This window comes from Sphingobium sp., assembly GCF_036170395.1.
In the GTDB taxonomy this organism is placed as follows: domain Bacteria; phylum Pseudomonadota; class Alphaproteobacteria; order Sphingomonadales; family Sphingomonadaceae; genus Sphingobium.
The window spans coordinates 1-56302 of sequence record NZ_JAVHPD010000050.1 but is presented as its reverse complement, the minus strand read 5'-3'; the positions used below and the strand labels follow the sequence as shown (position 1 = coordinate 56302).

Sequence of the window (56302 nt, the reverse complement as noted above, 5' to 3'; positions counted from 1 at the left end):
GGAATGTCGATGGCGGCCAATTCGCCTGCCTCACTCGCCCTTCACATAGACCCGCTTGCCGCCGACCCATGTCTCCAGCACCTGCGTCCGGCGGATGTCGGCGGGGCGGGCGGCGGATATGTCGCGGTCGATCAGCAGGAAGTCGGCGCGCTGACCCGGCGCCAGGCTGCCGAATTTCTTCTCGGCAAAGCCGGCATAGGCCGCCCGCCGCGTGAAGCCGTCCAGCGCCGCCTCGAAGCCGATGCGCTGCTCGGGCATCCACCCGCCGATCGGCTCGCCCTTCGCATCCTCGCGGCTCATCGCGACGGCGATCCCGGCGAAGGGATTGGGGCTTTCGACCGGCACGTCCGATCCGAGCGCCAGGGGCACGCGATTGTCCAGCATCGCCTTCCACGCATAGGCGCCCTTCAGCCGCGCCTCACCCATCCGCGCGGTCGCCATGCGCCAGTCGGACGCTTCGTGCACGGGCTGCATCGACGCGATCACGCCCAGCGATCCGAAACGCGGCAGATCGGCCGGATCGACGATCTGCGCATGTTCGATCCGCCAGCGCCGGTCGCCCTTGTAGGTGTCGCTGAGTTCCTCGATCGCGTTCAGCAGCTCATGGTTCGCCGCGTCGCCGATCGCGTGGACCGCGACCTGGAAATTGTCCATCGCCGCCCGGCTCATATAGTTGCGAAGCTGCGTGTCGGAAATCATCGGCAGCCCGCGCTGGCCCGGCGCGTCGGCATAATCGGCGCGCAGCCACGCCCCGCGCGATCCCAGCGCGCCGTCGAGCAGCAGCTTCACGCCGCCCATCCGCAGACGGTCATCATAGAGCCAGGGCGTTGGCTCCGGTCCCGCGATCATCACCATATTGTCGAGGCCATAGGCGTAGGACATGATCCGCACGCGCAAAGCGCCCCGGTCGCCCGCGCGGCGGAACGCCTGCCAATCCTCGATGCTGGTGCCCATGTCGGCGATGCCAGTGATACCCTGCGCCAGCAGCGCGCGCTGCGCCTTTTCGAGCGCGATGTCGCGGTCCTTGGGCGCGGGCGGCGGCACGACCTTCTGGATGAGGTCCATCGCCTTGTCCACGAACACGCCCGCGGGCTTCCCGCCCGCCATCTCGATGCGCCCGCCGGCCGGCGCCTTGCTCGCGGCGCTCACCCCGGCGGCGCGAATCGCGGCGCTGTTGGCCCAGCCGGCATGGCCGTCCACCCGCTCCAGCCACACCGGCACCGTCGCTTCGGCCGCGTCGAGGTCGGCGGCGGTCGGGAAGCGGCCGAGGCCCCATTGCTCCTGATTCCAGCCTGTCCCGATGATCCATTTCAGCCCCGGATTGGCCTGCACATAGGCCCGGATCTTCGCCTGCGCCTCGGCCAGCGACCGCGTGTCGGACAGGTCCAGCGTCACCAGGCTGAGGCCATAGCCCATCACATGCGCATGCGCGTCGATCAGGCCGGGGATCAGCGTCTTGCCGCCCGCGTCCAGCTTGAAGTCCGGTCCCTTGGGCCGTTCGGGCCAGGGCTGGCCGCGCTTGGGCTTCTTGGGCTTATACTCGGGCTCCTGATAGCGGCCCTGGATCAGCTTCTCGACCTTGCCGTCATCATCGATCAGCAGCGCGCCGAACCGCACGATCCGCCCATCGGCGTCGATCGCGATGCCGTTCACATTGTCGATGACGCCCGAAGCCAGAGCGGGAAAGGGCAGGGCGATTGCGGCGATCGCCGCCAGCAGCGCGCCCCTCATGCGCGGGTGATCCGCCGCACGAGCGCGCTCGTATCCTGCCGGTGGCCGCCCATCGCCTGCACATCGGCGTAGAATTGATCCACCATCGCCGTCATTGGCAGCGTCGCGCCATTGGCGCGCGCCTCCTCCAGCGCCAGCCCCAGATCCTTGCGCATCCAATCGACCGCAAAGCCGAAGTCGAACTCATCCTGCGCCATCGTCTTCCAGCGATTTTCCATCTGCCAGCTTTGCGCCGCCCCGCCCGAAATCGCCTCGAACACCTTGTCGAGGTCCAGTTCCGCCGCCTGGGCGAAGCGCAGCGCCTCGGATACCCCCTGCAATACGCCGGCGATGCAGATCTGGTTCACCATCTTGGTGGTCTGCCCCGCGCCCGCGCCGCCGACATGGATGATCCGCGCGGCATAGGCCTGCATCACGATCTTCGCGGCGGCGAACGCCGGTTCGGTGCCGCCGCACATGATCGACAGCCGGCCATTTTCCGCCCCGGCCTGCCCGCCCGACACCGGCGCATCGATGCTGTGGATGCCCAGCGCCTCGCCCTCCACGAACAATTGCCGCGCGATCCGCGCCGACACGGTCGTATGGTCGATGAACAGGCTGCCCGGCTTCATCGTGCGGAAGGCGCCTTCGCGGCCCAGCGCGATCTGCGACAGATCATCGTCATTGCCGACGCAACTGATGACGATATCCGCGTCCTCCGCTGCCTTGGCCGGACTGATCGCCACCGTCCCGCCATAGGCGTCGGACCACAGCTTCGCCTTGCCGATGGAGCGGTTATAGACGGTCAGGCGATGGCCCGCCTTCGCCAGATGCCCGGCGATCGGACCACCCATTACGCCCAGGCCGATAAACGCGATATTTGCCATATGCCCCATAGGATTGCTGCGTTTCATGCCGCCATAGGGCGAGTTTTCGGACAGTGCCAGTTCCTTCGCCGGTAATTTTCGTCTAGGCGGCTTTGCCATGAACACGCTCGCCAGGATCGACACCGCGCTCCCGCTCCCCGTCACCGTGGACGATATTCTCGCCGCGCGCACGCGCATCGCCGGCGCGGTCGTCAAGACGCCGACCCTGGTCAGCCAGACCCTGTCCGACATGCTCGGCTGCAAAATCTATCTGAAGTTCGAAAATCTCCAGTTCACCGCTGCCTATAAGGAGCGCGGCGCGCTCAACCGCCTCCTGCTCCTCGGCGACAAGGCCAAGGAAACCGGAGTCATCGCCGCATCGGCCGGCAATCATGCGCAGGGGCTCGCCTATCATGGCAAGCGGCTCGGCGTGCCCGTCACTATCGTCATGCCGCAAACGACGCCCACGGTGAAGGTCACGCAGACGCAGGGCCATGGCGCGACCGTCGTGCTGCATGGCGAAAAGTTCGACGACGCCTACGCCCATGCCCGCCTGCTGGAGGTGGAGCAGGGCCTGACCTTCGTCCATCCCTTCGACGAGCCCGATATCATCGCCGGCCAGGGCACGATCGCGCTCGAAATGCTGGAGGATGCGCCGGACATCGACACGCTGGTCATCCCGATCGGCGGTGGCGGGCTGTTCTCCGGCATGGGCACGGCGGCGCGGGCGATGAAGCCCGACATCGAACTGATGGGCGTTCAGGCCGAACTCTATCCGTCCATGTATGATTTCATCAAGAGCGCGGACCTTGCCTGCGACGGCGATACGCTCGCCGAAGGCATTGCGGTCAAGCAGCCGGGCGAACTGACCCGCCGCTTCGTGGAGCGGCTGGTGAGCGACATATTGCTCGTCAGCGAACGGCGGCTGGAGGAAGCGGTCAGCCTGTTGCTCCAGATCGAAAAGACCGTAGTGGAAGGCGCCGGCGCCGCTGGCCTCGCTGCTTTGCTGTCGCATCGCGAGCGCTTTGCCGGGCGCACCGTGGGCCTCATCCTGTGCGGCGGCAATATCGACACTAGGCTGCTCGCCAACGTGCTGCTGCGCGATCTCGCCCGCTCGGGCCGGCTGGCGCGGCTGCGGATCATCCTTCAGGACCGGCCGGGCGCGCTGTTCCATGTCGCGCGCATCTTCGACCAGGAAAAGGTCAACATATTGGAACTGGCGCACCAGCGCATCTTCACCAACCTGCCGGCCAAGGGTCTGAGCCTCGACGTCGAATGCGAGACCCGCGACCGCGCCCATCTCCAGCGGCTTATCACCGCCCTGGGAGAGGCCGGCTACGAAGTCGCGCCGATCGAGGTGGCGTGAAGGCCGAACCGGCCGATCACATTCGCCAGCCGACGCAGGCTCAGCGTTCGAGGAAGGCGATGATGGCGCTCGCCAGCGCTTCGGGCGCTTCGAGCGGGGCGAGGTGCGCAGCGTCGAGCGAGGCGTGCGCCGCGCCGGGGATGTGCGAGACGAGATGCTCGCCATGGCCCTCGAACGGGGTCGAGATGTCCCGGCTGCCCGTGACCACCAGCGTGGGCGCGGCGATGGCGGCAAGGCGCGGGGCGAGGTCCATGTCCCGGATCGCGGCGGCGCATCCCGCATATCCCTCGGCATCCATCGACAAAAGCTGACGCCGCACGGTCTGACAGGTCGTCGGGCTGGCGGCGTCCGACAGGAAGCGGCCCATGGCAAGGTCTGCGATCGCGGCCATGCCCTCAGCGCGGACCTTTGCGACGCGATCGGCCCACGCCGCGCTGTCCATCGTTGCCGACGTGCAGATGGGGATCAGCTTCTCGACGCGGGCGGGCGCGCGCAGAGCCAGTTCCATCGCGATCATGCCGCCGAGCGACACGCCCGCAATCGAGAAGCGAGCGAACCCGGCGGCATCCGCAGCAGCGAGCGCGTCATCGGCCAGCATTTGGAGCGAGACATCCCCGCCCTGCGTGGGCGACGCGCCATGGCCGCGCGTGTCGATGCGCAGCAGCGCGAACCGCTCGCGCAGCAGGGGGAGAAGCGGCGTCCACAGGTCCATGTCGGTGCCGATCGAATTGAGCAGCATCAGTGCTGGCGCATCCTCGACACCGTCGCGTTTCCAGTAGATGCCAGTGGGCGTGAAGGGCATGATTTTCAGTCCTGCGCCGCGATGGTGACGCGCAGGCCGTCGATCGCCACGGCCGGGCCTTTGCAAATCTTCGACATCATGGCTCCTTCACCCATTGTCGCCGCCGGCGACGGGCAGCACTGTTCCCGTTATGTAGCTGGCCTCGTCCGAGGCGAGGAACAGGATCGGAGCGATCTGCTCCTCGAGCGTGCCATAGCGCTTCATGAACGTGGAGGAGGTCACTTGCGCGACGGCTTCGGCCATCCATGCCTGCTCCTGGGCATTGTCGCCCTGCGGGTTGCGAGCGACCCGTCGCGGGGGCGCGCTGGTGCCGCCGGGCGCTGTGGCGACGACGCGGATGCCGCTTTCGCCATATTCCATCGCCAGCGCCTGTGTCAGGCCGTTGATCCCGCCCTTCGCGGCGGAATAGGGCACCCGGCGGATGCCGCGCGTGCCATTGGACGAGACGTTGACGATGGTGCCCGCGCCCTGTTCCAGCATTGCCGGCAGCGCTGCATGGCAGCAATAGAGCGTCGGCATCAGCGACCGACGGATTTCCGCGTCGATCTGCTGCGGCTCGAATGCGGCGTAGGGCCGCATACGAATGGCGCCGCCCACATTGTTGACCAGAATGTCGATGCGTCCGAACGCCGCGATCGCCGCCGCCATCGTCGCTGCCGCGCCCTCATAGGTTTCCAGGTCGCACCGCACCGAGACGGCCCGGCCGTCGGCCGCGACAATAGCCTCCTCCACCTCGGTCACGAAGTCGGCGCGGTCGGCAAGCACGACATGCGCGCCTTCCCGCGCGGCGCGGGTGGCGACGCCCGCCCCGATGCCCTGCGCCGCCCCGGTCACGACCATGACCTTGCCCGCGAACCGTCCGGCGAAGATCATGCCCGCTCCGTCAGACGTGATAGACATCGATGACCTGGTGAATATAGTCGTCCTTGAGCACGATCTTCTTCTTCAGGATATTGACTGCGCTGGAGGTGTCGAGCGTCAGGAAAGTGGTTCCAAAGAACTGCTGCGTCTGCTGATAGCGGTGGGCCAGCGTGTTCCAATTGTAGCGCAGGTCCACCGCTCCTTCCCGCCGCTCCAGCACTTCCACATTGCCGATGAAGTGGGCGGTGCGCGGCTCGGGCGTGCTGGCGGACGACCGCTCGGTCTTGAGGCGATAGACCCGGTCTTCAAGGCCCCTGCGGTTGGGATAATAGATCAGCGAAATCTCGGTCTGCGGGTCGGTGGTCAGCGCATCATCGTCGGTCCAGGACGGCATCCAATATTCGGCGTTTTCCGAATAGCAGTCCAGCCATTCGTCAAACGCGCGATCGTCGAGCAGGCGCGCCTCATGGTAGAGAAAGGCGCAGATGTCGGCATAGGACAGGGCGGTGGCGGTGTCTTCCAGAACCGGGCTCATTGCGCGGCCTCCAGCATGGGTGCGGCATCCTTCGCCATGCCGTCGAGCATGATCTGCGCCCAAAATTCATGCTGGCGCACGAGCAGGCCCTCATCCTCGCTGCGCTCGCTGGACAGCAGCGGGTTCATCCCCATCGCCCTGGCATTGGCGTCCGGGCCGGCGATCCAGCGCTTGGCGCCGCGGCTAAGGTCGTTCCAGAGGTCGCCCGCGCCTTCATAGGCCTTTTGGCAGCTGCGGAATTCCTCCAGATCGTCGGGCGTGCCCATGCCGGTGACGTTGAAGAAATCCTCATATTGGCGGATGCGGTGGGCACGGTCCTGCGCGCTTTCGCCCTTGGGCGCGTAGCAGTAGATCGTGACTTCGGTGGTGTTCAAGTCGATGGGGCGCACGACGCGAATCTGGGTGGAGAACTGGTCCATCAGGAATACATTGGGATAGAGCGCCAGATTGCGGGTCTGTTCGAGGATGAACTTCGCTCTGTCGGGGCCGAGCCGCTCTTCCAGCGCTGCCTTGTGGTTCCAGATCGGACGGACTTCGGGGTTCAGCACCTGCGTCCAGAGCAGGATATGGCCATGCTCAAACCCATATACCCCGCTGGCCGGAGCCTTGGACCAGCCGTTCGCGTCGACCGCCTTGGTTCCCCCCTCGGCGCGGCGGGCCATGGTGGACTGGTAGTTTTCGTGGACGGAACTGACGTGATAGCCGTCGCAGCCATTCTCCATCTGCATCTTCCAATTGCCGTCGAAGGTGTAGGTGGAATTGCCGGCCAGTATCTCCAGACCCTCGGGCGCCTGATCGACCATCTGGTCGATGATGACTTTCGTTTCGCCCAGATGCTGGTCCAGCGGCAGCACATCATGGTTGAGCGAGGCGAAGAGGAAGCCGCGATAGCTTTCCACGCGGGCGCGGGTGAGGTCGTGCGACCCTTCATGGTCGAAGCTGTCGGGGTAAGCGCCCGTGCTCGCATCCTTGGCGCGCATCAGCGTGCCGTCGGTCTTGAAGCTCCAGCCATGGAAGGGGCATACGAACAGCGGCTGGTTGCCGCGCTTGCGGCGGCACAGCTTGGCGCCGCGATGCGCGCAGGCATTGACCAGGCCGGTGACGCCCCCGTCCTTGCCGCGCGTCAGGATCACCGGCGTGCGCCCGATCCATGTGGTGACATAGTCGTTCGCCCTCGCAAGCTGGCTTTCGTGCGCGACATAGACCCAGTTGCTCTCGAAAATATATTTCATCTCGAGTTCGAACAGCGCCGGATCGGTGAAGACGTCGCGGCGGCAGCGGAAAAGCCCGGTATCCGGGTCGTCGACCACAGCGGTCGCGACACGGTTCATCAGATGTTCGTGCATGATCCTGTCTCCCGGTGCGTGGTTGTCAGACCGTTTCGGCTTCGGATGGCAGCGCCGCCTCGGCGCGAGGGCGGGCGGAAAAGCCCTCGTCGCCGGCGTCATGCGCACGCTGCAACTGGAAATCGAACCGGATATGAGTCGTGTCGCCCTGGCGGACCGGGACGGGCAGCAGGCCCTCGCGGGTGCCGAAGGCGAAATCGTCGGCAGCCAGGGGGTCGTCGCCGAAATTGATCTGCGTCGTCAGCGTGCGATAGCCCGGCGCCTCGATGAAGAAGTGGACATGCGCCGGGCGATTGCCGTGACGGCCGAGCGCCTGCATCAGCGTATCGGTCGCGCCCTGCGGCGGGATCGAATAGCCGCTCGGCTGGCGCGAGTGGAAGGCATAGCGCCCGTCCGGCCCCAGCTTGATCCGGCGGCGGTTGTTGAACGGCGTCTGCTCGCCGGTCGGATCGAAGTGCGAGTACCAGCCCTTCGAATTGGCGTGCCAGACGTGCATGATGGCGTTCTGCACCGGCTCGCCATCGGGACCGGTCACGATGCCGTCCATATGCAGCGCCTGGCTGTCCTCGTCCGGGTCGGTGCTGAGGTTGACATTGCCCTCGACCAGCGGCGCGCCCGCGACGTAGAGCGGCCCTTCGATGGTGCGCGGCGTGCCGCCGGTCAGCCCGGCTTCGGCATCCTTGGCGTCCATATAGAGGTCGAGGAAATGTTCGAGCCCGGTGCCCGGCACGATGAGCCCCAGTTCGCCGGCGCTGTCGGCAAGATATTTCACCGCCAGCCAGAATTCGCTCTCGGAAATGTCATGCTTGACGATCAGCTCCATCACGCTTTCATTCAGGTCGCGGAAGATCGCCTTCAGGCGCGGTTGCCGCCGCGCTCATGGAGGCCGGCGGCGCGATCGAGCAGTTCCTGTATCTGGGGGGTCTTTACGAAGCTGACGTCCATGTCATTCTCTCCCGGAAGATGTGATTATTGCGCCGCCGCGATCACCGATCGTCCGGATGGATGGAGGATGGGTGGCGGCAAAGGGGGGTGACCTTCATCGTCATGAAGGGAAAAAGCGGCAGGTCCATCAGCGCGTCGTGCAGCGCCGCATTGCTCTCGACATCGAAGATCGAGACGTTGGAATAGAGGCCGACCTTGCGCCAGATGTGCCGCCATATGCCTGCCTGTTGCAGCTTCTGGGCATAAGCTTTTTCGGCAGCCTTGATCCTGGCGGCCTCTTCCGCATCGAAGTCCAGCGGAATGGCGACGTCCATTTCGACCATGAACAGCATGGGTCTTATGCTCCTGCGTTGACGGCGTGGAGGAGGGGCGCGGTGCGGTCGCGGCGGAAGAAGGCGAGCTTGTCCTCGTCGAGGCTGATGCCAAGGCCAGGGCCGGTGGGTATCGCCAGCGAAAAGTCGTCATAGGCGAGCGGTTCGCGCAGGATGTCCTCGGTCTGGAGCAGCGGGCCGAACAATTCGGTGCCCCAGGCAAGGTCGGGCAGGGTGGTGAAGACATGGGCGGATGCGATCGTGCCCACGCCGCCCTCCAGCATCGTGCCGCCGTAGAGGCCAATGCCCGCGGCCGCGCCGATCGCCGCCACTTCGGCCGTCGCAAAGAGGCCGCCGGACTGGGCGATCTTGAGCGCGAACACGCTTGCCGCGCCGGCCGCCGCGATGCGCAGCGCCGAACGCGGGCCGCGAAGCGCTTCGTCCGCCATCAAGGGCACGGCCTGCGACGTCGACAGGCGCGCCATCGCCGCCACGTCGTCGCCGGCGATGGGCTGTTCGACCAGGTCGCACCCAACGTCCTCCAGCATCGCCATACCGATTTTGGCCTGCGCTTCGCTCCAATTCTGGTTGACGTCCACCCGCACGCTGGCGCGATCGCCCAGCGCCTTGCAGATCGCGCCGACATGCGCGACGTCATCGCGCACGCCGCGCTTCCCGATCTTCAGCTTGAAGATGCGGTGGCGGCGCAGGGACAGCATCTCCTCGCCCTCCGCTATGTCGCGCGCGGTGTCGCCGCTGGCGAGCGTCCAGGCGACGGAAAGGCTGTCGCAGACCCGTCCGCCGCCGATCAGTTCGCTGACAGGGACGCCGAGCCGCTTGCCCTGCAGATCGAGCAATGCTGTTTCGACGGCGCATTTGGCGAAATGATTGCCGCGCACATATGTCGCGACCTTTGCCATCGTCGCGCCGACCTGCGCGAGATCGCAGCTTTCCAGCACCGGGACGATGTAGGTCTCGATGGCGGACTTGATGCTCTCCGGGCTTTCCTCGCCATAGCTGAGGCCGCCGATCGTGGTGCCTTCGCCAACGCCCTCGACACCGTCCGCGTCGGTCAGTCGCACGATCACCATCGACTGCGCATGCATCGTGGCCATCGCCAGCACATGAGGCCGGATTGTCGGGATATCCACGATGAAGGTATCGGCGCGGCTCAGTAGGGCCATTGCGGCGACTCTCCCGAATGCTTGATTATCGGGCGAGGATAATGCCGCATGGCCGGTTGATCAAAGACCGATGCGGTTATAATCTCATACCCTGTCGGTATGGATAAGCTCACCTGACATGATGGATCTGCGCCTTTTGCGCTATTTTGTGGCGGTCGCGGACGCAGCGAGCTTCAACCGCGCGGCTGAGCGTCTGAATATCGCTCAGCCGCCGCTGTCGCGCGCGATCCAGCAGCTTGAAGGGCTCGTCGGGGCCGGGCTGCTCGATCGATCGGCGCGACCGTTGCGACTGACCCCGGTGGGCAAGCTGCTCTATACGCAAGCGCGGCAGATATTGGCGCGCATGGAGGATATGGAAGCGATGCTGACGGCCGCGGCGGCGAGCAAACGGCGCCGGTTCGTGATCGGTTTCGTCGCGTCGACCATATATGCCAGATTGCCTGAACTGATCCGGGAATTTCGGAAGGCGGCTGAAAATGTCGAACTCATCCTCGTAGAACATTCCACGCTCGATCAGATCGCAGCGCTGAAGGAAGGAAAGATCGATGTCGGCTTTGGCCGCATCCGGTTCGACGATCCTGTCATTCGCCGCGTCATATTGAGAGAGGAAAAGCTGATCGTGGCGTTGCCGGTCGGTCACCGGCTCGCGGGGAATGCTGGCCCCGTGTCGCTGCAGGACCTGGCCGATGAGCCGCAAATCCTCTACCCGCGCTCGCCGCGTCCAAGCTATGCCGACCAGGTTCTGTCGCTCTTCCGCGATCATGCGATCGAACCCCGTATCGCGCACGAGGCGCGCGAACTGCAAATCGCCATCGGGTTGGTCGCGGCCGAGGAAGGTATCGCGATCGTTCCGGAATCGGTCCGCTTCGCCCGAGGCCATGACCTGATCTTCCGTGAGATAGCACAAAAGGTCACCTCTCCGATCATCATGAGCCACCGCGAACAGGACACCTCGCCTGAACTGATCCTGATGAGCGAGGTGATAGCCCGCAAATATGCGGAATGGGGCTATGCCCCACCCTCAGCCCTTCCTCGCAGGACGGGGTGAGGCGGCGCTTAAGACCGGCGGCGCGGTGCCTACAAAAGGCGAGGCCGCTTTCCGCCTAATGCTATGTGGCTCCCCGAGTAGGATTCGAACCTACGGCCATTCGATTAACAGTCGAATGCTCTACCGCTGAGCTATCGGGGAGCGACCCGGCGTCGCTGGGCAGGCCGCGCCTATAGCAGCGGGTTTCCGAAGATGGCAAGCGGCAAATGACCGAAAAATTACGCGATGAACTGCTCGGCGGCGATGCGGTCGTCGAGCGTATGTTCGGGGTCGAACAGCAGCGTCAGCGCGGTCGCGCGGTCGATGCCGACCGCCACCTGCGCCACGTCGCGCACCTCGCGCTGGTCGGCGACGGCGCTGACCGGGCGCTTGACCGGATCGAGCACGGTAAAACGGATGGCGGTGCTTTCCGGCAGGATCGCGCCGCGCCAGCGGCGGGGGCGGAAGGGGCTGATGGGGGTCAGAGCGACCAGCGCCGAGCCCAGCGGCAGGATAGGGCCATGGGCGGAGAGATTATAGGCGGTCGATCCCGCCGGGGTCGCCACCAGCACCCCGTCGCACACCAGTTCGGGCAGCACGACACGATCGTTGACCTGCACCTCCAGCTTGGCGGTCTGACGGGTTTCGCGCAGCAGCGACACTTCGTTGATCGCGGGGATCGAGAATTGCTCGCCATCGACGGTGTCGACGGTCATCCGCAACGGATTGACCTTGAAGCTCTTCGCGCTTTCGAGCCGCTGGTCGAGCCGTTCCAGCCGCCATTCGTTCATCAGGAAGCCGACCGTGCCGAGGTTCATGCCGAAAATGGGGAGGGTGCGGCGCGACTCCAGCATCGCGTGGAGCGTCTGGAGCATGAAACCGTCGCCGCCCAGAGCGACGATCATGTCGGCCTGATCGGGCGGAACGAAATCATAGGCGGCGCGCAGCCTCTCCTCCGCCGCCCGCGCGGCGTGGGTCGGGGACGCGACGAGCGCGCGCCGCGTTTCGCTGCTCATCCGCCGGTGACGCTCATATGGCGACGGGTGGCGGCGGCTTCGCCCGCGCCGATGCGGAAATCATGCGCGGCGGGCTTCAGGCGCAGGGCGCGGTCGATGAGCGGCTCGACCGCCGGCAGGCCGCCGGTCCGCAGCGCCGCCTTGAAATCGACATGATCCTCATGGCCCAGGCACATGAAGATCTTGCCCTCGCAGGTCATGCGGATGCGGTTGCAATCGGCGCAGAAATTGCGGGTGAGGGGGGTGATGAGGCCGAGTTTCACCGCCATGCCCTCGACCGCATGATAGCGCGCGGGGCCGCCGGTGCGGTGCGGGATGGGGCGCAGCGCATGATGGCGGCCGATCCTATCGGCGACTTCGGTGAGCGGCAGATAATGGTCGGTGCGGTCCTCGCCGGTTTCGCCGAGCGGCATGGTCTCGATCAGCGTCAGGTCGAAGCCTTGTGCGTCGCACCAGCGCAGCATGTCGAGGATTTCGTCGTCATTGATGCCGCGCAGCGCCACCATGTTGATCTTGACCGCCAGCCCCGCGGCCTTCGCCGCGTCGAGGCCACCTAGAACCTGATCGATGTGGCCGCCGCGCGTCACATGGGCGAAGCGGTCGGGATCGCGGCTGTCGAGGCTGACATTGATCCGCCGCACCCCCGCATCCGCCAGCATGTCCGCGTGGGTCGCAAGCCGCGTGCCGTTGGTGGTGAGGGTGAGTTCGTCCAGCCCGTGCCCGATATGCCGGCCGATGCGGCGCACCAGATCGCCGATGTCGCGCCGCACCAGCGGTTCGCCGCCGGTCAGGCGGATGCGGGTGATGCCGCGCGCCACGAAAAGGTCGGCGAGCAGCGCGATCTCCTCCAGCGTCAGCACCTGATTTTTCGGCAGGAACTGCATCTTTTCCGCCATGCAGTATCGGCAGCGCAGGTCGCACCGATCGGTCACCGAAATCCGCAGATAGCTGATCCGGCGGCCGAGGCCGTCGGTCATCGGCGTGCGCGAGGGATCGGCCGGAACCATGGCGTTTAGCTAGGCGATGGACGGGGCTGGCGCAAGCGTTCCGGTTGCGGGCGGCGCAAGAGGTCGGTAACGGCTTGCTGCTAAGGCAGCGCGATGCGCACGGCCGGGGACGGGATTTTGGGAAGCGGAGATCAGAGCGCGGACGGCCAGCGCAGCCTGTTCATCCTGTCGCCGCGCGACCGCGACGGGCTGAGCCAGGCCGCGCAGCGCATCGGCTGGCGCGCGATCGGCGCGCGCCGCGCGCGGGACGCGGCCCAGCGTTTCCTGCACAGCGAGGCGCAGGTGGCGCTGATCGACCTGCGCGACAGCGGCGACGCGAAACGCTGGCTGGAGCCGCTGGTGCCGGCGACGGAGGCGGGCGGCGGCGCGCTGCTGGTGCTGGTCGATGTGGGGAGCGAGGATCGGGTGCCGGCGCTCATGGCGGCGGGCGCGACCCATTATCTGGTTGCGCCGGTGACGGACGGGGGGCTGCGCGCGGCGCTTGCCTCGGCGCATCGGCTGGTCGAGCGGCTGGGCGGCGGCGCGCAGCAGAGCCAGCGGGCGCAGCGCATTCGGCGCGGCGACGCGCTTTACTGGACGCTGCCGCGCGGCCAGGGCCGGTTGCGGCTGAGCGAGGGGCTGGCGCGGCATCTGGGGCTGGAGCAGCCGATCGTCGCGGTATCGGCGATGCTCCGCGCTCTGCCCCGCGCGGAACGGCGCAACGTGCTGACGGCGCTCAAGGCCATGCGCCGGACGGGACGGCCCGCCGCGCTCGCTCATGCGCTGCCCGACCGACCCGACCAGCGGCTGGTCCATCACCTGCGGCTGGAGGAGAGCGGCATCGCCGCCGATGTCGAATGGCTGTCCGACGCGCAGGAGCGCGACGGGGCGAGCCGCGACTATCTGACTGGCCTGCAGTCGCGGCCGGCGGCGTTGGAATGGCTGGAGGGGCGGCAGGGGCTGGCGACGACGATCCTGCTGCTGTCCATCAGCCAGTTCGACCGGATGAACGCAGCCTATGGCCAGGTGGTCGGCGACGCGCTGCTGGGCCGGATCGCGCGACGGATCGAGCGGATGGTCGATGATGTCGCGCCGGGCGCGATGGTCGCGCGGATCGCGGGGACAGAGTTCCTCGTCGGGCTGACCGGCGAGGCGGCGGGGAGCGACCGCTCGACCTTCCTCGCGCGCCAGTTGATCGGCGCGATCGGCCGGCCGTTCAGCGCGGGCGATCATCTTATCCGGCTCACCACCCGCTGCGGCATCGCGCAGGCGCGGGCGGAGGATGATGCGACGCAGCTGCTGCGCCGGGCGGGCACGGCGCTCGCGGATGCGCGGCAGGCGGATGGGGAGGGCATCCGCATCCTGTCGGCCGAACGGCATAGCCGGCAGGTGGACGCCGACCGGCTGGAAACAGACCTGCGCCTCGCGCTCGACCGGGGCGAGATCGGCATCGTGTTCCAGCCGCAATATCCGGTCGATACCGACCGGATCAGCGGCGTGGAGGCGCTCGCCCGCTGGAACCACCCGCATTATGGACCGCTGGGCGCGGGCATCCTGTTCGCTACCGCCGAACGATCCGACTATATGCTGCCGCTGTCGGCGCATATCCAGGCGGAGGCGCTGCGCCAGGCGGCGGCCTGGCCCCGGGCGCTCGCCGACCTGCGGCTGTCGATCAACCTCACCGCCGCCGATATCGCCCAGCCGGGTTTCCTCAAGAGCCTGCTGGGGCTGGTGGACGGCAGCGGCTTCCCCCGCTCGCGGCTCACGGTCGAAATCACTGAAAGCGGCCTGATCGAAGATGTGACGGCTGCGGGCGCTCTGCTGGCCGCGTTGCGGGCCGAAGGCTTGGCGGTCGCGATCGACGACTTCGGCACCGGCTATTCCAGCCTCGCTTATCTGAAGAGCCTGCCGCTTGATTATCTCAAGATCGACAGCGGCCTCGCGCAGGACATCGCCGGCACCGCCCGCGACCGGATCATCGTGCGCGGGGTCATCCACATGGCGAAGTCGCTGGGCCTCAAGGTCATCGCCGAAGGGGTCGAGACCGAGGAGCAGCTAGGGCTGCTGGCGCGCGAGGGGTGCGATTATTATCAGGGCTTCCTGCGGTCGGCGGGGGTATCGTCCGCCGACCTCATCAATCTGGTGCTGGCGCGTTAGAAACTCAGCAGCGGCAGGAGAGCAATCAGCAGCCCGGTCACGCTGGCGGCGAACATGATGGTGCGCACCACCGGCACGCCGAAGGCGTAGAGCGGCAGATAGACGATCCGCGCGCCGAGCCAGATCCAGCCGCCCAGCGCCGTCCATTCGCTGGTGCGCCCCGCCAGCACCACGCCGATCAGCGCGACGATCGCGATCGGCAGAGTCTCCATATAATTGGCCTGCGCCCGCACCAGCCGCCCTGCGAGCGCTAAGCGGCGGCTGCGCTTCGTCGCGCGCGCCCATATTCCATTTGGGGCCATATTGCTTGGTCTTGGCCTGGGCGGCGGCGAAGATGTGGACGAGGAGCAGGATCATGCTCCAGGCAAGGATGGTGAGTTCGACAGGCATGGCTGGTCCCCTTCCGTCCTATCCTTAGCACGAAAGCGAGCGACAGGACAGGCGGCGTCAAAAGGCGATGCCCACCCGCCCCACCAGCGTCGCGCCGGCATGGGCGCTATCGGCCATGGCAATGTCCGTATCGGCGTAGCGCAGCCCGGCCGACCATCTGCCGCGATACCAGTCCAGCGCAACGCCATGGTCCCAATAATCCCCGCCCGGCCGCAGACGCGCGGCGCGGACCGGATCGCGGGTGTCGCCAGCGGACCGGCCGACATGGCCCGACAGGGTCAGCGCGGTCCCCGGTATGGCGGCGGACGCGCCGGCGGAAAGGTAAAGGAGATCGCCGCCGATCGCGGACTGGCGCGGCGCATAATGAGCGGAGAGGTCGAGGCTGGCCGGGCCAAGCATGAAGCCAGCCGTTGCGCCAAACTCGCCATAGCCCTGATGCGATGCGCCGGGGAAAAGATGGTATCGCCCCTCCGCGCTCAGCCGCCAGCCGCCCAATTGCCGCGCGAAGGTTGCGCCGAGATCGACCGCAGCATCCGCGCCGCCATGCCGGGGGCCGCCCCACAACGTCGTCGCCGCCCCTTCGAGGCTGAGGCCGTCCGCCACGGGCACGGAGGCGGCCGCGCGGAGCGCCGGGTCGCCGTCGCTCCAGCTCAATCCCCGATGGCGATCGTCGCTCAGCGCCTCAATCGTGACGCTCGGGCCGCTTGCCTGCGCGGCTGCCGGTGCGGCATGGCCGGCGAGCAATAGCGCTCCCAGCCATGCCGCTTCGATAAGGCGATCAGTTGACCGCAAGCGCACGCGCCGAATCCAGCTCGGCCAGCAGAGGCGCGCGATCGGCCTGTGCGACCGCGACCAGCCGTTGCGCGATGGCATCGCGATGCCGGGTCATAATCGCTGCCTCGCGGTTGCGATCACCGGTGCAGGCGCCTGCGTCATTGCCGGAAAAGCGCTGGTCGGTGGCGATCGTGCGGGCATGGGCCGGGCCATGATCGAGCCGGCGATCGACCATCACGGTCACGGTCCAGTGGCAGCGCTGCCCGTTCATCCGCGCGCCGGTCCTGGCGCCAACGGTGCGCGCGCTGGCCTCCGCCCGCGCAACATAGGTCGCACCGATGGTCTGGCCGTGATGCTCGATGGTGACGCTGTGAGTCGCGGCGGCGGCCGCGAGGGCGATGAGCATGGTCATGCATAGTCTCCTGCTTATGGGACGCCGCGCTTTGCTGCGCGGTCGTCGCGGCGGATGTAGTTTTGCCCTGTTGCCGGATCATTGCCCATTGATGAGGAAAGGCGACACGCGCGGACCGCTTTCGTCCATTCCCCTTGGCTTCGCAACAGGTTAGAGTTCGCCTCATGATCCATGATATCGACTCTATCGTCATCCTGACCGGCGCGGGCATCAGCGCGGAGAGCGGCCTTGCGACCTTTCGGGGGCCGGACGGGCTGTGGGAGGGGCACAGGGTCGAGGATGTCTGCACGCCCGAGGCTTTGGCGCGCGACGCCGAGCTGGTGCATCGCTTCTACGACGAACGGCGGGCCAAGCTGGCGGAGGTTTCGCCCAATCCCGCGCATGAGGCGCTGGCGGCGCTCGACCGGGCCTGGGGCGGCGACCTGCTGATCGTGACGCAGAATGTCGATGACCTGCACGAGCGAGCCGGAGCGACGCGGCTCATCCACATGCACGGCGAGCTGAAATCCGCCCTCTGCGCGGCCTGTGGCAAGGCGACGGCGTGGGACGGGTCGCTGCCGCCGGGCTCCATATGCGACGGGTGCGGGCGGCCGGCGCTGCGGCCCGACATCGTCTTCTTCGGCGAGATGCCTTATGAGATGGAGGCGATCGACGCGGCGCTGGCGCGGGCCGACCTGTTCGTGTCGATCGGCACCTCGGGCGCGGTCTATCCCGCCGCCGGCTTCGTGCAGACGGCGCGGCATCATGGCGCGCGCACGCTGGAGCTGAACCTCGATCCGTCAGCGGGAAGCTATTATTTCGAGGAGACGCGGCTTGGGCCGGCGAGTGTGCTGGTGCCTGCTATGGTGCGCGAGCTGCTGGGGTGACGCGCGCATAACCCCCTCGCATATCGCGGCGCTTATAGTATAGCGCCCGCTTCAACGGGTCCGGCACGGAGCGCCAGGGTGATTACGGTTCAGCGGGTGGCGAAGGCCGCCGGCAAGCATCTGACGAAAGCGGCGCTCAAGCTGCGCAAGGCGATGGGTGCGCGTCGGAACCGTGGCTGCCCGGCGTGCGGCGCGACGGTGGTCGGCTTCTTCCGCTATGGCGACAATCGCGAATGGGGCTGCCCCGAATGCGGCGCTTCTCCGCGCGAACGGCTGATGAACTGGCTGATCGGCGAAGGCCGGCTGACCGTGCCGGTCGAAGGCGCGATCCTCCACATGGCCCCCAATGAAGCGAGCCTTGTGCGCCGCTTTTCCGTCGCGGCGAACTATGTGCCCGCCGATTTGTTTCCCGACATCTACGCCGTGCCAGGGATGCGGCGCGTGGACCTGATGGCGCTGGACGAGGCCGAGCGCTACGACCTGTTCTATGCCAGCCATGTCATGGAGCATGTGCCCGACGACGCGGCGGTGCTGCGCAACATCTATCGCGCGTTGAAGCCCGGCGGCGAGGCGTGGCTGATCGTGCCCTTGTGGGACCGGCCGACCGAGGATGGGAGCTTTGCCATGTCCCCGCGCGAGCGCGAGCGGCGCTTCGGCCAATGGGACCATGTTCGCCAATATGGCCCCGACTTTGCCGACCGCATCCGCGCGGCGGGCTTTGATCTGGAAGAGATCGACGCCGCGTCGATCGACCCCGACACGCGTCATTTCTACGCGCTCGACGACCGGCTGTTCCGGGCGACCAGGCCACGATGAGCCGCCTCGCGCGGCTGGAAGGGTCCGCCCGGATGTTGGCGCTGGTAAAGCTCGCCAATGTCGCTTTGGTGCTGATCTGGGGCTTTGCTGTCACCTTCGTGTTCGTGCGGGTGCTGCCGCTGACCGAGTTCCAGTCCTTCCTGCTGCTGGTTGCGTTCGGCAACTTCACCATCTCGGCCGAGTTCGGCCTCACCAGCATCATCTATGCGCGGCTCCGGCGGCACTGGCTTGGCAGCGACGCGGGGGAGAGCGGGTTCCGGCTGGAGGAGATGGGGGTGCTGTTCCTGTTCCTCGCCCTGCTGATCGTCGGCGCGACAGCGATCCTGATCGTCGCGCTGGCTGCCGGGCTGATGGCGACGGGAATGCCGCTCCTGTTCCTGCTCTTCTTCCTTTCCGCCTGCCTCAACCTGCCGGCGCTGCTCGCCAAGCGCGCGCTGGCGGCGGTCGACGGCAATGTCCTGTGGGAGGCGCTGGAATGCGGGCGGCGGGTGGTGACGATCGCGCTGCTGACGGCGATCCTGGCGGGCATGGACCCGCGCCTGTCCGTCGCGCTGCAACTGGCGGTGAGCGTGGCGGTGATCGGCTATGCGATTCTCCATGTCCACCGGCGGCTGCACATGCGCGCGCGGCACTGGATGGCGTTTCGCGTCGGCGGCGGGCATGTGCGGGCGCATTATCTGCGCGATATCGGCGCGTCGGCGGCGTTCACCGTGTCGGACATCATTGCCTATAACGCGCCCTATTTCACGATCGCAGCGGTCAGCGGCGACGCGCGGCCGATGCTGATCTTCGACTTCTTCTTCAAGATGGCGCGAGCACTTTCGATGCTGGTGCGCGCGGTGGTCGAGGCAGCGCTGCCACGCATCACGCGCGCCTATCATGCGGGGGAGGGCGCGCGGCTGCGGCAGTTGCTGGGGCGCGCGCTGGCCGCCTCGCTGCTGTTCGGCGGCGGGCTCGCGGTGGTTTTGCTAGTCGCAGGCGAGCGGCTGTTTTCGATCCTGTTCGACGGGCAGGCGGCGATCGACCGGGCCGATCTGTGGCTGATCGTCGCAGCGCTGGGCGCGCTGACGATATTGTGCGTGTCGGTCTATGTGCAGGCGGCGCTGGGACGGTTCGGGATGCTGCTGCGGCGGTCGCTGCCCTTCCTCGCGGGATCGCTGGCGAGCGCGCCTGTAGCGGCGATACTGTGGCCCGAGCGGTTCGATATCGCCTTCCTGGCGCTTTACGCTGCGACGCTGGCGGGCGTCGCGGCGCTGCACGCGCTCGCGCTGCGGAGGCTGGCGCGGGGATGAAGGTCGCGATGGTCGATCCGTCGCTGTTCACCGGGCGCTATGACGACAGCCTGTGCGCGGCGCTGGCGGGGCAGGGGGCGGAGGTCGGCCTGATCGGGCGGCCGATGCGGACGACCGATGCGATTGTGCCGCAAGGCTATGCTTATGCGCCGCACTTCTTCCGCAGGAGCGAGGCGCTGCGCGCGCGGATCGGGGAGGGCGCGGCGTTCCGGGCGGCCAAGGCGGCGGATTATGGCTGGACCTGCGCGCTGGGCAACCTCACCCCGTTGACCGGGACGGATGTCGTCCACATCCAGTGGCTCCCCCTCCCGCTAGCCGATGCGCTGATGCTGCGGCGGCTGAAGGGGCGGGCGGCGCTGGTCCATACCGTCCATAATGCCGACGCCTATCATGACGATGCGGGCGTCCAGGGGCGCGGCTACCGCGCGCTGCTCGACCGCTTCGATGCGCTGATCGTGCATGGCGAGACCACGCGCGAGGCGCTGGTGCGGCAGGGTGCGGTGGCAGCGCGCATCCATGTGACGCCGCATCCTCCGATGCGGCTCGCGCAAGCCAGTGCGGCGGAACTGGCGGCGGTGCCCCTGCCGACACGGCCGCGCCTGCTCTTCTTCGGGACGATCCGCCCCTATAAGGGCGTGGACCTGCTGATCGAGGCGTGCCTCACGCTCTGGCGCGCGGGGCGGGATTTCGAGCTGGTGCTGGCGGGCAAGCCTTTCATGGACATCGCGCCGATCATCGCGCCCGTGCGCGCGGCTGGCTTCGGCGACCGGCTTCTGACCGACTTCGGTTTCCTCACTGAAGCCCGGCTCGACGCGCATATGGCGCGCGCGGACATGATCGTCTTTCCCTATCGCCAGATCGATTCGAGCGGCGCGTTCCTCTCCGCCCTCCACCATGGCAAGGCGATGGTCACGTCCGACGCCGGCATGTTCGGGCAGCTTCCCGACGGCGTAGCCGCCCGCGCCGAGGCGGGAAATGCAGGGAGCCTGGCCGACGCCCTCTTGCCGCTGATCGAAAGCGCCGCCATCAGGCAGACTTGCGGCGCGGCGGCGCGCGCCTATGGCGAGGCGATGGGAAGCTGGAAGGACATGGCGGTGGCGACGATCGGCATCTACGAAACCGTGCTGGCCGGCCGCGCATGAACCGCTATCGCCGCGAACTGGGCGACCGGCTGCTGGCGCTGAAGCTGGCGGCGGGCGGCCGGGTGCATCAATATCCCGAAGTGCAGGCGCTGCGCCGATTCCTGTCCGCCTTCGCGGTCGACTGCCTCTTCGACGTCGGCGCCAATCGTGGCCAATATGCGACGATGCTGCGCAAGGATGTGGGCTATGAAGGGCTGATCCTCTCGTTCGAGCCCAACCCCGAAGTTCATACCGAACTGGCGCGACGCGCGGCGCGCGATCCCAAATGGCAGACGTTCAACATGGCGCTGTCGGACTTCGACGGGACGGCGAGCTTCAACATCATGGCCGCCGACCAGTTCAGCTCGCTCAAAAGCCCCTCGGGCGCGCAGGACGCGATCTTCGCCGATCGCAACAAGGTGACGAAGACGGTGGAGATGCAATGCCGCCGGCTCGACACGCTGCTGCCCGAACTGCGCGCGCGCCATGGCGTCGCCCGCCCGTTCCTGAAGATGGACACGCAGGGGCATGACCTCTCCGTGTGCGAAGGGGCGGGCGAGGCTTTGGCCGACATGCTCGGTGTGCAGACCGAATTGGGCGTAAGGCCGATCTATGAAGGCGGGACCGGCTATCGCGCGATGATCGAATGGCTGGAAGCGCGCGGCTTCTTGGCCTCCGCCTTCTTCGCCAACAACAAGGGCCATTTCCCGCTGCTGGTCGAAATGGACGGCATCTTCGTCAACCGGACTCTGGTGAAGGGCTGAGCATGGCGCCGGCCCGCGCCTTGATCGACGCGCGCCGCCTGTTCCTGGCGGGCGCGATCGGGCTGGCGCTGTGGCTGGGCGCGACCTTCCTGTGGCATGTCACCTACCGGCAGGGGATCAGCCTGGCGGTGATCCTGCTGCTGGATCAGGATTTCCCGGCGCTGCTGGGATCGCTGCTGCTGCTGGCGCTGGCCGCGCCCTGGGCGGAAGGGAAGGGGTTTGCGCTGCCCCGCCCGAGCGCCCGCATCGTCGTGCCGCTGATCGTGCTGATGGGCATGGCGGCCTGGGCCGGTCATTATGCGCTGTTCCAGGATTATTCGATCAGCCGCGACGAGGAAGTGGCGCGCTTCGCCGCCGCCTATATGCGCGAAGGTCTGTTCGCTCGCCCGATCCCGGTCGAATGGGAGCCCTATCGACGGGCGATCATGCCCGAATTCTTCTCCCCCTTCGGCGCGGCGGATTATTGGACGGCGGCCTATCTGCCGGTGAACAGCGCGATCCAGGCGTTGTTCTGGCGACTGGGCGACCCCAATCTCGCCGGCCCGGCGTTGCTGATGGCGGGGCTGTTCGCTTTGTGGCGGGTGGCGGTTCGCCTGATGCCCGACCGGCCCGACGCGGTCTGGGTCACGGTACTGCTTGGATGCTCGTCCAGCCAGCTCTGGATCACGGCGATGACGCCCTATGCCATGACGGGGCATTTCGCGCTCAACATGGTGTGGCTGGCGCTGGTGCTGCGCGGCGGGGTGGTCGGCCATGCGAGCGCCGGCCTCGTCGCGCTGATCGCCGCGGGGCTCCACCAGTGGCATTTCCCGCCCATCTTCATCGCGCCCTTCATCCTCTGGATGCTGCTGGCGCGGCGCTGGACCGTCGCGGCGTTCCACGCGCTGACTCTGGTCGCGATCGTCATATTGTGGGCGAAGCTGTGGCCCGGCTTCCTGCTCCATGCGCTCGGCGCGCCGTCGGATGTCCGCCCCTCGGCCGGGGTAGCGGACAAGGTCGGCAGCCTGTTCGAGCGGCTCGGCGATCGCTGGCAGCCGCTGGTCAATATCAGCCGCTATATTGCGTGGAACAATATATTGATGGTGCCGCTCGCCGCGCTCGGCATCGCTGCGATGGACAAGCGCGCGATGTTCCGGGGGCAGGAGATCGCGCTGCCCCTGGCGCTCGGGTGCCTCGCGGGATGCGCGCTGGCGCTGGCGCAGGGCTATGGCTGGGGGTTCCGCTACGCCCATGGCTTCATCGGCCCCTTCTGCTTGCTCGCCGGCCTTGGCTGGGCGCGCTTCCGCCCGGCCCATGCGATGCGGCCGCTGATGATCGGCCTTGCCATCACCGCCCTGTCGAGCGCTTTCCTGGTCTGGCGTACCCACGCCTTTGTCGCGCCCTATGCCGCCAGCCATCGCCTGATCGATTCGAGCGAGGCGGACGTGGTGCTGGTCGATCCGCGCGGCGGCCTCTACGTCACCGATCTCGTGCGCGGGCGCGACGGGGTGCCGGGGCGGCCGATGGTGATGAATTTGGGGATGCTGACTATCGATCAGCTTGACGCACTCTGCCGATCTTATGTCGTCGAACTGTTCGAGCGCGCCGATTTCCGCCCGCTGGGCGTGCCGCTGGCGCGCTGGAACCTCGACCGGATGGACGTGCTGCGCGCCCATATGAAGGAAATGGACTGCGACAAGCCGGTCCAGCCGCCGCTGCCCGACACGTTCGAGGACGCGATGAACGCCGCCGGCAACGCCATGTAAGTGCGAGTTGAGGGATGTTTTCTGGAGGCCCGAGCCGGAATCGAACCGGCGTGCAAGGATTTGCAGTCCTCTGCGTAACCACTCCGCCATCGGGCCTCGACAAGTGGGACGCCGCAAATGTGCGGCTTGGATGGCAAAGTCAAGTCGGCTATGGGCGCGCTCCCAAGAATCTTGGCCGATCGCGCGCGAAGCCGCTTGGCGCGGGCGATCCGCTGATTTAGAGGTCCGATGATCCCCTTACTGTATTGCATTGCCAATACAGTTGTGCCAAGCGAGGAAAATCGTGACCGAGCAGAATTTCTCTTCGATGCGGGCCGCTATGGTCGAAAGCCAGTTGCGCACCAGCGACGTGGACGATCAGCGGGTCATCGCCGTGATGGCGCGGGTGCCGCGCGAGGATTTTGTGCCCGCTGAGCGCCGCGCTGCCGCCTATATCGACCGGCCGGTCCCGCTGGGGCAGGGCCGGGCGCTCAATCCGCCTTTGGTGATCGGCCGGCTGCTCAAGGAAGCCCGGATCGAGACGGGCGACAAGGTGCTGCTGATCGGGGCGGCGAGCGGTTACAGCGCGGCGCTGCTGGGCGAACTGGGCGCGCTGGTGACGGCAGTCGAGGAAGAGGCAGGGCCGGACGTGCGCGCGACCGGCGCGACGCTGGTGCGCGGGCCGCTCACCGCCGGCGCGGCCGATGGCGCGCCTTATGATGTGCTGGTTATCGACGGCGCGGTGGAGGAAGTGCCCGCCTCGCTCGTCGCGCAGCTTGCCGATGGCGCGCGGGTCGTCACCGGCATTGCCGATCGTGGCGTCACGCGCCTGTGCAGCGGGCGGGTGATCGGCGGAACGCTGGGCCTTACCCGGCTGACCGATATCGAAATGGTGGTGCTGCCGGGGTTCGGCGCGCCCAAGGCTTTTGTGTTCTAAAGGATGGACGGGGGGAGATGACAGCGAAGCGCACTCATGATCGGCATCGCGCCGCAGCCGCATTGCTGTTGCTGACCTCTGCCCTCGCAAGCCCCGTTTCGGCCGAAACGCTTCAGGGCGCGCTGGCGAAAGCCTATGCGTCGAACCCGACCCTGACCGGCGCGCGTGCCGGCCAGCGGGCAACCGACGAAGGCGTGCCGATCCGGAAGGCCGATGGCCGCCCCGCGCTCGACGTGCAGGGCAGCTATACCGAAAGCATCCTGAAGCCCACGATCAGCTTCACCTCGCCCCAGCGCACGCTGAACGCCCAGGCGCAGGTCACCGTGCCGCTCTATTCGGGCGGATCGGTCCGCAACGGCATCAAAGCCGCCAAGACTCGCGTCGAGGCCGGGCAGGCGAATTTGCGCGGAACCGAAGCCAGCGTGTTTTCGCAGACCGTCGCGGCCTATATGGACGTGATCCGCGACACCGCGATCGTCTCGCTCAACCAGGCCAATGTGAAGGTGCTGGAAGTCAATCTTCAGGCGACGCGCGACCGGTTCGAGGTTGGCGACGTGACCCGCACCGATGTCGCCCAGTCCGAATCGCGGCTGGCGCTGGCGCGGTCGGACCTGCAAACGGCGCAGGCGAACCTCATCACCAGCCGCGAAAATTACATCGCGCTGGTGGGCGAAGCGCCCGACAATCTGGAGCCGCCGCCGGCCTTGCCGGGCCTGCCCGCCGACCCTGCCGTCGCCGTGCAGGTGGCCCTCAACGACAATCCCGACATTGCGGCGGCCAAGAAGCAGCGCGAAGCGCGGCGTTATGACGTGAAAGCGGCGAAGGGCGCGGTGATGCCCAGCGTTTCGGCCTTCACCCAGGCCGGCTACACCAACTATCTCCATTCGCTCAACAGCAGCGCGCAGGACGCCAACGGCAATATCGTCGAAGGCCCGCAGATCAACAAGCAGGCGGCGGCCGGCGTTCAGATCAGCATCCCCCTCTATCAGGGCGGACGACCCGCCGCGCAGGTGCGGCAGAATCAGGCGCTGGAATCGCAGGCGATCGAGCAGGAGATCGAGGCGGAGCGCAGCGTGATCGCGCAGACCCGCGCGGCCTATGCGAGCTGGCAGGCATCGCTCCAGACGATCCAGTCGAGCCAGAAGGCGGTCGATGCCGCCGCCCTGTCGCTGGAGGGCGTGCGCGCGGAAAATTCGGTCGGCAGCCGAACGATCCTCGACATCCTCAACGCCGAACAGGAATCGCTGATCGCGCGGGTCGAACTCGTGTCGGCGCGGCGCAACGCCTATGTCGCTGGTTTCACGCTGCTCGCCGCGATGGGCCATGCGGAGGCGGACGATCTCGGCCTTGCCAGCGGCGCGCTCTATGACCCGATGGTCAATTATGAGCGGGTGCGCGGCAAATGGTTCGACTGGGACTTTGATCCCGCGCCCAAGCCCGTGGCCACCCGCACCGTCGATACGCCCGCGCAGGACGCCACCGTGCCGCCAGCGTCGGCCCAGCAACCTTAATCGCTTGTTAACCCGCGACGGCCATTCTAAAGCCCCAAAGGTGCGCAATGGATTTTGGACGGGGATTTTCCATGGGTGACATGACCAAGGAACCCTCGATGGAAGAGATACTCTCGTCCATCAAGCGGATCATCGCCGAGGAGGGCGAGGAAGCGGTGCAGGCAGCGTCGCCCCGCCGCACCCGCGCCGAGCCCAAGGCCGCCGCCATTCCCCCGGCGGTCGAGGAAGTGCTGGAACTGACCGAAGAGGTTGCGGAGGAACCCATGGCTGCCCCCAAGGCTGCGCCCAAGCCCATCACCCCGGCCGCGAGCGACGACACGATCCTGTCGGTCGAAAGCGAAGTCGCGGCGCGCCATTCGCTGTCGGCCCTGTCCTCCATGCTGGTCGCGCCCGCGCCGGGGCAGGACAATACGCTCGACGGCCTCGTCCGCGCGATGCTGAAGCCCATGCTGAAGGAATGGCTCGACGCCCGCCTGCCGGCTCTGGTCGAAGAGATGGTGGCGAAGGAAATCGCTCGGATCACCGGCCGCTGACAGGGTAGGGCGGGGGCGTGTCGCGCCCCGCTCCCTTTTTTGCGACGCCCCATCCCATATTCCATGATGGACAGGCGCACCCTGACGCCCGGATAGAAGGCCGGGTTTCAAGGGGGTAGCGGAATGATATTGGGCAGGCGCGCGGTGATCCAGGGTCTGTTGGCCGCGCCTTTCGTGGCTTCGCCCGGATGGGCGGCGGCCGGCGACGCCGCCGACATGGCCCGCTTCATCGCGGCCCTGCCCAAGGCCGAATATCATGTCCATCTTGAAGGGACGCTGGAAGCGGAGATGAAGTTTGCGCTCGCGAAGCGCAACGGGCTGGACCTGCCCTTCGCCGATGTCGCCGCGATGAAGGCCAGCTATCGCTATCACGACCTGCCGAGCTTCCTCGCCATCTATTATGACGGCATGAAGGTGCTGCGGACAGAGCAGGATTTCTACGATCTCGCTTATGCCTATCTGGCGAAGGCATCGTCGCAGAACATCCTCTACGCAGAGATGTTCTTCGATCCGCAAGAGCATCTGAAGCGCGGCGTGCCGATGGCGGCGGTGATCGGCGGCATCACCCGCGCCCGGCAGGACGCTGCGGCAAAGCTCGGGATCGGATCGCAGCTCATCCTCTGCTTCGTGCGCGACCTATCGGCTGAATCCGCCATGGCGGCGCTCGACGCGGCGCTGCCGTTCCGCGATCAGCTTGTCGCGGTCGGCCTCGATTCGGACGAGAAGGACAATCCCCCGATCAAGTTCGCCGCCCATTTCGCCAAGGCGCGCGCGGCCGGGCTGAAGGTCACCGCCCATTGCGACCTCAACCAGAAGGACATTCTCGACCATCTGCGCCAGGCGATCGTCGACCTGCGCGTCGACCGGATCGACCATGGCGGCAACATATTGGAATCGCCCGAACTGATCGCCGTGGCCAAGGCTCGGAACCTCTATTTCACCGTCTGCCCGACCTTCTCCGGCACGGTGCGCGGCGATGCCCCGCCCAAGGATGTTGTGCGCGGCATGATCGACGCCGGCCTCAACCTCACCATCAACTCGGACGATCCGGCCTATATGGGCAGCGAATATCTGAACGAAGTGCTGGTGAAGGCGCAGGCCCGCAGCGCGCTGACCAAGGCGGAACTGGTGATGCTTTCACGCAACGCCTTCAACGCCGGCTGGATGGACGACGCGCAGCGCGCCGCCTGCCACGCGAAACTGGACGCCTTCGCGAAGGCGGAGGGGCTAGCGGGCTGAGAATCACTGGATGCTCAAGCTCGCGACGCCCGCAATGCCACGGCGGCGCGCCCCGATCTTCCTGGATAGACGGACTGCAAATAGGCCTTTCCTAACCTATTCCGCGCTACTATCTCCGTGTTAGAGGAAAAGGCATGACCGAAAAGCGTCCCAGTGATTTGCCGACCAAATGGAAGCGTGCGCCAAACGGCGAGATGATTGCCGTAAAGGTCGTACAGTCCGATAGCGAAACCCTTGAATATGATCTGCTCGCGGCTTTTCGCTCCAATGTCCGCCGCTTGAAGCGCGAGCGCCGCGAGCGGGCCAAAGATGCAGATATCGCCGCGTAAGGCGGATAAGCCCTCGCTTTGGATTATCGCTGGCCCGAACGGGTCCGGCAAAAGCACGCTTTACAATCGCACCGACATTGACGGTTGGGGCGGTTCGATCTGGATCATCAATCCTGATTTGCTCACGCTCCGCCTCATGGAGCAGGAGGGGCTGGCGCTGAACGATGCAAATCGTTCGGCGCTGGATCACATATGGAACTGGCTTGATGCATCCATTGACGTGCATCAGACGATTGGGGTGGAAACAGTGCTATCCACCTCGAAATATCGCGCGCTGGTGGATCGCGCGAAGGCCCGCGGCTTTGACGTCAGGATGTTGTACGTCGTGCTGGAGTCAGCCGCGCTTCAGATCGAACGGGTGAAATTGAGAGTGTCGGAAGGCGGGCATGACGTCCCCGCCGACAAGATCGTCGCGCGGCGCGCGCGTTCATTCGAGCAACTGGCGATCTTCGCCAAACATCTCGATTACCTCGCTATTTTTGACAACAGCCGCGGCCAACCCAAATTGATCGCCATTAAGCGGTATAAGAAGCCACTTTCGGTGGTAGGGCCGTTGCCCGCCGATCTCAGGGCGGTTCTGGAGGCCAATCTGATCATCGAATGACGCCGCTTAATTGACGTTCCCGACGTTGCGGTTAAAGCGCGATCATGACCGAACTGCCCAAGACTTTCGACCCCGCCGACATCGAGGCCCGCTGGTACGCCCATTGGGAGGCGAACGGCTTGTTCCGCCCGGAACGGCCCGACGCCGTGCCCTTCACCATCGTCAACCCGCCGCCCAATGTGACCGGCAGCCTGCATATCGGCCATGCGCTGGACAATACGTTGCAGGACATCGTCGTGCGCTACGAGCGGCTGCGCGGCAAGGATGCGCTGTGGGTCGTGGGCACCGACCATGCCGGCATCGCCACGCAGATGGTGGTTGAGCGGCAGATGAACGCGCAGGGGCAGAAGCGCACCGACTATAGCCGCGAGGATTTCATCGCGAAGGTCTGGGAATGGAAGGCCGAAAGCGGCGGCGCGATCACGCGGCAGCTGCGGCGTCTCGGCTGCTCGATGGACTGGGCGAACGAGCGCTTCACCATGGACGAGGGCTTTTCCAAGGCCGTGGTCAAGGTGTTCGTGGAACTGCACAAGCGCGGCCTGCTCTATCGCGACAAGCGCCTCGTCAACTGGGATCCCCATTTCCGCTCCGCCATCTCCGACCTGGAGGTGGAGACCAAGGAGACGCAGGGCGGCTTCTGGCACTTCCGCTATCCGCTGGCGGACGGCGTGACGCTGGCCGATGGGAGCGACCATATCGTCGTCGCCACCACCCGGCCCGAAACGATGCTCGCCGACATGGCGGTAGCGGTGCACCCTGACGATCCGCGCTACCAAAGCGTGATCGACAAGGAGATCCTCCACCCGATCACCGGGCGGCGGCTGCGGATCGTGGGCGACGACTATGCCGACCCGGAGCTGGGATCGGGCGCGGTCAAGATCACGCCGGGCCACGACTTCAACGATTTCGAAGTGGGCAAGCGCGCGGGGTTCGCCGCCGGGCAGATGCTCAACATGTTCGACGCCGACGCGAAGGTGGTGCAGCCGACGCAATACGCATTGAAAGTCGCGATGGCAGCGGAGGAAGGCCGTTCCGCCGATGATGTGGTTGGCGCGATACCGAGGCGATTCATAGGGCTAGATCGATTTGACGCGCGCAAAGCCGTGGTCGAGGAAATGAAGTCGCTGGGCTTTCTTGTGCCGCATATCACAAAAAACAAGGAAGGCGAGGAGAGCGTCGCCGACTTTGAGCCGCGCACGATCCAGACGCCCTATGGCGACCGCTCCGGCGTGGTGATCGAGCCGTGGCTGACCGACCAATGGTATGTCGATGCGGCGAAGCTCGCCGTCGCCCCGACGCAGGCGGTGCGCGACGGCGCGATCGAAATCGTGCCCAAGACGTGGGAAAAGACCTTCTTCAACTGGATGGACAATATTCAGCCCTGGTGCGTGAGCCGGCAACTCTGGTGGGGGCATCGGATACCAGTCTGGTATGGTCCAAAATGCGTCAGGACAGATGACGGGTTTTCGGTAACTCAGTCTGCGTCAGGTTCAGCCAACGAAGACGCTTGGTTCGAGTTCGTGTATGAAAGCGAAGAGGATGCTATCGAGGCAGCCAAACGCCAATATGCTGAAATAACCAACTTAAAAATCCGCATAAGAATTGTAGATCAAGATGATCCCTCGAGGAGCTTCGATGGCGGGCGCTCACGTCAAATTGACGATGAGACGTGGGAGTTCGACCTTTACCGTGAAACTGACGTGCTCGACACCTGGTTCTCCTCGGCGCTGTGGCCGTTCGGGACGCTGGGCTGGCCCGATGGCGCACCCGAAAAGCCCCTCCCCTTCAGGGGAGGGGTTGGGGTGGGGGCTCTCGACCAGACGCAGCGCTTGCGGCAAAACCCCACCCCCAGCCCCTCCCCTGAAGGGGAGGGGAGCAATAGCCTCTTGCAACGCCACTACCCCAACGATCTCCTCATCTCCGGCTTCGACATCCTGTTCTTCTGGGACGCGCGGATGGCGATGATGGGACAAGAGTTCATGGGCGACGTTCCGTGGCGCAAGCTCTACCTCCACGGCCTCGTGCGTGCAGCGGACGGGCAGAAAATGTCCAAGTCCAAGGGCAATGTGGTCGATCCGCTGGGCCTTATAGACAAATATGGCGCCGACGCGCTGCGCTTCTTCATGGCGGCGATGGAGAGCCAGGGCCGCGACGTGAAGATGGACGAGAAGCGGGTCGAGGGCTATCGCAACTTCGCGACGAAGCTCTGGAACGCGGCGCGCTTCCTCCAGGCGAACGGCGTCACGGCCTCGACCACCCATGAAGCCCCCCACGCCACGCTCCCCGTCAACCGCTGGATCATCGCGGAAACCGTGGTGACCGTGCAGGCGATCGACACCGCCATGGCCGAACTCCGCTTCGACGCGGCCGCCAATGCCATCTACCATTTCGTCTGGGACCAGTTTTGCGACTGGTATATCGAACTCATCAAAGCGGACCTCTCCTCCGTTCGGGCTGAGCCTGTCGAAGCCCTGTCCTTCTCTTCGGAAGACAATGCGGCCCTTCGACAGGCGCAGGGCGAACGGACGGAGGAGACAAGGGCCGTCGCGGGCTGGGCGTTCGACCAGATCCTCGTCATGCTCCACCCATTCATGCCGTTCATAACCGAAGAGTTATGGAACCTGACCGGCGCGCGGGACAATGAACTGATCATCGCGCGCTGGCCGGTGGCGCTCTACGAGGTGGACAGCGAAGCGCAGGCGGAAATCGACTGGCTGATCCGGCTGGTGAGCGCCATCCGCACCGCACGGACCGAACTCAACGTGCCGCCAGGCGCGCGCATAGCGATGCAAGCGTTCACCGATGACGCGACGCTTGTGGACCGCTTGGCAAAGCTCATACCTCGTTACGAGGATATGCTGCTGCGATTGGGTAAGGTGCAGTGGGTGAGCGTGTTCAACCGCATTCTCGCGCAAGGCGCCACCGCACAAATCGTCGTCGACAACGTTACATATATCCTCGAACTCGAAGGCGTGATCGACATCGCGGCGGAAAAGGCGCGGCTGGCGAAGGCGCTGGCAGCGGCGGAGAAGGAGCGGGATTCGCTGGGCAACCGCCTGTCCAATCCGAGTTTCGTCGAAAAGGCCAAGCCCGAAGCGGTCGCCAAGGCGCGGGAGGATCATGCCGAAAAGAGCGCGGAAGCGGAAAGGCTGAAGGCGGCGCTGGAGCGGTTGGGCTAGGCATTCCTCCCCTGTAAGGGGAGGGGGACCACGAAGTGGTGGAGGGGTGTCACCCTTATCGAGAGGGCGACACCCCTCCGACAGCACTTCGTGCTGCCACCTCCCCTGCAAGGGGAGGATGGTCGTAATGCTAAGGGGCAAGGCGAACATGAGCGAACCAGCACCAGCCGCGCGCGACCTGACGCAAGGGCCTATCGCCTCGGCGCTGCTGCTGTTCGCCATTCCCACGCTGGTCGCCAATATTCTCCAGTCGCTCAATGGCTCGATCAACGCCGTCTGGGTCGGCCGCTTCCTCGGGCCGCAGGCGCTCGCGGCGACGGCCAACGCCAACATCATCATGTTCCTCATGTTCGCGCTGGTGTTCGGCTTCGGCATGGCCTCGACGGTGATAATCGGCCAGGCGATGGGCGCGCGCGACATAATCGCGGCGCGGCGCGCCTTTGGGTCGGCGGTGGGCTTCTGCTCGATCATGGGCCTCGCCGTCGCGATCGGCGGCTGGATCGGCGCGCCGGCGCTGCTGCGCGCGCTGGCGACCCCGGCGGAGGCGTTCGGGCTGGCGCTCACCTATCTGCGCGTCATCTTCGTGGCGATGCCCGCAACGCTGCTCAGCGTCATGATGATGATGGGGCTGCGCGGCGCGGGGGACGCCCGCACGCCGCTCATTTTCATGATCGTCAGCGTCGCCATCGACCTCATCCTCAATCCGGTGCTGATCCTGGGACTGGGGCCGATCCCGGCGTTCGGCATCGCCGGATCGGCGGCGGCGACGGCGGCGGCGGGCTTCGTCAGCCTGATCGGCCTGGTCGCCTTCACCTACGCCAAAGACCTGCCCCTGCGGCTGCGGGGCGCGGAACTGCGCTGGCTCTGGCCGGCGGCGGACCAGCTGCGGCTGCTCTTCGCCAAGGGGCTGCCGATGGGATTGCAGATGATCGTCATGTCCAGCTCCGCGCTGGTGATGATCGGCCTCGTCAACCGCGAAGGGCTGCTGGTGACGGCGGCCTATGGCGCGGCGCTCCAGATTTGGGGCTATCTTCAGATGCCGGCGATCGCGATGGGCGCGGCGGTCAGCGCCATGGCGGCGCAGAATATCGGCGCAGGACGCTGGGACCGGATCGGGCGGATCACCCTTTATGGCCTCGGCTATCAGCTGGCCTTCACGGGCACGATGATCGCTGTCATCCTGCTGTTCCACGGGCCGTTTCTCTCGCTGTTCCTGGGGAATGAAGAAGCGGCGATCGCAGCGGCATGGCATATGCAGCTGATCGTGACCTGGAGCTTCCTGCTGTTCGGATGCACGGCCATCCTGTTCGGCGTCATGCGCGGCAATGGCTCGGTGATGCCGCCGCTCATCATCCTCACCTTCACCCTTTTCGGGGTGCGGCTCGGCTTCTACCATCTCGCTTATCCGGTGCTGGACGCCGATGCGCTCTGGTTCAGCTTTCCGGTCAGTTCGGCCATTGCGCTGCTGCTGGCATGGGCGGTGTATGCGCAGGGGGGCTGGCGCAAGGCCAGGCTGCTGGTCCCCGTCCATGAAGAGGAATGCCGCGAGGCGGTGCAGAGCGAGGCGGAACCCGCCGGCCGTATCGCCCCGGCGGGTTAGGCCCTAGCGCCCCTGGTTGCGCCAGCGCGTAATCGTGCGGTCGAGTATGTCGTTCTCGCCGCCCGACTGCCGCCACAGATCGGTGAAGCTGGGATCGCCCGACGCCGGCCGGCGGCTCTCCTCCAGATTGTCGAGCGCGACGCGGATCGGCACGGCGACGCCCTCGCCGCAGATGATCGCCTCCCGGTTGCGCAGCGCCGGGATCGAATCGAGGAAGCCCCGCGCGCCCTCGGGCATCGCCGCCTTCACGAACGCCTGGTCGCGGTCGTTGTTGAGGCGCATCGAGATGATCGTGCCGCACTGCGACAGCACGCCTTCGGCCAGGTCCGACGGCCGCTGGGTGATGAGGCCCAGCGACACGCCATATTTGCGCCCTTCCTTGGCGATCCGCTCCAATATCTTGCGCACCGCCTGCCCGCCGCCGCTGGTCGAGTTGGGAATGTAGCGATGCGCTTCCTCGCACACCAACAGGATCGGCCGCTGCGGCTCGTCCCGCGCCCAGATGGCATAGTCGAACACCAGACGCGACAGCACCGACACAACCGTAGAGGTGATGTCGGATGGCATCGCCGACACGTCGATGATCGAGATCGGCTTGCCGTCCGACGGCAGGCGGAACACCTTCGCTATGAACGCCTGCATGGTGTCCGCGACCAGCATCCCGGAAAACATGAAGCTGTAGCGCGGGTCGGCCTTGATCTCGTCGATCTTGGTCTTGAGGCGCATATAGGGCAGCGAATTGGTGCCCTTGTCGAGCTTCCCCATTTCGTTCTGGAGGATCGTCGTCAGGTCCGACAGCAGATAGGGGATCGGTGAATCGACCGTCAGCCGGCCGATGCTTTCGGCCAGCCGGTTCTTGGTGCGCGCGGCGAGCAGGCATTTTGCGAGGATGTCGCAATCGACCGTGCGTTCGGAGCCCGACGAGGTGACGAACACCTCGCAATGCTCCTCGAAGTTCATCAGCCAATAGGGGAGGGCGAGGTTGTTGACGTCATAGACCGCGCCGTTGCCGGCGAAGGCCGCGCCATATTCGCCATGGGGATCGATCATGACGATATGCCCTTGCGGCGACAGGTCGCAGATGCGGTGGAGGATGAGCGCCGCGCTGGTCGATTTGCCGGTGCCGGTGGAGCCCAAGAGCGCGAAATGCTTGCCCAGCATCGAATCGACATAGAGGGCCGCGCGCGTGTCGCTGGTGGGATAGACGGTGCCGATCTCCACATGCGCGCGATCGTCGGCGGCGTATATCTGTTGCATGTCGTGGCTCGACACCGGGAAAATGTCCGTCCCCGGCGTCGGATAACGGGTGACGCCACGGCGAAAGCGGTAGATGCGCCCGGTCAGCTTCTCCTCGTCGCCCTCGCCCAGAAAGTCGATGTCGGCGACGATGCCCTTGGTCGCCTGATCGAGCGCCATTGCGCGGACGCTGGCGACCAGCCAGCAATTGCCGACGCGCATCTTCACCTGGCTGCCGACCTGTCCCGCCATGGCGATGCTGGGGTCGCTGTCCTGCCCGAACAGCGCGAGCCGATGCGCATCGATCAATATCTTGGAGCTGGACCCGGCGATCTGGAACACCATGCCCATCGACTGGGTGTGGGCCATATGGGCAGGCGCAGCGGCGGCAGTGAAGGATTGTGCGCCCGGCATATGGGTCATGAGCCTTTGTCGTCCCCTGGACCGGAACGTCTTCCGGCAAACAGGGTGGGTGTAGGCAGAATAGGTAAAGATTGGCTTATGCGGGCGCGCGCCCGCGTGGTTCATCGCGCGCATATGGTTGAGACGCGGTGAAGCCGCGTCCGTTTCGGACCAGATGATGTGCGCCAGGAACATGGATCATGTTTCAGGCATTGGGGAAGCGTAACCATCAGGATGCCTGTGTGACCCTTACCCTGCCGACCCATGACGCGCGCCGATCCGATGCTATCGCGATCGCCCGCGTCATCTGCATCCTGGGCGTCGTCTATGTCCATGCCTGGACTGGCCTCAACGGCGCGGAGCTGGAGGCGCTGCGCGGCAGCGCGCAGGAAAATCTCCGCTGGCTGCTGATGGAGATGTTCGGGCGGAGCGCCGTGCCTTTGCTCGGGCTGATCTCGGGCTGGCTGGTCGCGGGATCGGGCGGCACGCGCGACTGGGCCGGGCATGTCCGGCGAAAGGCGCGGACGATCCTGCTGCCGATGATCCTGTGGAACCTGCTGGCGATCCTGCTGGTGGGCGGCGCGGCCTGGCTTGCCGGGTTGCAGGCGCCCCGGCCGCAATCGGCGGCCTGGGTGGTGCAGGAAACGCTCATCCTCACTCGCAACCCCGACATCAATGTCCAGATGCCCTTCCTGCGCGACCTGTTCCTCTGCATGGTGGCCGCGCCTTTGCTGGTGCGATTGCCCGGCTGGATGCTGGTGGCGATCGGCGCTGCGGCGGCGCTCTGCCATGTCGAGGGGCTGGGGCCGCCGGTGCTGATGCGCGCCTCGATCCTGCTCTTCTTCGTCACCGGCATTTTGGCGCGGCGCGGCGGCTGGGCGGATCGCGTCGCGGCGCTGCCGCTCTGGCCCGCGCTGCTGCCTTTCGCGCTGCTGATGGGCGCGCAGCTCTACCGCGCCGTCGCGATCGGCAACGGCGGCTCGCCGGAGGCGCAGGCGGCGCTCGACCTGGCGGTGCGCGGCACGGCGACGATCGCTTTCTGGCGCATCGCCTGGGCGTTGGCCGGCACCGGCATGCGCGGCATGCTGCTGCGGATCGAGCCCTACGCCTTCTTCCTCTTCTGCGCCCACCTGATCCTGATCTGGCTCGGCGGGCCGCTGATCGGCAAGCTCACCGGCCGGATGGGATCGCCGCTCTACCCGATCTACCTGATCGCTCAGCCCTTCATCGTCCTGGCGACGGTCGTCATGATCGGCAATCTGCTCCAGCGAATCGCGCCCGGCGCGTCGGCGCTGCTGAGCGGTGGCCGTCTGAAGGGCGAGTGTCAGGCCGCTTCGCGCACTGTAATGGCCTGAGCCGCCGTCATCGCGATGGCGAAGCTGCGCTTGCGCGCCTGCGGATCGAATATCTGGCCGGTCAGCATCAACTCGTCGGCCTGCGTCCGCCGCAGAAACGCCGCCATGTCCCGCTCCACATCCGCCTGCGTACCGATGCTGGAGACGCTGAGCACATCGGACAGCATCGCCTGCGCCTGGGGCGGCAGGCTTTCATAATAGCCCGCCACCGGCGGCTGGAGCTTGCCCGGATTGCCGGTGCGCAGGCGCACGAACGCCTGCTGCATCGAACTGGCGAGCAGCTGCGCTTCCTCCCGGTCATCGGCGGCGAACACATTGTAGCCGGCCATGACATAGGGATATCTGAGCTGCCCTGAGGGGCGGAAATCGCTGCGGTAGATGGCGATCGCCTCATCGAGCGCGGCGGGCGCGAAATGCGAAGCGAAGGCATAGGGCAGCCCCAGCGCGGCGGCGAGCTGCGCGCCATAGAGGCTGGAGCCCAAGATCCAGATCGGCACCTCCGCACCCGCGCCCGGCGTCGCCTGAATGCCCAGCCGCTCGTCGCCGGCAAGAAACGCCTGCAACTCCATGACGTCGCGCGGAAACTGGTCCGGCCCGCCGGCAAGGTTGCGGCGGATCGCCTGCGCCACCCGCTGGTCGGACCCCGGCGCGCGGCCCAGCCCCAGATCCACCCGGCCGGGAAAGAGCGCATCGAGCGTCCCGAACTGCTCGGCGATCAGCAGCGGCGCATGATTGGGCAGCATGACGCCGCCCGCGCCGATGCGGATGGAGGAAGTCGCATGGCCGATATGCGCCAGCACCACCGCTGTCGCGGCCGACGCGATGCCCGCCATGCCATGATGCTCGGCGACCCAGTAGCGGTGATAGCCGAGCGCTTGCGCATGGGCGGCCAGATCGGCGGCATTGGCGAGAGCGGTCGCCACCGTGTCGCCTTCGCGCACCGGGACGAGGTCGAGCAGGGAAAAACGTGCCATGCCCGCCATATGGGGGCAGGGTGGGTTTCAGTTCAAGACGGGATCAGACCGCTCGCCCGAATCCCTGGACCGGCGTTTCGATCCGGCGGCCGAACGTGCCGGGTCGGCGCGCAACGAGCGGATTGGCGTCGCGGTCGAGCAGCGCCATCGTCTCGGTGAAGCAGGGGCGCAGCGCGACGACCGTCTCGATCAGCTCGTCCGGGCTCTCGCGCGTTTCCACGCAGCGTCGGGCGGTCATCTCGATCTGCTCGGCCATGGCGCTCAGGCGATAGGCGCCGAACTGGGCCGACTCGCCCTTCAGCGTATGCGCGGGAACGACGAGCGCAGCGGCGTTGCGCGCGCGGAAGGCGTCCTCCACGGCGCTGATCGACTTCACCCCATCCTCGCGGAAATAGCCGAGGATGCGCAGAAAGGCGGTCCCCAGCTCGGCGCGGGTCCGGGCAAAATCGCTCCAGTTGACCAGTTCGGTATCTTGGTGGGACACCAATGTGCTCCTTCACATTCTGGTCAGAACATAGGCGCGGCGCGTAAACAGGGGGTTAAAGCAAGAGCCAAGGCAATGGATTGCCGAAACAATTCAGACATGGCGAGACATGCTGAAGCGATAATCGCCAAGCTGCGCGAAGGTCCAGCCATGGGCCTGCGCCAACGCCGCCAGCTCGGTCGCGGCGATCGGATCGTCGGCCTCGATCAGGATCGCGTCAGCCTCGCGCAAGGCGCGCGCGGCGCGGAGCGCCGGCCAGGGGCATTTCATCCCGCGCGCGTTGACCTGAACCGGCGCGGACTCACTTGTTGCCATAGGGGTTCTTGGCGCTCCGCAGCGTCAGCCGCACCGGCACCGCGCCGAAGCCCAGTTCCTTGCGGATGCCGTTGACCAGATAGCGGCGGTAGCTTTCGGGCAGTTCGTCGAGCCGCGTGCCGAACAGCACGAAGGTCGGCGGCCGGGTCTTGTTCTGGGTGATGTAGCGCAGCTTGATCCGCTTGCCGCCGGGCGCGGGCGGCGGATTGGCCTCCAGCGCGCGCTCGAACCAGCGGTTGAGCACGCCGGTCGAGATACGCTGCGACCAGGCGGTGCGGGTCTCGAAGGCGACATGGATCAGGTCATCGAGACCCTTGCCGGTGGCGGCGGAGACGGTCATGATCGGCACGCCGCGCACCTGCGCCAGCCCATCGTCCAGCGCCTTCTTGATCCCCTGATAGAGCGCCGAGCCATTCTCGACCGTGTCCCACTTGTTGAGCGCGATGACGAGCGCGCGGCCTTCCTCCAGCACCTTGTCGGCGATCCGCAGATCCTGCGCCTCCAGCCCGCGCGTCGAATCGAGCAGCAGCACGACGACTTCTGCGAAGTTGACGGCATTGAGCCCGTCGCTGACCGCCAGCTTCTCCAGCTTGTCCTGCACCTTGGCGCGCTTGCGCATCCCCGCGGTGTCGATCAGGCGGACAGGGCGCTCCAGCCCGTCGCGGCTGGTCCACGACCATTCCACCGCAATGCTGTCGCGCGTGATGCCCGCTTCCGGTCCGGTCAGCAGCCGGTTTTCGCCCAGCAGCCGGTTGATGAGCGTGGACTTGCCGGCATTGGGACGGCCGACAATGGCGAGCTTCAGCGGCGCGCTCTCGTCATCCTCGTAAAATTCCTTCTCATACGCCTCGCCATCCTCGCGCTCCAAATGGGGGAGCAGCGCCTGGAACAGGTCGGCAAGCCCCTGCCCATGTTCGGCGGAAAAGGGGATCGGCTCGCCCAGGCCGAGGCCGAAGGATTCCATGACGCCCGGTTCCGCCGCCTTGCCCTCCGCCTTGTTGGCGACCAGCACCACCGGCGCGTCATTGGCGCGCAGCCAGCGGGCGATTTCCTCGTCCAGCGGGGTGACGCCGGCGCGGGCATCGATCATGAACAAGGCGACGTCGCAATTATCCACCGCCGCCTCGGTCTGCATCCGCATCCGGCCGGGCAGCGACTGGGCGTCCTCATCCTCATAGCCGGCGGTATCGACGATGGTGAAATCGAGGCCGAGCAGATGCGCTTCCCCCTCGCGCCGGTCGCGGGTGACGCCCGGCTGGTCGTCCACCAGCGCCAGCTTCTTGCCGACGAGCCGGTTGAACAGGGTGGACTTGCCGACATTGGGCCGTCCGACGATCGCTACCGTGGGCAGCATGGCCCATTTCCTTCCACATATATTATAGTTCCCCGGCGAAAGCCGGGGTCCAGTCCCAAAGCGTGGAACTGGACCCCGGCCTTCGCCGGGGAAAGCGTCATTCTAGCATGATTCCCGCTTAACGGAACGCCGTCAGCTTCCCGTCGTCCGCCAGCACGTAGAGGACGTTGTTCGCGACGATCGGCGACAGGGACATGGACCGATCCAGATCGACCGTCGCCTGCACCGCGCCCGTCGCCGGATCGGCATAGACCATCTCGCCGCGCGTCGACACCACGATCAGGCGGTTGCCGGCCAGGATCGGCCCGGTCCAGCGGATCGCCTTGTCCTTCTTCTTTTCCTTCTGCCAGCGGCGCAGCTGGCTGACCCAGCGGATCTTGCCGGTCGCCCGCGCGACGCACAGCAGGCGGGCGTCGCTGGTGACGGCGAACACCCATTCGCCCGCGACCCATGGGGTGGAGATGCCGGCGATGTTGATTTCCCACAGGCGCTGGCCGCTGGTGAGTTCATAGGACGCCATGCGTCCGCCCTGACCGATCGCGAACACGCGGCCGCGATCGATCACCGGATCGGCGTCGATATCGGTCAGCGTCGCCACTGCCGTCGAGATGCTGGTGCGCGACAGCGCGTCGCCCCACAGGGTCCGGCCGTTCTCATAACGATAGGCGGTGATTTCGCCCGAGCTATATCCTGCGATCACCGTGCCCTGCGCGGCCGCCGGCGCGGCGACGCCGAAGATGCCGGTCACCTGGAGCGTGCCGCTGTCGGTCCACTGGGTTTCGCCATCGGACTGGTTCAATGCGAAAATCTGGTTGTCCTGGCCCATCACATAGACATGGCCGTTCTCCAGCGTCGGCGCGCCGCGCAGCGGACCGCCGGGATGCTTCTTCCAGATGACCGATCCGTCCGCCGCATTGAGCGCGAACACGTCGCCAAAGCCGGTGCTGGCAAACAGTTTGTCGCCGATCGCGCTTACGCCACCGCCGAACAGCGCGCGGCCATTGCCCTTGCCCTCCGCCGGCAGGCTGGTCTGCCAGACTTTGCCGCCGCTCGCCGCGTCGAACGCGATCACATGCGCGCCCGCGTCGATCACGAACAGCTTGCCGCCGGCAACGACCGGCGCGGCGGCGAGCCGCGCCTGGGGCGAACTGCCCTCGATCGATGCGGACCAGATCTGGCTCGGCGACCCGCCGAGCGACACATGGCCGACCATCTTGGAAGGGTCACCGCCCGGCTGCGCCCAGGCGTCGTTGACGACCGGCGCGGGCAGGGTGACAGGCACGTCGGCCAGCGCGGGATCGACCTCGACCCCCTGTTCGTTGGACAGGATCGAAATGCGGTTGCCCACCACCGGGGTCTTGGGGCCGCCCTTCTTGCCGCCGATGATGCCGCATCCGCCCAGCAGCGCGATGATCGCAGCCACGGTGACGACATGCCCCAACTTCTTGATCGCCATCGGCTTCATCATCCTTCGGTGGTTTCGGCCGGTTCGACCGCATCGACGCCCATCGCACCCGCCATCTGACGCGCGCGTGAACGGATGGTTTCAGGGACATTCTTGTCCTTCGCCATGGCGGCGAACATCGGCCCGGCCAGGTCGGTCTTGCCCATGGAAGCATAGGCCAGCGCCACCAGTTCGCCCGCGCTGCCGAACCAGGGCGCGCCCTCGATCGCCAGCGGCTTCAGCCGGTCCACGACCTGCTGGGGCGTCAAACTGCCATATTCGAGCGCGGTCTGGCGGATGAGCGCCAGGTCGCGATAGGGCTGGTCCAGCCCTTTGTCGGCCGCCATGGCGCTATAGATGGCGATCGCGCCCTTGGCGTCGCCCTTGCGCGCCGCGACGCCAGCCTTCGTCAGCAGCGCCGACGCGCGATAGCCAGGCTGGCTTGCCTTGGTGAGTGCATCCAGTTCCTTGGCGTCGGGAGTTCCGCCGCCCACGGCACTGGTCAGCACCGCATCCATCTTCTCCGATACGGCCTCGGACTGCTGGCGGCTATGATGCTGCCAGTAGAGCCAGCCCCCGAACGCCGCGAGGCCAAGCACCAGAACCGCCAGAGCGATGCGGCCATAACGCTGCCAGAAGGTCAGAAGCTGGTCCTGACGGACGGCTTCATCGACCTCGCGCATGAAGACTTCGCTATTTTGCGGCGTCAGGGCCACGATATTCTCCAGGAAACGGATCAGAAACGAATGCGGCGGAAGGCGCGATCAATAGCGGCGCTCTGCGCCCACGCAAATCACTTTTTCGGGCGATAGACCTGTTCTTCGGTGGGGAAGCTGCGGCTTCGCACATCGGCGGCGTAGCGTTCCGCCGTCCGGCCGATGATCTCGGCGATATTCTCGAACCGTTTGACAAAGCGGGGCACGCGCTCGAACATGCCGAGCATGTCTTCGGTGACGAGCACCTGGCCATCGCAATGGGCCGACGCGCCGATGCCGATCACCGGAACCGGCACGCCGTCGGTGACGGCGACAGCGATCTCCTCCATCACCCCTTCGATCACCATGGCGAAAGCGCCCGCGTCGGCGACGGCCTTGGCATCGGACACGATCTTCTCATGCTCCTCCCGGCTCTTGCCCCGCGCGCCATAGCCGCCCAGCGCATTCACCGCCTGCGGGGTGAGGCCCACATGCGCCATCACCGGGATGCCGCGCTGGCTGAGGAACGCGATCGTCTCCGCCATCGCGACCCCGCCCTCCAGCTTCACCGCCGCCGCGCCGGTTTCCGCCATGATGCGGCTGGCGCTGGCGAAGGCTTTGCTCGGCGATGCTTCGTAGCTGCCGAAGGGCATGTCGACGATGACGAGGCTATGATAGCTGCCCCGCACCACCGCCGCCCCATGGGCGATCATCATGTCGAGCGTGACCGCCAGCGTTGAGGGCAGGCCGTAGATCACCTGCCCCAGCGAATCGCCGACCAGCAGCATGTCGCAATGCGGATCGAGCAGCTGCGCCTGCCGCGCGGTGTAGGCGGTCAGCATCACCAGCGGATCGGCGGTGCGGCCATCCACCTTGCGGCGCTGGACGGCCGGCACGGTCAGCCGCTTCATCGGCGCGGGCGTGGGATTGGCGCGGCTGGTCGCGGTGTCGAGCGTGAAAGTCGTGGACATGCGCGCGACTTAGCCCAGCAGGGGCGAGCGCGCAAATAGTGGAGGGATGCCGCCGCTACCTGTTGAGCAGCCTTTGCTCCATCAATGTTCGCATGTCTCGCCGCCCATCGGCGATCAGCAGGATAAGCACGACATTGTCCACTAAGCTATAGATCAGGCGATAGGGCGGATACACGAGCTGTCTCACGTCCTTCATACCCGATGCCGTCAGTTCCTGAGGAACCGAGCCGCGCAACGGAAAATTCTGCAATGACCGGACGCGTTCGGTTAGCCGGTCCAGCAGATCGTCGGCATCCTCGATCGTCCTCACCTCTGCGAGATAAGCGTGGATGGACCGGAGATCATCGTTGGCCGGCCCGGTCAATATCACGTCATAGCGCGTGTCACTCATCTTCGGCCCGGTCACGCGCTTTCAACTGGGCTACAGCTTCATCCCAGGGGATTGTGCGCCCAGCCTTGAAATCCTCCAGGCCGAGCGCCACGATCTTGAGCATCGCCAGTGTCTCTTGGGTTTTCTCATATTCCCGGATGTCTTGGACGATCGCCTTCGCCTCGCCATTTTGGGTGAGGATCATTGGCTCCGCGCCGTCGTGGAGTTCGGCTAGGATTTCGGCGGCGTTGGCCTTGAAATAGCTGATCGGTTTGATCCGGGTGGAATAACGCATTGGGGCAGTCCTCGATCAAATGAGGACCAAATATAGTCTAATGTACTGGCTTAAGCAAACGAGGCGGCATTGCCGCCGCCCCGCTCCACTCGGATCATCAGAAGCTGAACTTGATCGTCCCGCCCCAGGTCCGGGGATCGCCCGGCTGGCCCGCGATCAGGCCGACATTGCCCGGCGCGACTTGCAACAGTTCGATATAGTTCACGTCGAACGCATTGCGGACCCAGCCGAACACATCGAAGCCGTCGCCGCGGAAGCCCCCGCGGAAATTGGTGAGGGCATAGCCTTTCACCTCCGTATAGGCGGACGGTGAAGCGTTGGAGTTCCAGCGCGAGCGATAATTGCCGTCGACGCCCAGATAGACCTGGCCGTCCTTGTCCAGCAACGTCACCGGCACATTATATTCCGCGCCGTAAGAGAAGGCCCATTTGGAAACGCCCGGCAGCTGCTGTCCGGAAATGTCGCAATTGGGCCGGCTGAAGCCGCCGGGGGTGCCGGGCGCGCTCCACTGCGCCGAATTGGTCGTCACCGTGCCGCCCGCCAGTTCGGGCGGGCAGGGGGCATCGACGAACTTCTTATATTTGGCGTCGGTATAGGCGCCGTTGGCATAGGCGGTGAAGCGATCGCTGGCGACCACCTTGAAATCCGCCTCGATGCCCTGCGAGCGCACCTTTTCCGCATTGGCGAGATAGCCGCGCAGTACGCCGAACTGGCCGTTGTTCACCGTCGCCTGGAAATTCTTGATCTCGGTGCGGAAGGCGGTGAGGTTGAAGGTCGCGCGCCGATCCCAGAACTGGGTCTTGAGGCCGATCTCATAATGGTTGACCGATTCTGGCTTCACCGTGCCGGCGCTGGTGATCGGCTGGTTGTTGCTGTCGAGCGGCAGGCCATTCTGGTTGATGCCGATCGTCTTGAAGCTCTTGGCATAGGTGGCATAGGCCAGAATGTCCGGCGCGATCTTGTAGTTGACGTTGAAGTCGTAGGTGAAGTTCCAGTCGGTGGCCGACGGCGCGCTGATCTGCGGCTGATAGACGCCGCATTGCGCGGTCAGCACCGAATTGCCGGTCGTGGCGGTGGGCGCGCAACTGCTGATGACCTGACCCGTCCCGGTCGTGACCACGCGCTGGTAGAAGCCCGACTTCTTGTCATAGTTCACGCGCGCGCCGGGCTGAATGGTGAGTTCGGGCGTCGCCTTCCAGCTCAGCTGGCCGAACAGGGCGGCGCTGGTGCTTTTCAGATATTGCGTGTTCGTGGCGGTCAGCCCGTTCAGCACGTCGCGATTATAGACATTATTGGGGTCAGTCGAAGGCGACAGGTTCCATCGGGTGGCGTCGCGACCCTGCGATTCGGTGCCCTGGGTATCGATCCGCTGCTTGAAGCCGAACGCACCCAGCACGAAGTCGATCGATTCGCTTTCGTAATTGTAACGGAATTCCTGGCTATACTGGTCCTGCTGCGACGGGTTTTGCGATCGGGCGACCACAGCAAGGCCGGTGAAGTCGCGGTCATTCTCCGGCTTCCAGTCCCAGAAGCGCCAGGCCGTGACCGATGTCAGCGTGCCGGGGCCGACATCCCATTTGACCCGCAGCGACGCGCCGCCGATCTTGTTTCCGGCATTGAGGCTGGAATCGAGATCGGTCAGCCGGTCATAGGGATTGCGGCTCGGCACCTGATAGGCGCGGCCATTGGCGTTGGCGGCGGCGACCAGCGCGTCATATTGCCGCGCAAGCGCGCGCTGGGTGCGCCCGACGCGCACGAACACCGTGCCGCAGCATTCGGGATCCTGCTTGCTGTAATCGCCCGACAGGGTGATGGCGAGGTCGTCATTGGGCTGGAACAGCAATTGCCCGCGAATGCCCAGATTGTCCTGCTCGTTGATCCAGCGCTGCGATGTCACATTATAGATGGTGCCGCGCCGGCTGGTCGAAGCGATCGCGACGCGCGCGGCCAGCGTGTCCGACAGCGGACCGGAAATGGCCGCCTTGCCCTGGCGATAATTGAGGTTGCCGACGGTCAGTTCGGCCCGTCCCTCAAACTCGAAGGTCGGCTGGTTGGTGGTGATGTTGATCGCCCCGGCGGTCGTGTTCTTGCCGTAGAGAGTCCCCTGCGGCCCGCGCAGCACTTCCACCTGCGCGACATCAAGGAAGTCGAAGGTCGCAGCGGCCACGCGGCTGTTATAGACATCATCGACATAGATGCCGACACCCTGCTCGAACCCGTCGCTGGTCAGGCCGAAGGGCACGCCCAGGCCACGGATGTTGACCGATGTGTTGCGCGGGTTGGAGGTATAGACCTGGAGCGTGGGGGCAAGCTGTTGCAGCTTCACCACGTTGAAATTGCCGGTCGCCTCGATGCTGTCGCCCCGGATCACCGATATGGCGAGCGGCACTTCCTGCGCCGTTTCCGCGCGGCGGCGGGCGGTGACGACGATCACATCGCCACGGCTTGGCTGGTCGACGGCGCTCTGTTCGGGCGCAGCTTCTGCGGCCGGCAGCGGCGCTGCGGTCTGGCCCGAGGCGGCGGTGGCGATGAAGGTCGAGCCCGCCACGCCGGCAAGCAATATGGTACGCGCAATCATGATGATCCCCTTTTATCCGGCGGTCCGGTGGTCGTTTGATCGCGGCAGTTCCGGCAGTCCGGTCATAGCCGATATGGTCGGGATGATCGTTGGTCGGCGGCTCACCCCCTTGCCGCCTGTGGGCCTTATGGCCCTTGTCTGCTCGCCCCCTTGGCCTCGCCTATCCGGCGGTCAGGCGGGTCTTTTCCGTCACGTCGATCTGCACCACCCGCGCGTCATGCACGGTCAGCGTGATCGATCCGAAGCGCAGCCCCTCCAGCACCCCGCGCACCTTGTCGATGCTGGCGGCGATGTCGGGGCGCGTCGCGTCGACGCGCGCCGCGTGGAAAGCGGAATGTCCCTGTTCGTTCATACGGCCCTCTTTCCGACCTATTATCTCAACTGTGAAGATAGACAAAAAAGCAAATATAAGGGGCGCGCAAGTTTGTCTTGTCGCGCCCCTCGGGGGTGAGCCTTATGGGTGGAGCGGGTGCGGCGGCTTTTCCTGCGGCAGCAGGGGCGCGGCGGGGCGCATCTGCCGCACGGCGCTCGCCTGCTCCTGCGCATTGTCGATCAGCCGTTCCAGCAAAGCCTGCCCGAACGCCCAGTCGCCCAGCCCGGAGTCGGCGTTGATGTGACCCGCATGACCCGCATCGACGAACTGGCTGCCCCAATTCTTGCCGATGCTGTGGGCGCGCTCGAAGAAGATATACGGGTCATCGCGGCTGGCGACGAGGATCGAGGGGAAGGGCAGTTGCGCGCGGGGCGTCGGGCCGAAGCCGCCGATCGTTTCGGGCGTCTCCATCCGGTCGCAATCGGGCGGCGCGACCAGCAGCGCGCCTGTCACCGGCCAGCCATAGGCCTGGCTCTGGAGCGCGCCCCACCAGGCGACGGCCATGCAGCCGAGGCTATGCGCCGCCAGCACCACCGGGCCGTTCGCTTCGCGGATAGCCGCGTCGAGCCGCGTGACCCAGGCGTTGCGGTTCGGGCTGGCCCAACTGCCGAGGTCCACGCGCTGGCAATCGCCCCGCTTGCGCTCCCACAAGCTCTGCCAATGGCTCGGCCCGCTGTTGTTGAGGCCGGGGATGGTCAGCACGACCGGCTGGCGCGCCTCGCCCGTGAATCCGAATCGCTCCATAGTCTGATCCTCATCCTTCGTTGCGAGCCTTTTCATTTAAATCTATCGTTGCGATAGACAATGGCTTGGCGACGAAATGTGGTGAAATTTGGGCAGTCGGAAAAAGGCCAAACAGCTGTCCCACTCGCTGTTCCACTTAACGCGCCAAACGCCCGAAATCGCGTCCGTTTCCTGGCCCGCAAGCAAGTGTCATGCGCCTTGCAAAAAATGCGCTATGTTGGTGCAACCGGGGGATCGCCGAAGGGTTCCTCCGCCTCACCTCGAAAGGAGCGAAAAGCCCATGAAGATCAATCGTAGCGGCTCGGCCGTCTGGACCGGCGGATTGAAGGACGGCAAGGGTGCGATCTCGACCCAGAGCGGCGCGCTGAGCGCCTATCCCTATGGCTTTGCCGCCCGGTTCGAGGGGCAGCCGGGCAGCAACCCGGAGGAACTGATCGCCGCCGCCCACGCTTCCTGTTTCACCATGGCGCTCTCGCTGATCCTCAGCGAAGCGGGTCTCACCGCCGAGAAGATGGAGACCAGCGCCGTCGTGACGCTCGAGAGCCAGGATGGCGGCTTTGCCGTCACCGCCAGCCGCCTCACGCTCAAGGCCACCATCCCCGGCGCGGACGACGCCACCTTCCAGGAACTGGCAGGCAAGGCGAAGGCGAACTGCCCGATCTCCAAGCTGCTCAACGCCGAGATCAGCCTTGAGGCGGAACTGCTGAACTGACGACCGGCAGAGATTTGGACAGGGCTTGGGCGCGGACATGCTCGCGCCAGGCGATATAGAGGCCGCTGGCGATGATGAGGACTGCGCCGATCCACGTCGTCGCCATCGGCCACCCCTCGCCGATGAACGCGCCGAGCAGGGTGGTCCAGATGATCGCGCTATAGTCCATCGGCAGCACGACAGACACCGGACCGAAGCGCAGCGCCGCCGTCAGCAAGATCTGCGCCGCGCCACCGACCACGCCGATGACCAGGAGCAGACCCCAGGTCTCCGCGTCATGTGGCTGGGCGAAGAACAGCATGGCTATGCCCAGCGGCGCCATCGACAACAAGGTGAACCAGAAGACGACCGTGCCTGCCTGCTCGGTGCGGCCCAGTTCCCGCAGCACCAGGCTGACCATCGCCGTCACGACGGCGGCGGCTAGCGCGACCGCGACCCCTTCGGCCGGGAAATGCCCCGCGTCCGGGCGGACCATCACCAGCACCCCGGCAAAGCCCAGCAGCACCGCGCCCCAGCGATGAATGCCGGTCGCCTCGCGCAGGATGAGGGCGGACAGGATCGTCCCGAAAATCGGCATGGTGAAGCCGATCGTCGCCGCCTCGGCTGGCGGCAGCAGGATATAGGACAGGAAATTCAGCAGCATGCCGACAAGGCCGATCGTCATCCGCGCGGCATGGACGCCGATGCGGCTGGTGCGGATCGTGCCGATGCCGCTCGTCATCGCAACCGTGGCGAACACCACCGGAATCGCAATCAGCTGCCGATAGAAGGCCGTTTCGATCAGGTTGACGCCATGGTTGGCGGCGATCCGGCCAGTGACGAACATGATCGACAGGCACAGGACCGCAACCAGGCGCAGCGCCATCGCAAGCAGCGGGCGATGGGGGCGAGAGGGGACGGCGTCGGTCACGCAACCCCCTTAGCCCGGTCGCGCCGCAGCGCAACCGGGCCAGTTGTCAGGTGATGGGCTTGCGGAACTTGAGCGTCATCCGGTCGCTCTCGCCGATTGCGAGATATTTGGCCTTGTCGACCTCGCCGTTGCGCAGAACCGGGGGCAGGGTCCACACGCCCTTTTCCCAGTCCGCCGTATCCTTGGGATTGGCGTTCACCTCCGAAGCGCCGACAAACTCGAAGCCCGCCTCCTGCGCGATGCGCTTGATCGTCGAGACCTTGAGATAGCCGCTCGTCTTTTCGAGCGCGGTATCGCGGCTTTCGGGCAGGCGATGGTCGACCACGCCCAGCGTGCCGCCGGGCTTCAGCATCGTGAAGAAGGCCTTGAACGTCTCGCCTTCCTTGCCGCCCATGACCATATTGTGGACGTTGCGGAAGGTCAGCACCGTGTCCACGCTGCCCGCCGGGATCTGCGCCGCTTCCTCGGGATAGGCGACGACCTTCACCTTGCCATAGACATCGGGCTTCGCGGCCAGAAATTCCTTATATCTGGGCAGGTAGCCGCCGGTCGGCTGAAGCGCGTAGAAAGTGCCGGATTGCGCCAGCAGCGGGGCCAGAATTTCGGTGTACCAGCCGCCGCTCGGCGAATATTCGACCACCGTCTGCCCCGGCGTCACGCCGAAGAAGGTCAGCGTCTCGACCGGATGGCGATATGAGTCGCGCGCCACATTGGCGGGGGTGCGGGTCGGCGCGGCCACCGCGGCGGCGATCGGGTCGGCGGGCGCGCCATGGCCGGCATGCTGTGCAACGGCCGCGCCGAGCGGCAGAAGGGCGGCGACGAGGGCAAGGGGGACGAGACGGTTCATGGGGGAATCCTCTCTCTTCAGGGGGAGAGAGGAGGATGTGCCCCGCCCGGCCGGGCGAGGCAAGCGAAACCCGTGTGTTAGCCCTTAGAGACAGGCTTCCAGGAACGGCTGGTCGAACCCGAACTGGCGCGCCTTGTCGAGCGTATAGGGGCGCAGGCCCATGGAGCGATATTCGCCCACAATCTTCCCGCTGTCGTCCTCGTCATGATATTCGAACTTGAACAATTCCTGCGTGACGATGACGTCGCCTTCCATGCCGATCACTTCGGTGATGTTGGTGACGCGGCGCGACCCGTCGCGCAGGCGCTTCACCTGCACGATCAAATCCACCGAATCGGCGATCTGCTTGGAAATCGCTTCCTTCGGGATCTTGATGTCGCCCATCAGGATCATGTTTTCCATACGGCCCAGGCATTCGCGCGGCGAGTTGCTGTGCAGCGTGCACATGGAGCCATCATGGCCGGTGTTCATCGCGGCGAGCAGGTCGAAGCACTCCGCGCCACGAATTTCGCCCAGGATGATCCGGTCCGGCCGCATACGCAGCGCGTTCTTGACGAGATCGCCGATGGTGATTGCGCCCTGACCCTCCAGGTTCGGCGGGCGGGTTTCGAGCGGCAGCCAGTGCGGCTGTTGCAGCCGCAGTTCCGCCGCGTCCTCGATCGTCAGCACGCGCTCGCCCGGATCGATCATCTTCGACAGGGCATTGAGCATCGTCGTTTTGCCCGAGCCAGTACCGCCCGAAATGACGATGTTGAAGCGGCACGCGCCCGCGATCTTGAGCGCGGTCGCCATCTTCTGGTTCATCGCGCCCCATTGGGCGAGCATGTCGATGGTGATCGGCTTGGCGGAGAATTTACGAATCGAGATGGCGGTGCCGCGCAGGCTGAGCGGCGGCACGATCACGTTGACGCGGCTGCCGTCGGGCAGGCGGGCGTCGGCCAGCGGCGTGGTCTGGTCGACCCGGCGGCCGACCTTGTTCACGATGCGCTGCGCGATCTGGAACAGATGCTCCTCGTCGCGGAACTTGATCGGCGCGATCTGGAGCTTGCCCTTCTTTTCGATATAGGTCTGTTCCGGGCCGTTCACCATGATGTCGCTCACATCCGGGTCTGCCAGCAGCTCCTCGAGCGGCCCCAGGCCCAGCAACTCGTCCACCAGAACTTTTTCCAGCGCGAACTGCTCGCGCCGGTTGAGGGTCAGCTTTAGTTCCGCCAGCACCTCCATGATGATCGGGCGGAATTCCTCCGCCAGCTCATCCTTGGTGAGCGTCGCCGCCGCTTCGGGATCGACGCGCTCCAGCAGGCGGGGCAGCACCTGTTCTTTGATCTTGTGAACGCTCGCCTCGAACCCCTGCGGCCCGGCATCGGCCACATGCTCGGCATTGGCGCGGTCGGACAGGCGCGCCATGGCGTCGGCATTGCGCTGCATCTGGCTCGTCGGGGCGGACAGCGGATCGAACGGCGCTTCGCCGGGCAGGGATGCGATATCGAGCGGGGGGAACTGGTCGCCGCCGCGCGGCGCTTCCTGCGCTGCGCCATTGCCCTGCATCGGCTTGGCCACGCCGAAGCCGGCTTTCATTCCGGCAGGTCCATTCTTCCGTCCAAAGGCGCTCATAGGTCTCCGCCATCAAATCGGGACCGCGCGAGCCCTAAAAGGCCCGCCGATCCAAGAGAGTCAGGGAAGGTGAATAGGGCGGAAACTTTGACAAATGGCTAATGGGCGGGGGCGCGGCGCTCCGCCAGTATCTCGACCTCGTTGGGATGATACCAGTGGCCGTCCCAGCAGCGGGCAGGGGCCTCGGCGCGAGCCGGCGCGGGGGCGGCGGGGCGGATGGCGCCGGGGAGGGCCGCTACCGGGGTCAGGTAAGTGCCTTTGGGGGACGGCGGATCGTCCGCCTTGCGCATCCCCAGTTCCAGCGCCTCGAAATCCCAGGCCCGGATAAGATCGCAGCGGATGGCAGGGGCGGGCGGATGGACGAAGGCGCGATGCAACTCGTGCCAGGGCGTGACCGCGCCGATCAGCAGCGCGCCGATCAGCCATGGCCGGACTCGAGGCGTCGTGACGATCGCCTCGGCCGTCAGCACCGCCAGGATGGCGAGCGCGGTGATCGACGCCCGCATCATGAAGTCGATCGACCAGCCGACCCGCACCAGCGGCACGGCCATCAGGACGAGCAGCGTCAGGATCAGGCTGTCACGCCCGAACCGGCTGGCGGACGCGGCGAACAGCAGCGGAACGGCAAAGACGCCGACCTCCAGCAGCAGGAACAGCGCCCATTGCGCGATCGGCAGCGGCGCGATCCGCGCGCCCACCCCGTCCCCCGCGCCGGAGGCCAGATAGAGCAGCGAGGGCAGGGCGATCAAGCTGGCGAGAGCGGGCAGCAGGATGTCGGCGGGGCGAAGGCTGCGGCTCAGGAGGCTGCGCACGCCGGCGAGCGCGGCGAAGGGCAGGCCGCCGGCAAGTCCCAGCGGCGACCAGAGCGCGCAAAGCGGCATCAGCACCAGCCAGGGGGCCAGCGGCGCGCGACCGCTGCGCCAGAGGAGGAATCCCACCGCGCCGACCCATCCGGACAAGCCATGCTGCGGCACCCAGAAGAGCAGGGTCATGGTCGAGGAATATTGGAGGAACGCCCAATTCTCCATATGGTCGGACAGGCCATCTCGCACCAGCAGCCGGCCCAGAGCATCGAGACCGCTGAACGCAATCACGACGGCAAGGGCGATCCATTTGGCGCGGCGGCTGTCGAACAAGGTTGATCCGAGCGCGAGCAGCGTGCCGATCAGGACGGCGTTCTGCGCCAGCAGCGCCATGTCCGCTGCCGCGCCGCCACCCGCCTTGCCGATGAGCGCCGGCAGCAGGAACATGCCGATCGGCGCGCGCAGCAGCAGCGGCCCACTCTCGCTCGCATAAGCGAAAGGCCAGGGATTGACCGCCATGTCGCGCAGCACGGCGAAACGCACCTGCCAGTCGATATTGGCGTAGAAGAACCGCCCTTCGCCGCTCAGCAGCAGCAGGATCGCGCTGACCCCGATGCACAGCAGCAATGCGCCGAACGTCGGCCCGTCCCGCGCCGGCATGGCGCGCAGGATCGCGCGACAGAGGAACAGGATCGCAAGGGCGGCAAGCGGGTAAGCCCAGACCGGACCCAGCCCGAGAAAGCGCCAGAGCAGCAATTGGTCGAAGCCCAGCCAGCCGACAAGGAGGACGAAGAGCCAGCCGGACGGGACGACCCGCTCCAGCAAGCGGCGCGCCGGGTGTGTCGAACGGGGTAGGGCAGCCTCGCGCATCGACGCCACCATGGCAAAGAAAAAGGGGCGCGGAAAGCGCCCCTCTCTCGATGGTCAGCGCGGGCGAGGCTGGCTCAGCCGGCTTTCTCCGCCAGCACGGTCAGACCCTTCTCATTCACCTCAGCAAAGCCGCCCTGAACCGGAATGATCTCCGGCGTAGCGCCAGCCGATGCGAAAATCTGGATGCTGCCGTCGCGGACCGTCGACATGAAAGGCGCATGGCCCTCCAGCACGCCGAAATCGCCGTCCGTGCCGGGCACGACCACCTGCCACACCTCCTGCGATCGGACGAGCTTCTCGGGCGTCACCAGTTCAAAATGCAGTGCCATTCTATAATCTCCCCCCTCCCTTCCAGGGAGGGGCCGGGGGTGGGTGCCATCGCCATGCGATGGCCTGCGCCCTAGCCGAGAGGCGGGAGGCGCGCTTCGCTCGCTACCCACCCCTCAATCCCCTCCCTGAAAGGGAGGGGAGGCTTTGTTGCTTACGCCGCCTCGGCCGCCAGCTTCTTGGCCTTTTCGACCGCCTCGTCGATGCCGCCGACCATGTAGAAGGCGTTTTCGGGCAGATGGTCATATTCGCCCTCGACCACCGCCTTGAACGACTTCACCGTGTCCTCGATCTGGACGAACTTGCCGCTGATGCCGGTAAAGACTTCGGCGACGTGGAAGGGCTGCGACAGGAACTTCTGGATCTTGCGCGCGCGAGCGACGGTCAGCTTGTCCTCTTCGGACAGCTCGTCCATGCCCAGAATGGCGATGATGTCCTGAAGCGACTTGTATTTCTGAAGGATCGACTGGACCGCGCGGGCGGTGTCATAATGTTCCTGACCCACGGTGCGCGGCTCCAGCACGCGGCTGGTGGAGTCAAGCGGATCGACCGCCGGGTAGATGCCCAGTTCCGAGATCGCGCGGTTGAGCACGGTGGTCGCGTCCAGGTGCGCGAAGCTGGTGGCCGGCGCGGGGTCGGTCAGGTCGTCCGCGGGAACGTAGACGGCCTGCACCGAAGTGATCGACCCCTTGTTGGTGGAGGTGATGCGCTCCTGCAGCGCGCCCATGTCGGTTGAAAGGGTCGGCTGATAGCCCACCGCCGAAGGAATACGGCCGAGCAGCGCCGACACTTCCGCGCCCGCCTGGGTGAAGCGGAAGATGTTGTCGACGAAGAACAGCACGTCCTGATTCTCGACGTCGCGGAAATATTCGGCGATCGTCAGGCCCGACAGGGCAACGCGGGCGCGCGCGCCCGGCGGCTCGTTCATCTGGCCGTAAACGAGCGCGACCTTCGATCCTTCGCTGATGGCGTTGCCGTCGGCATCCTTGGCGATGACGCCCGCGTCGAGGAACTCGTGGTAAAGGTCGTTGCCCTCGCGCGTCCGCTCACCCACGCCCGCGAACACGGAGGTGCCGCCATGGCCCTTCGCGATGTTGTTGATGAGTTCCTGGATCAGCACGGTCTTGCCGACGCCCGCGCCGCCGAACAGGCCGATCTTGCCGCCCTTCGCATAAGGTGCGAGCAGGTCGATCACCTTGATGCCGGTGACGAGGATCGCGCTTTCGGTCGACTGGTCGACGAACTCGGGGGCCTTGGCGTGGATCGGCGACTTGAGGTCGGTGGCGACCGGGCCGCGCTCGTCGATCGGCTCGCCGACGACGTTCAGGATGCGGCCGAGCGTCGCGGGGCCGACGGGCACGCTGATCTGCGCGCCGGTGTCGGTCACTTCCTGACCGCGAGTCAGGCCGTCGGTCGAGTCCATCGCTATGGTGCGGACGGTGTTCTCACCGAGATGCTGGGCGACTTCCAGCACCAGGCGCTGGCCGTTATTGCTGGTTTCCAGCGCCGAAAGGATCGCGGGGAGCGCATCGGGGAAGGTCACGTCGACGACGGCGCCGATGACCTGCGAAATGCGGCCTACATTGTTGGTGGTTGCCATTGCTTCGTTTCCTTGCCTTCTTCGTCTCTCGGCCGTCACCCCAGCGAAGGCTGGGGTCTCTTGCCTCAATGTCCTGCCCATCCGCCTGAGATGCCAGTCTTCGCTGGCATGACGAAAAGGGTTAAAGCGCCTCCGCGCCCGAAATAATCTCGACCAGTTCCGTGGTGATCGCGGCCTGGCGGCTGCGGTTATACTGGATGGTCAGCTTATTGATGAGGTCGCCGGCGTTGCGGGTCGCATTGTCCATCGCGGTCATCGACGCGCCCTGTTCGGATGCGTTGTTTTCCAGCAGCGCCTTGAAGATCTGCACCGTCACGTTGCGCGGCAGCAGGTCGTCCAGGATCGCTTCTTCGCTCGGTTCATATTCCACCGTCGCGCCGATGGCGTTGCGGTCGGCGGTCGTGGGGATCTTTACGGGGATGATCTGCTGCTCGGTCGGGATCTGCGCCAGCGCCGACTTGAAGCGCGAGTAGAAGAGGTGCGCGACGTCGAACTTGCCATCGAGGAACATGGTGCTCAGTTCCTGCGCCACCGCCTGCGCCTGGGCGAAGCCGGGTTCCTTGGCACCGGTGGTGTCGAACTGCGCCACGATCTTGCCGGGATAGGCGCGGTTGATGACCGGGCGACCCTTGCGCCCGATGAGGTAGAACAGCACCTTCTTGCCGTCCAGTTCCAGCTCGCGCGCCTTGGCGAGGGCAGCCTTGACGATGTTGGCGTTGAACGCGCCGGCCAGACCCCGGTCGGAGTTGGCGACGACCAGCAGGTGCACCTCATCCTTGCCGGTTCCTGCGAGCAGCGGCGACGCGCCTTCGCCCGAACCGCCTGCGATCTTGGAGGCGAGGCTGGCGACCACCGCTTCCAGCCGGCTGCTATAGGGGCGCGCGGCTTCGGCGGCGGCCTGCGCCTTGCGCAGCTTCGCGGCGGCGACCATCTGCTTCGCCTTGGTGATCTTCTGGGTCGATTTGACCGACCCGATCCGAATTTTCAGTTCCTTGAGGCTGGGCATATTCTACCTACTTCAACCCTTTTCCGTCATTCCCGCGCAGGCGGGAATCTATCTCTGGACCGTGCCCCAAGAACGACGCTTGGGAGATGGATCCCCGCTTTCGCGGGGATGACGGTGTTTATTGCCGATCAGGCGAAAGTCTTGCCGAAGCTATCGAGCGCGGCTTTCAGCTTGCCCTTGGCGTCATCGCCCAGATCCTTGCTGTCGCGGATCGCGGCCAGCACCTCGGGATGATCGTGGCGCAGATAGGCCAGCATCAGCTCCTCGTAGCGGTTGACGTCCTTGACCGGGATCGCGTCGAGATAGCCGTTGGTGCCCGCGAAGATCGACGCGGTCTGCTCCTCGAAGGGGAGGGGCGAGAATTGCGCCTGCTTCAGCAGTTCAGTGAGGCGCGCGCCACGATTGAGCAGCTTCTGCGTCGAAGCGTCGAGGTCGGAACCGAACTGGGCGAAAGCCGCCATTTCGCGATACTGCGCCAGCTCCAGCTTGATGCTGCCCGAGACCTTCTTCATCGCCTTGGTCTGCGCGGCGGAGCCGACGCGCGACACCGAGAGGCCGACGTTGATCGCCGGGCGGATGCCTTGGTAGAAGAGGTTGGTTTCCAGGAAGATCTGGCCGTCGGTGATCGAAATCACGTTGGTCGGAATATAGGCCGACACGTCGCCCGCCTGTGTCTCGATGATCGGCAGTGCGGTGAGCGAACCCGCGCCATTGGCGTCGTTCATCTTCGCCGCGCGCTCCAGCAGGCGGCTGTGCAGGTAGAAAACGTCGCCCGGATAGGCTTCGCGGCCCGGCGGGCGGCGCAGCAGCAGCGACATCT

The 56302-nt window shown here is 65.8% G+C and carries 51 protein-coding genes, 2 tRNA genes and 3 pseudogenes; 19 read left to right on the top strand and 37 right to left on the bottom strand.

What is annotated here, in order from left to right; genetic code table 11:
- Window positions 1-30 precede the first annotated feature (30 nt).
- The gene (locus tag V2B31_RS13650; protein WP_328279418.1) at window positions 31-1731 is read right to left on the bottom strand and encodes an amidohydrolase; all 1701 of its coding nucleotides are present in this window, start codon (window positions 1729-1731) and stop codon (window positions 31-33) included.
- Window positions 1728-2597, bottom strand: a complete 870-nt coding sequence (locus V2B31_RS13645) for an NAD(P)-dependent oxidoreductase (RefSeq protein WP_328279434.1) — start codon at window positions 2595-2597, stop codon at window positions 1728-1730. Before V2B31_RS13645 ends, V2B31_RS13650 begins: the two co-directional genes overlap by 4 nt.
- 97 nt (window positions 2598-2694) lie before the next feature.
- On the opposite strand from V2B31_RS13645, the gene V2B31_RS13640 reads away from it, so the two are divergent.
- Window positions 2695-3942, top strand: a complete 1248-nt coding sequence (locus tag V2B31_RS13640) for a threonine ammonia-lyase (RefSeq protein WP_328279416.1) — start codon at window positions 2695-2697, stop codon at window positions 3940-3942.
- Between the two features lie 40 nt (window positions 3943-3982).
- On the opposite strand, the gene pcaD is transcribed toward V2B31_RS13640, so the two are convergent.
- The 7 genes and pseudogenes from pcaD to V2B31_RS13605 all read right to left on the bottom strand — a co-directional run bounded on the left by pcaD (window position 3983) and on the right by V2B31_RS13605 (window position 9926).
- Entirely contained in the window at window positions 3983-4744 is a 762-nt protein-coding gene (gene pcaD / locus V2B31_RS13635) for a 3-oxoadipate enol-lactonase (RefSeq protein ID WP_328279414.1), read from the bottom strand.
- Window positions 4745-4831: 87 nt separating this feature from the next.
- Window positions 4832-5617, bottom strand: a complete 786-nt coding sequence (gene benD, locus V2B31_RS13630; protein WP_328279412.1) for a benzoate diol dehydrogenase BenD — start codon at window positions 5615-5617, stop codon at window positions 4832-4834.
- 10 nt (window positions 5618-5627) lie between these two features.
- On the bottom strand, window positions 5628-6140 hold the full coding sequence (benB, locus tag V2B31_RS13625) for a benzoate 1,2-dioxygenase small subunit (RefSeq protein WP_328279410.1): 513 nt from the start codon (window positions 6138-6140) through the stop codon (window positions 5628-5630).
- Entirely contained in the window at window positions 6137-7486 is a 1350-nt protein-coding gene (locus V2B31_RS13620) for an SRPBCC family protein (RefSeq protein ID WP_328279408.1), read from the bottom strand. The genes benB and V2B31_RS13620 overlap by 4 nt, the downstream gene beginning before the upstream one ends.
- A gap of 25 nt (window positions 7487-7511) precedes the next feature.
- Window positions 7512-8431: pseudogene (locus V2B31_RS13615) on the bottom strand (dioxygenase family protein).
- 41 nt (window positions 8432-8472) lie between these two features.
- Window positions 8473-8763 (bottom strand): muconolactone Delta-isomerase, encoded by a 291-nt coding sequence (gene catC, locus V2B31_RS13610; RefSeq protein WP_328279404.1) that lies wholly within the window; start codon window positions 8761-8763, stop codon window positions 8473-8475.
- A gap of 5 nt (window positions 8764-8768) precedes the next feature.
- Window positions 8769-9926, bottom strand: coding sequence for a muconate/chloromuconate family cycloisomerase (locus V2B31_RS13605; protein ID WP_328279402.1), 1158 nt, complete (start codon window positions 9924-9926; stop codon window positions 8769-8771).
- A gap of 121 nt (window positions 9927-10047) precedes the next feature.
- Between V2B31_RS13605 and V2B31_RS13600 the strand changes: the two genes are divergently transcribed.
- Complete coding sequence (locus V2B31_RS13600) at window positions 10048-10974, top strand: LysR family transcriptional regulator (protein WP_328279432.1); 927 nt, start codon at window positions 10048-10050, stop codon at window positions 10972-10974.
- Between the two features lie 66 nt (window positions 10975-11040).
- Here V2B31_RS13600 and V2B31_RS13595 read toward each other — a convergent pair.
- The 3 genes from V2B31_RS13595 to moaA form a co-directional block, all read right to left on the bottom strand.
- Window positions 11041-11115: transfer RNA gene (locus V2B31_RS13595), tRNA-Asn, on the bottom strand.
- A 77-nt stretch (window positions 11116-11192) separates the two neighbouring features.
- Window positions 11193-11969, bottom strand: coding sequence for an NAD kinase (locus tag V2B31_RS13590; RefSeq protein ID WP_328279400.1), 777 nt, complete (start codon window positions 11967-11969; stop codon window positions 11193-11195).
- Window positions 11966-12976 carry a GTP 3',8-cyclase MoaA gene (gene moaA / locus V2B31_RS13585; RefSeq protein ID WP_328279398.1) on the bottom strand — a complete coding sequence of 337 codons (1011 nt, stop codon included), beginning with the start codon at window positions 12974-12976 and terminating at the stop codon, window positions 11966-11968. Before moaA ends, V2B31_RS13590 begins: the two co-directional genes overlap by 4 nt.
- A gap of 93 nt (window positions 12977-13069) precedes the next feature.
- Here moaA and V2B31_RS13580 point away from each other — a divergent pair, with 93 nt between their 5' ends.
- Window positions 13070-15112, top strand: a complete 2043-nt coding sequence (locus V2B31_RS13580; protein WP_328279396.1) for a putative bifunctional diguanylate cyclase/phosphodiesterase — start codon at window positions 13070-13072, stop codon at window positions 15110-15112.
- Here V2B31_RS13580 and V2B31_RS13575 read toward each other — a convergent pair.
- From V2B31_RS13575 to V2B31_RS13565, 3 genes and pseudogenes are all read right to left on the bottom strand, one after another.
- Window positions 15109-15502: pseudogene (locus tag V2B31_RS13575) on the bottom strand (MAPEG family protein). The gene V2B31_RS13580 and the pseudogene V2B31_RS13575 overlap by 4 nt on opposite strands.
- Before the next feature lie 57 nt (window positions 15503-15559).
- Window positions 15560-16294: a TorF family putative porin gene (locus V2B31_RS13570; protein ID WP_328279394.1), complete on the bottom strand. Its 735-nt coding sequence runs from the start codon at window positions 16292-16294 to the stop codon at window positions 15560-15562.
- Window positions 16281-16688, bottom strand: a complete 408-nt coding sequence (locus V2B31_RS13565) for a hypothetical protein (protein WP_328279392.1) — start codon at window positions 16686-16688, stop codon at window positions 16281-16283. Before V2B31_RS13565 ends, V2B31_RS13570 begins: the two co-directional genes overlap by 14 nt.
- A gap of 164 nt (window positions 16689-16852) precedes the next feature.
- Between V2B31_RS13565 and V2B31_RS13560 the strand changes: the two genes are divergently transcribed.
- From V2B31_RS13560 to V2B31_RS13535, 6 genes are all read left to right on the top strand, one after another.
- On the top strand, window positions 16853-17554 hold the full coding sequence (locus V2B31_RS13560; protein WP_328279390.1) for an NAD-dependent deacylase: 702 nt from the start codon (window positions 16853-16855) through the stop codon (window positions 17552-17554).
- Window positions 17555-17632: 78 nt separating this feature from the next.
- A complete protein-coding gene (locus V2B31_RS13555; protein ID WP_328279388.1) occupies window positions 17633-18370 on the top strand; it encodes a class I SAM-dependent methyltransferase in 738 nt (245 codons plus the stop codon).
- Complete coding sequence (locus V2B31_RS13550; RefSeq protein ID WP_328279386.1) at window positions 18367-19662, top strand: hypothetical protein; 1296 nt, start codon at window positions 18367-18369, stop codon at window positions 19660-19662. The genes V2B31_RS13555 and V2B31_RS13550 overlap by 4 nt, the downstream gene beginning before the upstream one ends.
- Window positions 19659-20804 carry a glycosyltransferase family 4 protein gene (locus V2B31_RS13545; RefSeq protein ID WP_328279384.1) on the top strand — a complete coding sequence of 382 codons (1146 nt, stop codon included), beginning with the start codon at window positions 19659-19661 and terminating at the stop codon, window positions 20802-20804. The genes V2B31_RS13550 and V2B31_RS13545 overlap by 4 nt, the downstream gene beginning before the upstream one ends.
- Window positions 20801-21547 carry an FkbM family methyltransferase gene (locus V2B31_RS13540; protein WP_328279382.1) on the top strand — a complete coding sequence of 249 codons (747 nt, stop codon included), beginning with the start codon at window positions 20801-20803 and terminating at the stop codon, window positions 21545-21547. Before V2B31_RS13545 ends, V2B31_RS13540 begins: the two co-directional genes overlap by 4 nt.
- Window positions 21548-21549: 2 nt before the next feature.
- Window positions 21550-23292 (top strand): MFS transporter, encoded by a 1743-nt coding sequence (locus V2B31_RS13535; protein WP_328279380.1) that lies wholly within the window; start codon window positions 21550-21552, stop codon window positions 23290-23292.
- 22 nt (window positions 23293-23314) lie between these two features.
- On the opposite strand, the gene V2B31_RS13530 is transcribed toward V2B31_RS13535, so the two are convergent.
- Window positions 23315-23388: transfer RNA gene (locus V2B31_RS13530), tRNA-Cys, on the bottom strand.
- Window positions 23389-23575: 187 nt separating this feature from the next.
- Here V2B31_RS13530 and V2B31_RS13525 point away from each other — a divergent pair.
- The 8 genes from V2B31_RS13525 (at window position 23576) to V2B31_RS13490 (ending at window position 33203) form a co-directional block, all read left to right on the top strand.
- Complete coding sequence (locus V2B31_RS13525; RefSeq protein ID WP_328279377.1) at window positions 23576-24208, top strand: protein-L-isoaspartate O-methyltransferase family protein; 633 nt, start codon at window positions 23576-23578, stop codon at window positions 24206-24208.
- Window positions 24209-24225: 17 nt separating this feature from the next.
- Window positions 24226-25719 (top strand): TolC family outer membrane protein, encoded by a 1494-nt coding sequence (locus V2B31_RS13520; RefSeq protein WP_328279375.1) that lies wholly within the window; start codon window positions 24226-24228, stop codon window positions 25717-25719.
- Between the two features lie 71 nt (window positions 25720-25790).
- Window positions 25791-26252, top strand: coding sequence for a DUF2497 domain-containing protein (locus V2B31_RS13515; RefSeq protein WP_328279373.1), 462 nt, complete (start codon window positions 25791-25793; stop codon window positions 26250-26252).
- Window positions 26253-26375: 123 nt separating this feature from the next.
- Window positions 26376-27491, top strand: a complete 1116-nt coding sequence (gene add / locus V2B31_RS13510; protein WP_328279371.1) for an adenosine deaminase — start codon at window positions 26376-26378, stop codon at window positions 27489-27491.
- 134 nt (window positions 27492-27625) lie between these two features.
- On the top strand, window positions 27626-27820 hold the full coding sequence (locus V2B31_RS13505) for a hypothetical protein (RefSeq protein ID WP_328279369.1): 195 nt from the start codon (window positions 27626-27628) through the stop codon (window positions 27818-27820).
- A complete protein-coding gene (locus V2B31_RS13500) occupies window positions 27801-28424 on the top strand; it encodes an AAA family ATPase (protein ID WP_328279367.1) in 624 nt (207 codons plus the stop codon). The genes V2B31_RS13505 and V2B31_RS13500 overlap by 20 nt, the downstream gene beginning before the upstream one ends.
- Window positions 28425-28468: 44 nt before the next feature.
- Window positions 28469-31603, top strand: a complete 3135-nt coding sequence (locus V2B31_RS13495) for a valine--tRNA ligase (RefSeq protein ID WP_328279365.1) — start codon at window positions 28469-28471, stop codon at window positions 31601-31603.
- 148 nt (window positions 31604-31751) lie between these two features.
- On the top strand, window positions 31752-33203 hold the full coding sequence (locus tag V2B31_RS13490; RefSeq protein ID WP_328279363.1) for an MATE family efflux transporter: 1452 nt from the start codon (window positions 31752-31754) through the stop codon (window positions 33201-33203).
- A gap of 3 nt (window positions 33204-33206) precedes the next feature.
- Here the strand turns inward: V2B31_RS13490 and V2B31_RS13485 are convergent, their stop codons facing one another.
- Window positions 33207-34862, bottom strand: a complete 1656-nt coding sequence (locus tag V2B31_RS13485) for an ATP-binding protein (RefSeq protein WP_443022080.1) — start codon at window positions 34860-34862, stop codon at window positions 33207-33209.
- Between the two features lie 179 nt (window positions 34863-35041).
- Between V2B31_RS13485 and V2B31_RS13480 the strand changes: the two genes are divergently transcribed.
- Window positions 35042-36196, top strand: coding sequence for an acyltransferase family protein (locus V2B31_RS13480; RefSeq protein WP_443022078.1), 1155 nt, complete (start codon window positions 35042-35044; stop codon window positions 36194-36196).
- Here the strand turns inward: V2B31_RS13480 and V2B31_RS13475 are convergent.
- The 12 genes from V2B31_RS13475 to V2B31_RS13420 form a co-directional block, all read right to left on the bottom strand.
- Complete coding sequence (locus tag V2B31_RS13475) at window positions 36166-37170, bottom strand: LLM class flavin-dependent oxidoreductase (protein WP_328279359.1); 1005 nt, start codon at window positions 37168-37170, stop codon at window positions 36166-36168. The genes V2B31_RS13480 and V2B31_RS13475 overlap by 31 nt on opposite strands.
- Window positions 37171-37213: 43 nt before the next feature.
- On the bottom strand, window positions 37214-37654 hold the full coding sequence (locus tag V2B31_RS13470; protein WP_328279357.1) for an Hpt domain-containing protein: 441 nt from the start codon (window positions 37652-37654) through the stop codon (window positions 37214-37216).
- A 93-nt stretch (window positions 37655-37747) separates the two neighbouring features.
- Window positions 37748-37969 carry a sulfurtransferase TusA family protein gene (locus V2B31_RS13465; RefSeq protein WP_328279355.1) on the bottom strand — a complete coding sequence of 74 codons (222 nt, stop codon included), beginning with the start codon at window positions 37967-37969 and terminating at the stop codon, window positions 37748-37750.
- Window positions 37956-39323, bottom strand: coding sequence for a ribosome biogenesis GTPase Der (gene der / locus V2B31_RS13460; RefSeq protein ID WP_328279353.1), 1368 nt, complete (start codon window positions 39321-39323; stop codon window positions 37956-37958). Before der ends, V2B31_RS13465 begins: the two co-directional genes overlap by 14 nt.
- 118 nt (window positions 39324-39441) lie before the next feature.
- Window positions 39442-40779, bottom strand: a complete 1338-nt coding sequence (locus tag V2B31_RS13455; protein ID WP_328279351.1) for an outer membrane protein assembly factor BamB family protein — start codon at window positions 40777-40779, stop codon at window positions 39442-39444.
- Between the two features lie 8 nt (window positions 40780-40787).
- Complete coding sequence (locus V2B31_RS13450) at window positions 40788-41483, bottom strand: tetratricopeptide repeat protein (RefSeq protein WP_328279349.1); 696 nt, start codon at window positions 41481-41483, stop codon at window positions 40788-40790.
- A 77-nt stretch (window positions 41484-41560) separates the two neighbouring features.
- Complete coding sequence (gene panB, locus V2B31_RS13445; RefSeq protein ID WP_328279347.1) at window positions 41561-42433, bottom strand: 3-methyl-2-oxobutanoate hydroxymethyltransferase; 873 nt, start codon at window positions 42431-42433, stop codon at window positions 41561-41563.
- Window positions 42434-42488: 55 nt separating this feature from the next.
- Window positions 42489-42824: a type II toxin-antitoxin system RelE/ParE family toxin gene (locus tag V2B31_RS13440; RefSeq protein ID WP_328279345.1), complete on the bottom strand. Its 336-nt coding sequence runs from the start codon at window positions 42822-42824 to the stop codon at window positions 42489-42491.
- On the bottom strand, window positions 42817-43098 hold the full coding sequence (locus V2B31_RS13435; RefSeq protein ID WP_328279343.1) for a type II toxin-antitoxin system Phd/YefM family antitoxin: 282 nt from the start codon (window positions 43096-43098) through the stop codon (window positions 42817-42819). The genes V2B31_RS13440 and V2B31_RS13435 overlap by 8 nt, the downstream gene beginning before the upstream one ends.
- Before the next feature lie 97 nt (window positions 43099-43195).
- Window positions 43196-45676: a TonB-dependent receptor gene (locus tag V2B31_RS13430; protein ID WP_328279341.1), complete on the bottom strand. Its 2481-nt coding sequence runs from the start codon at window positions 45674-45676 to the stop codon at window positions 43196-43198.
- A 160-nt stretch (window positions 45677-45836) separates the two neighbouring features.
- Window positions 45837-46028 (bottom strand): YezD family protein, encoded by a 192-nt coding sequence (locus V2B31_RS13425; protein ID WP_328279339.1) that lies wholly within the window; start codon window positions 46026-46028, stop codon window positions 45837-45839.
- A gap of 102 nt (window positions 46029-46130) precedes the next feature.
- On the bottom strand, window positions 46131-46793 hold the full coding sequence (locus tag V2B31_RS13420) for an RBBP9/YdeN family alpha/beta hydrolase (RefSeq protein ID WP_328279337.1): 663 nt from the start codon (window positions 46791-46793) through the stop codon (window positions 46131-46133).
- Between the two features lie 280 nt (window positions 46794-47073).
- Here V2B31_RS13420 and V2B31_RS13415 point away from each other — a divergent pair, with 280 nt between their 5' ends.
- Window positions 47074-47505, top strand: a complete 432-nt coding sequence (locus tag V2B31_RS13415; protein ID WP_328279335.1) for an OsmC family protein — start codon at window positions 47074-47076, stop codon at window positions 47503-47505.
- On the opposite strand, the gene V2B31_RS13410 is transcribed toward V2B31_RS13415, so the two are convergent.
- The 8 genes and pseudogenes from V2B31_RS13410 to V2B31_RS13375 form a co-directional block, all read right to left on the bottom strand.
- On the bottom strand, window positions 47477-48370 hold the full coding sequence (locus tag V2B31_RS13410; protein ID WP_328279429.1) for a DMT family transporter: 894 nt from the start codon (window positions 48368-48370) through the stop codon (window positions 47477-47479). The two genes, V2B31_RS13415 and V2B31_RS13410, sit on opposite strands and share 29 nt — an antisense overlap.
- Before the next feature lie 91 nt (window positions 48371-48461).
- Window positions 48462-49262: a class I SAM-dependent methyltransferase gene (locus tag V2B31_RS13405; protein WP_328279333.1), complete on the bottom strand. Its 801-nt coding sequence runs from the start codon at window positions 49260-49262 to the stop codon at window positions 48462-48464.
- Between the two features lie 84 nt (window positions 49263-49346).
- Entirely contained in the window at window positions 49347-50876 is a 1530-nt protein-coding gene (locus tag V2B31_RS13400; RefSeq protein ID WP_328279331.1) for a CpaF family protein, read from the bottom strand.
- 98 nt (window positions 50877-50974) lie between these two features.
- The gene (locus V2B31_RS13395; protein WP_328279330.1) at window positions 50975-52549 is read right to left on the bottom strand and encodes a hypothetical protein; all 1575 of its coding nucleotides are present in this window, start codon (window positions 52547-52549) and stop codon (window positions 50975-50977) included.
- 74 nt (window positions 52550-52623) lie between these two features.
- Window positions 52624-52878: an ATP synthase F1 subunit epsilon gene (locus V2B31_RS13390; protein WP_328279328.1), complete on the bottom strand. Its 255-nt coding sequence runs from the start codon at window positions 52876-52878 to the stop codon at window positions 52624-52626.
- Window positions 52879-53030: 152 nt separating this feature from the next.
- A complete protein-coding gene (gene atpD / locus V2B31_RS13385) occupies window positions 53031-54476 on the bottom strand; it encodes a F0F1 ATP synthase subunit beta (RefSeq protein WP_328279326.1) in 1446 nt (481 codons plus the stop codon).
- A 121-nt stretch (window positions 54477-54597) separates the two neighbouring features.
- On the bottom strand, window positions 54598-55482 hold the full coding sequence (locus V2B31_RS13380; protein WP_328279324.1) for a F0F1 ATP synthase subunit gamma: 885 nt from the start codon (window positions 55480-55482) through the stop codon (window positions 54598-54600).
- A 128-nt stretch (window positions 55483-55610) separates the two neighbouring features.
- Window positions 55611-56302, bottom strand: a pseudogene (locus V2B31_RS13375) (F0F1 ATP synthase subunit alpha); the annotation flags it as partial.

Coding starts and splice junctions, on each gene's coding strand:
- V2B31_RS13650 (WP_328279418.1), bottom strand. CDS start 1,731: ATGAGGGGCGCGCTGCTGGCGGCGATCGCCGCAATCGCCCTGCCCTTT.
- V2B31_RS13645 (WP_328279434.1), bottom strand. CDS start 2,597: ATGGCAAATATCGCGTTTATCGGCCTGGGCGTAATGGGTGGTCCGATC.
- V2B31_RS13640 (WP_328279416.1), top strand. CDS start 2,695: ATGAACACGCTCGCCAGGATCGACACCGCGCTCCCGCTCCCCGTCACC.
- pcaD (WP_328279414.1), bottom strand. CDS start 4,744: ATGCCCTTCACGCCCACTGGCATCTACTGGAAACGCGACGGTGTCGAG.
- benD (WP_328279412.1), bottom strand. CDS start 5,617: ATGATCTTCGCCGGACGGTTCGCGGGCAAGGTCATGGTCGTGACCGGG.
- benB (WP_328279410.1), bottom strand. CDS start 6,140: ATGAGCCCGGTTCTGGAAGACACCGCCACCGCCCTGTCCTATGCCGAC.
- V2B31_RS13620 (WP_328279408.1), bottom strand. CDS start 7,486: ATGCACGAACATCTGATGAACCGTGTCGCGACCGCTGTGGTCGACGAC.
- catC (WP_328279404.1), bottom strand. CDS start 8,763: ATGCTGTTCATGGTCGAAATGGACGTCGCCATTCCGCTGGACTTCGAT.
- V2B31_RS13605 (WP_328279402.1), bottom strand. CDS start 9,926: ATGGCCCTACTGAGCCGCGCCGATACCTTCATCGTGGATATCCCGACA.
- V2B31_RS13600 (WP_328279432.1), top strand. CDS start 10,048: ATGGATCTGCGCCTTTTGCGCTATTTTGTGGCGGTCGCGGACGCAGCG.
- V2B31_RS13590 (WP_328279400.1), bottom strand. CDS start 11,969: ATGAGCAGCGAAACGCGGCGCGCGCTCGTCGCGTCCCCGACCCACGCC.
- moaA (WP_328279398.1), bottom strand. CDS start 12,976: ATGGTTCCGGCCGATCCCTCGCGCACGCCGATGACCGACGGCCTCGGC.
- V2B31_RS13580 (WP_328279396.1), top strand. CDS start 13,070: ATGCGCACGGCCGGGGACGGGATTTTGGGAAGCGGAGATCAGAGCGCG.
- V2B31_RS13565 (WP_328279392.1), bottom strand. CDS start 16,688: ATGACCATGCTCATCGCCCTCGCGGCCGCCGCCGCGACTCACAGCGTC.
- V2B31_RS13560 (WP_328279390.1), top strand. CDS start 16,853: ATGATCCATGATATCGACTCTATCGTCATCCTGACCGGCGCGGGCATC.
- V2B31_RS13550 (WP_328279386.1), top strand. CDS start 18,367: ATGAGCCGCCTCGCGCGGCTGGAAGGGTCCGCCCGGATGTTGGCGCTG.
- V2B31_RS13545 (WP_328279384.1), top strand. CDS start 19,659: ATGAAGGTCGCGATGGTCGATCCGTCGCTGTTCACCGGGCGCTATGAC.
- V2B31_RS13540 (WP_328279382.1), top strand. CDS start 20,801: ATGAACCGCTATCGCCGCGAACTGGGCGACCGGCTGCTGGCGCTGAAG.
- V2B31_RS13535 (WP_328279380.1), top strand. CDS start 21,550: ATGGCGCCGGCCCGCGCCTTGATCGACGCGCGCCGCCTGTTCCTGGCG.
- V2B31_RS13520 (WP_328279375.1), top strand. CDS start 24,226: ATGACAGCGAAGCGCACTCATGATCGGCATCGCGCCGCAGCCGCATTG.
- V2B31_RS13515 (WP_328279373.1), top strand. CDS start 25,791: ATGGGTGACATGACCAAGGAACCCTCGATGGAAGAGATACTCTCGTCC.
- add (WP_328279371.1), top strand. CDS start 26,376: ATGATATTGGGCAGGCGCGCGGTGATCCAGGGTCTGTTGGCCGCGCCT.
- V2B31_RS13505 (WP_328279369.1), top strand. CDS start 27,626: ATGACCGAAAAGCGTCCCAGTGATTTGCCGACCAAATGGAAGCGTGCG.
- V2B31_RS13500 (WP_328279367.1), top strand. CDS start 27,801: ATGCAGATATCGCCGCGTAAGGCGGATAAGCCCTCGCTTTGGATTATC.
- V2B31_RS13495 (WP_328279365.1), top strand. CDS start 28,469: ATGACCGAACTGCCCAAGACTTTCGACCCCGCCGACATCGAGGCCCGC.
- V2B31_RS13490 (WP_328279363.1), top strand. CDS start 31,752: ATGAGCGAACCAGCACCAGCCGCGCGCGACCTGACGCAAGGGCCTATC.
- V2B31_RS13485 (WP_443022080.1), bottom strand. CDS start 34,862: ATGACCCATATGCCGGGCGCACAATCCTTCACTGCCGCCGCTGCGCCT.
- V2B31_RS13480 (WP_443022078.1), top strand. CDS start 35,042: ATGTTTCAGGCATTGGGGAAGCGTAACCATCAGGATGCCTGTGTGACC.
- V2B31_RS13475 (WP_328279359.1), bottom strand. CDS start 37,170: ATGGCACGTTTTTCCCTGCTCGACCTCGTCCCGGTGCGCGAAGGCGAC.
- V2B31_RS13465 (WP_328279355.1), bottom strand. CDS start 37,969: ATGGCAACAAGTGAGTCCGCGCCGGTTCAGGTCAACGCGCGCGGGATG.
- der (WP_328279353.1), bottom strand. CDS start 39,323: ATGCTGCCCACGGTAGCGATCGTCGGACGGCCCAATGTCGGCAAGTCC.
- V2B31_RS13455 (WP_328279351.1), bottom strand. CDS start 40,779: ATGGCGATCAAGAAGTTGGGGCATGTCGTCACCGTGGCTGCGATCATC.
- panB (WP_328279347.1), bottom strand. CDS start 42,433: ATGTCCACGACTTTCACGCTCGACACCGCGACCAGCCGCGCCAATCCC.
- V2B31_RS13440 (WP_328279345.1), bottom strand. CDS start 42,824: ATGAGTGACACGCGCTATGACGTGATATTGACCGGGCCGGCCAACGAT.
- V2B31_RS13435 (WP_328279343.1), bottom strand. CDS start 43,098: ATGCGTTATTCCACCCGGATCAAACCGATCAGCTATTTCAAGGCCAAC.
- V2B31_RS13430 (WP_328279341.1), bottom strand. CDS start 45,676: ATGATTGCGCGTACCATATTGCTTGCCGGCGTGGCGGGCTCGACCTTC.
- V2B31_RS13425 (WP_328279339.1), bottom strand. CDS start 46,028: ATGAACGAACAGGGACATTCCGCTTTCCACGCGGCGCGCGTCGACGCG.
- V2B31_RS13420 (WP_328279337.1), bottom strand. CDS start 46,793: ATGGAGCGATTCGGATTCACGGGCGAGGCGCGCCAGCCGGTCGTGCTG.
- V2B31_RS13415 (WP_328279335.1), top strand. CDS start 47,074: ATGAAGATCAATCGTAGCGGCTCGGCCGTCTGGACCGGCGGATTGAAG.
- V2B31_RS13410 (WP_328279429.1), bottom strand. CDS start 48,370: ATGGCGCTGCGCCTGGTTGCGGTCCTGTGCCTGTCGATCATGTTCGTC.
- V2B31_RS13405 (WP_328279333.1), bottom strand. CDS start 49,262: ATGAACCGTCTCGTCCCCCTTGCCCTCGTCGCCGCCCTTCTGCCGCTC.
- V2B31_RS13400 (WP_328279331.1), bottom strand. CDS start 50,876: ATGAGCGCCTTTGGACGGAAGAATGGACCTGCCGGAATGAAAGCCGGC.
- V2B31_RS13395 (WP_328279330.1), bottom strand. CDS start 52,549: ATGCGCGAGGCTGCCCTACCCCGTTCGACACACCCGGCGCGCCGCTTG.
- V2B31_RS13390 (WP_328279328.1), bottom strand. CDS start 52,878: ATGGCACTGCATTTTGAACTGGTGACGCCCGAGAAGCTCGTCCGATCG.
- atpD (WP_328279326.1), bottom strand. CDS start 54,476: ATGGCAACCACCAACAATGTAGGCCGCATTTCGCAGGTCATCGGCGCC.
- V2B31_RS13380 (WP_328279324.1), bottom strand. CDS start 55,482: ATGCCCAGCCTCAAGGAACTGAAAATTCGGATCGGGTCGGTCAAATCG.